We start from the raw sequence: 57,671 nt of genomic DNA on the forward strand, positions 1-57,671 counted from the left end.
TGGTTCATGTAGTCGCGCCACAGGACTTCGGCGATGTCCGCCATGCCCATAGGTGCGCCCGGATGGCCGGAATTTGCTTTTTGTACGGCGTCCATGCTGAGTGCGCGGATGGCGTTGGCAAGCTCTTTACGAGAGGACATGTTTTACTCCAGGTCGGATTAAAAAATCAGTCAAGTTTTCTATTTTCTCAGACTCAGCATTAAAACGGCAATCCCTAATGCCAAATGAGAGCGAGTTCACAACTTATTAGCACGATCGGCCGTTTTTTCGGAATAACACTATTCTCCCGATTGCTGACGTACACTAGTCTCATGCGACAAGATTTCCCCTAAACTACAATCGCATTCCCCCTTGTTACCATTACAGGAAGATGGCCTTATGAAGATTCGTACCTCTTTGATTGCATTAAGCATTGCCACTTTGGTAAGCGGCTGTCAAAACCTGAATACCGATACGCTGATGCAGTCTGGGGCGCAGGCGTTTCAGGCGGCAACGCTGAGCAATGACGACGTAAAAACCCTGAGTGTTAAATCCTGCGCAGAGATGGACAGCAAGGCACAAATCGCGCCTGCCGACAGCACCTACGCCAAACGTCTGAACAAAATCGCGGCGGCGCTGGGAGATAATATCAACGGCACGCCGGCCAACTACAAGGTTTACGTCACCAAAGACGTGAACGCCTGGGCGATGGCCAACGGCTGTATCCGCGTTTACAGCGGGCTGATGGACATGATGACCGACAACGAAGTGGAAGGCGTGCTGGGCCATGAAATGGGCCACGTGGCGCTCGGCCATACCCGCAAGGCGATGCAGGTCGCTTACGGCACCGTGGCGCTGCGCACTGCGGCATCCTCAACCGGCGGCATAATAGGTTCGCTGTCGCAATCGCAACTGGCGGATGTGGGCGAAAAACTGGTTAACGCCCAGTTCTCGCAGAAACAGGAAAGCGAAGCGGACGATTATTCGTTCGATCTGCTGAAAAAACGCGGTATCGATCCTAACGGCCTGGTCACCAGCTTTGAAAAACTGGCGAAAATGGAAGCCGGTCGTCAAAGCAGCATGTTCGACGATCACCCGGCCTCCGAAGAACGTGCGCAGCATATTCGCGACCGCATCGCGGCAGGCAAGTAAACCTCAACGCCCGGCGTCCGCCGGGCATTTTTTATCTATTAATACAATGATTTCTGCGGCGGCCCGGCGAAGGTCAGCGGCCCGATACTGTTCATATCCACCTCCACCACCGACGGCCCCGGATAGTTAATCGCTTCCGCCAGCACGCCCTTGAACTGCGCCGCACTGTCCACCTTCCAGGCCTTCAACCCCATCGCCTCGGCGACCAGCGTAAACGCCGGGGTATGCAGCTCGTTGTAATACTGGCGGCCGGCAAAGTATTTATCCTGGATGCCGCGCATCACGCCATACCCGCCGTCGTTCATGATAAGCAGCGTGATATTGGCCTGCTCCTGCGCCATCGTCGCCAGTTCTCCCAGCCCCAGCGCCAGCCCGCCGTCGCCCACCAGCCCAACCACCTTGCGCTGCGGGTTAGCGATCGCGGTGCCGATCGCCATCGGCAGGCCCATGCCGATCGCCCCGGCCAACGAGTGAATATTGCAAAGCGGCGAAATCGCACGGAACAAACGGCTGCCCCATACGCTGCCGGACACGGTGATATCGCGCACCAGCAGCCCATCCTGCGGTAACGCGGCGGCAATGGCGTCGTTCAATTTGGCGTATTCTCCCGACTGCTCGCGCAGCGCGCTTTCCGCCTGACGCACCGCAGAGGCGATCTCGGCATCCCAGTCGGCATTTACCTTCTCCGCCAGATTCAACCGGGCGGCCAGCGCGTTAAGCAATGCGGCGCAGTCGCCGTTGATTTGCTCATCGGCCAGATAGTTGCGGTTGCCCGCCGCCGGATCGATATCAATCTGCACCAACGGGCGCGGCAGCGGCAACGTCCAGGTGCGGGTTTCGTTGCTGCGCAGGCGCGAACCGGCCACCAGCGTCAGATCGCACTGCGTCAGGATCGCCTCAATGCTCGGCGAATTATGGAAAGCACGCAGGCTGCGCGGATGGCTGTCCGGCAGAATGCCGCGTCCGTGGGTGCTGGAGATCACCGCCACCCCAGCGTCGGCCAGCTTGCGCACCGCATCGCCGCAGGCAAGCGCCCCGCCCCCCAGCCACAACAGCGGCCGTTTGGCGCTTTTCACCCGCTGATACAGACGTTCTACCGCCTCATCATCCGCCGGCGGCAGCGGCGCGGGCGCTAACGGCCGGCTCAGCACCGAGCGGGATACCAGGCTGCTTTGAATATCGATCGGAATCTCTACCGCCACCGGGCCGCAAGGCAGGGTCTGCGCATCCAGGATCGCCCGCTGGATCACCGCCACCGCCTGCTCCGGGGAATTAACCCGGTAGGCGCGCTTGGAACAGGCGCGCAGGAAACCGAGCTGATCGCGGGTTTCATGAATAAACCCGGCATCGGCGTCCAGCCAGGCTTTTTCCACCTGGCCGGTAATGTGCAGCAGCGGCGTGTTGGCATTTAACGCCTCGATCATCGCACCGACCGCATTGCCAGCCCCTGCGCCGGTGCTGGTCAGCGCCACGCCCAGGCCGGAAAAACGCCCGTGAGCATCGGCCATGGTGACCGCCCCCGCTTCACCGCGTGCCGGTACGAAGCGGATTTTTCCGCGCTGCCCCACCGCATCGGCAATCGGCAGATTGTGGATCGAAATGATGCCGTACATCGCCGACACCTCGTATTGCTCCAGCGTCCGGGCTATCGCTTCACCAACCGTTATTTTATCGCTCATCATCTGCCTTCTCATGTGTTCGTTGTAGGGGTACGCACCGTCGACCAAAGCTAATCGCTCCAGCGGTTCACCTGATGGCTCAGCGCCAGGTACAAGCTTTTCTGCTGCATGTAGGCTTTGATGCCGTGCAGACCCTTTTCGCGGCCCAGACCGCTCTCTTTGAAACCGCCGAAAGGCGTAGAAATAGAAAATGTTTTGTAGGTATTGATCCATACCGTGCCGGTTTCCAATTGCTCCGCCAGCGCCATTGCCCGTGGGAAATCACGGCTCCAGATCCCGGCCGCCAAGCCGTACACCGAGTCATTGGCCTGTTCGATCAATTGCCGTTCGTCGTCGAACGGCAGCGCCACCAGCACCGGGCCAAAGATCTCTTCCTGGCAAGCGCGGGCGCTGTTGCTCAACCCTTCGATAATCGTCGGCAGGTAATAGCTGCCGCCCGCCAGCAGCGGATCGGCCGGTGCCTCGCCGCCAATCACGACCCGCCCGCCCTCTTGCTGCGCCAGCGCCACATAGTCCGCCACGCTCTGGCGATGTTTGTCGTTAATCAGCGGACCAAGATGCACCCCCGGCGTCAGCGGGTTGCCCACCCGCAATCCCGCCGCCAGTTCACTCAGGCGCGCCAGCAGAGGCTGGTACAGCGAACGCTGTACAAACAGCCGCGAACCGGCGATGCACGCCTGGCCGGCAGAGCTGAAAATGCCGTAGCAGATCCCACGCGCCGCCTGTTCCAGATCGGCGTCTTCCAACACGATGGTCGGCGACTTGCCGCCCAGTTCCAGCGAGGTGGGGATCAGTTTTTCAGCGGCAATATGCGCCAGATGGCGACCGGTACTGGTGCCGCCGGTAAAGGAAATCTTTTTCACCAACGGATGACGCGCCAACGCTTCGCCAATCACCGAGCCTTTGCCCGGCAGCACGCTGAGCAGCCCGGCAGGCAGCCCCGCCTGTTCGAACAGCTCCGCCAGTTTTAGCGCCATCAGCGGCGTGGCTTCGGCCGGCTTGAGGATCACCGCATTGCCTGCGGCCAGCGCCGGGGCCACCTTTTGCATTTCACTGGCAATAGGCGAGTTCCACGGCGTGATGCCGGCGATAACGCCCATCGGCTGATACTGGCTCAGGGTCATCACTTCGGCGCTGCGCTGGGTGGGCAGCTCGCCCTCCAGCACTTCGCAGGCGGCGGCGAAATAGCGGGCAGTGGCTGCCGCGCTGGCCACCAGACCACGGGTTTCCGCCAACGGCTTGCCGTTGTCGCGGGTTTGCAACTGCGCCAGCTGTTCCTGCTGCGCCAGTATCAGGTTGCTGACGCGATAGAGGATCGAGGCGCGCTGGTGCGGCACCAACCCGCGCCACTCGGGGGCGCGCCAGGCGCGCTCCGCCGCTTCCACCGCCTCATTCACATCCTCAACGCTGGCGGCATTAAGCCGCGCATTGATGCTGCCGTCGGCCGGGAATACCGAGGCCATTTCATCGCCCCGGCCTTCGCACCAGCGCCCGGCCACAAAAATCTTTAACTTTTCCATACTCCGCTCCTGCCGTTCAGGCAATAAAGCCACCGTCGATCAGACGGCGACAGGCTTGTACCGCGCTCAGCGCCGCCAGGGTTGATGTCTTGGGATTGCTCGCCAGCGGGTTGCCGCTCAGCTCTATATGGAACTCACCGAAGCTGCCGCACACCTGCAGCCGGTGAGTATTGCGCCGGGTATGCGGATCGACCTGCAATCGCACCCGCGTAGCATCCATGCCCAGCCCGTTCAGCGCGATGGTCGCCGCCACGTTGGCGTTAGCCGGAAACAGCCGCGCCGCTTCACGTGCCGACCCTTCAAAGAACACCCGCGCCTCGCTGACCGTATCGAGGTCGATCAGTTTTTCTGCCAGGCTGCCGCGCCAACTGGCGGGGCTTTTACTGGCCTGGTAGGTGACGCTGTCCAGCCCGCCCTCGCGCGCCGACGCCAACCCGTCCATGCCCGCCACCGCACCGGACAGCACGATCACCCGCCCCTGATATTGCCGCCCGGCCTGCTGCAACCTGAGTTGCAGCGCCGCATCCGCCAACGCACCGGTAGAGATCACCGCCAACGACCAGCCGCGTTTCACCACCGCCTCGCCAAACTCTGCCACCGCCTGCTGGCTGGCGCACTCCAGCACCAGATCCGGCTGCCCGGTACAGTGATCCGGGTGCGTCAAGGCCTGCACTTTGCCGTCGAAAGCGCTATTGATAGCCGCATGATGGGCCGCGCGCGCCACAATCCAGCCGACGCAGACGCCCTCCGGCAGGCGGGAAAGCACTTCCTTCGCCATCGCGCCGTAGCCAATCATCATGATGTTCTTCATTTTTCAGCTCCCAGCCATTACAGATGGCGGTTAAATCCGCCGGAGACGTCGAGCGCCGCACCTGTGGTAAAGGACGCTAACGGCGAGGCAAGGAACAGTAACGCCCGCGCCGGTTCCTGCGGCTTACCGAGGCGTTTCATCGGAATGCCGCGCCGTTCGGCGATCGCCGCCGTCCATTGCTCCCAGCTTTGATCCTTGTCGCTGCGCTCCTCGAAACGCCGCCGCCACTGGCCGGATTCGACCATGCCCAGCAGAATCGAATTAACGCGAATGCCCTTCGCCACCAGCTCTTTCGACAGCGTCAGCGTCAGGTTTAACAGCGCGGCGCGCGCCGCCGAGGTGGCGATCATGTGTTCTTCCGGCTGCAGCGCCAGCAGCGAATTCACGCAGGTGATTGAGGCAATGTCCGAGCGCTCCAGAGCCGGTAGAAACGCCTGCACCGGGTTAATCACGCCGAACAGCTTCAGCTCCGCCTCATGCAACCAGGCGGCGCGCGGCGTTTGGTCAAAATGGGCGACGAATCCCTGGCCGGCGTTATTGATCAACAGATCAACGCCGCCGAAGTGCGCGGTCACCCGTTCGGCGAACTGCGCCACCTGCTGCTCATCGAGCACGTCGCAGCACAGCGCCAGCACTTGCGCCTGTGGGAATTCATTGCGCAGGCTGGCTTCGGCGCCGGCCAGTTTGTCCGCATTGCGGCCGCAAAACGCCACCTTGGCCCCTTCCGCCAGCAGCAGACGCAGGGTTTCGAAGCCAATGCCCGACGAGCCGCCGGTAACGACCGCGACCCGATCCTCAAGCTGAAAATTCATGGTTGAATTGCTCCCGTAAAATCCTGCAGATAGCGGTTAAACAGCGCCGGCGCCTCGAGATAGCTGGCATGCCCCGCGCCGTCAATCAGGCGCAGCGGCGCGTCATGCTGTTGCGCCAGCCTCGCGGCCGCCTCGGGGGGCGTGATGCGGTCTTTATCACCGCACCACACTTCCAGCGGGCCGCGATAGCGCGCCAAATAACGGTCGATATCCTCGTTGGCCAGCATCCAGGCGGCGCTGAGGAAACCCTCGGGATCGAGTTGCTGCATGCCATTGCGCACCCAGGCGATATCCTGAGCCGACGCCTCGTCACTCAGCAGCGCAGCCGCCCGCTGTTCGCCGTAGCCCAGCGGCCCCAACGTTTCAATCATCTGTTTGCGCTGGCTGTAAACCTGCCGGCGTTTTTCCTCCGGCGCCGTGGCATAGCCCTGTGCGGGGTCCGCCAACACCAGCCCGCACAACCCGTCCGGATAGCCTGCGGCATAAGCGCCGGCGATCAACGCGCCGAGCGAGTGGCCAACAATCAGCGGCTGCTCCAGCCCCAGTTCGGCTACCAGCGCGGCCAGCGCAGCGGCATAGGCGGCAGCGTCCGGCTCGGCGGCGGCCAGCGGCAGGCTGCCGCCATATCCGGGAGCGTCCCAAGCCAGCAGACGGTGGCCGTCGCTCAATCCAGCGTCGTTAAACTGCTTGATCCACGAAGCTGAGCCTGAGCTGATGCCGTGCAGCAACACCACCGGTCGGCCCTGTCCCGCTTCGCGCCAACTGAGGGAGTACCCCCCGCAGCGCCGCTGCTGACGTTGTGCCAGGCCGTTCATCAGTTACGCTTCACTTTGGATAACGGGTGATCGGCCGGGTAGGTCGGCGTTTCCGGTTTGGCCGTGCCAAGCATCACGCACATCAGCGCCTCTTCCTCGCCGTGGTTGAACAATCCACGGTAGACGCCGGCCGGCACCGAGATCAGATCGCGCTCTTTCAGCTTGGTTTCGTAGTATTCCGCACCGTCCTGGATCATCAGCGTGATGCTGCCTTTCAGCATAAAGAACACCTCTTCCACATCGTCGTGCAGGTGCAGCGGCCCTTCGCATTTTGACGGCAGCACCATGGTGGAGAAGGTGAAGTTTCCCGCCGGAATGGTGTTGGTGTCGTTAACCACCCCGGTAGCACCGGTGCCGATGTAACGCATCTGCGCGCGACGGTATTTCGGGTCGTAGTCGGCCTGGAACTTCAACGCATTCCAGTCATATTTACGGCCTTCAAAGCGGGCGATACGCGATTCCACCCAATTCTCTATCGATTGATCCTGCGGCTTGACGCCGACTTGTTTCTCAACCTGGGACATGTTGTCACTCCTCTGTAGCCATAGATAAATCAGTATTTTTTCAGCAACGGCAGCAGGATGATGCAGCCGATGAAGGCCATCACCACCAGGAACAGCAGGCCGTTATCCATGTTGCCGCTGGCGGCGATCAGCGCCCCCATCAGCACCGGCGCCAACGCGCCGGCAAAATTGCCCAATCCGTTAAAAATACCGCCTGCGGTGGCGCTGACCTTGCTGCTGGTGGCTTTCGCCAGCAGCGCAAAGATATTCGGCGCGCCGGCGCCCCACATAAAGGTGCTGAAGGCCATCGCGGCAATCACGCTGTAGGTACCCTGCAGATGCAATACCACGGCCAACCCCAGCCCGGCGCCGCACAGCGAGACAAAGCAGGCCAACGCGCGACGATCCAGCTTGTCCGACAGCCAGGCGCCGACCACCTCGCCGAGCAGCATGGCGATAAACGGTAACGATGACAGGTAACCGGCATGTTCCAGATGGATGCCTTTCCCCTTGATCAGGTAGCTGGGCAGCCAGCCGTTCATCCCCCACAGGTAGGTCAGGAAGGCGATGTTAAACAGGCAGATCATCCAGAAATGCGCATTGCGCAAAAGTTCCCGGCGCTGCTGTTTACGCTCCGCCGCCACAGGTTGCTCATCGGTTTTGGCTGCCGGGCGCGCCACGTTCAGATGACGCATGCCAAACAGCACCAACAGCATCACCGGCAGCGTCAGAAACGCCATAAAGAAGAAGGTGGTCTGCCAATCGAAGGTGTTGAGGATATACAGCGTGACCGGGAAACCGAGTGCGGCCCCCAGCGGCGTGCCAAGCAGCCATAACATGGTGGCGCGTGCCTGCAACCGCTGCGGGAAAGCCTGGCGGATAATGGCGTATGCCATCGGCAACAGCGGCCCTTCCGCGATGCCGAGCAGGATGCGCAGCGTCATCATGGTGTGATAAGACCGGGACAACCCCATCAACACCATCAGCACGCCCCACACCACCATCATGCCGATCAGCACCTTAACCGGATTCAGCCGGTCGCCAATGCCGCTCAACAGCATGGAAGATATGCCGTAAGAGAACAAAAACGCACTCATCAGCAAGCCAAGCCGCGCCGGATCAAAACTGATGCCCAGCGCCTGTTGGAACTCGCTGTCGGAAAACAGCGCCGCAATGCTGATCTTGTCGAAAAACGCCAGCAGCACGCAGGCGAACAGCGCGATCGGCACCGACCAGCGCACCCGTTGCTGTGGATTTTCGGCAACGGTATCCCCCACCCGTCCAGCGCGGGCGTCAATGTCTTGCGTAGTCATAAAACGCTCCCGAGGTTCGGGCGTTATTTCAACGCCATCAGAGAAAATTCCGCGTCCGCCAACTGCTGCGGCTCCAGCACCCGCCCGCCGGCCAGCCAGCGTTTACCCAGCTTGATGGTGCGCGCGTCGTTAAACGCCACCATCTGCACCAGTTGCCGGTCGGCGTTGAGCGTAAAGAACACCTGCGACTGCGGCGTGCGGCGCACCACGTGATGCACCCCGCCGATCGGCACGCCGAGGATCTGAATATTGGTGTCGTATTGATCCGACCACAGCCAGGCCACGTCGTTGTAAGGGGCGGCAAAGGCATCCAGCATCGCGCAAGCGGTGCTGATCGCCTGGTTCTGCGCGTAGGCCCAGGACTGCAGGCACAGGCCAAGCGTCGGGTGGCGCGCCACATCGCCGGCGGCGAAGATGGCCGGGTGGCTGGTGCGCCCCTGGCCGTCGATCACGATACCGGCGTCGACCTTCAGCCCGGCACTGTGCGCCAACTCGAGGTTAAGCTCGACGCCGATGCCCACGACCACCAGATCGAAAGCCTGAGGATCGCTGCTTTCACTGCCGATCCACGCAGCGCCGCCGCGATCTTCCAGCGAGATCTCGCCGCAGCCGCAGCGTACCGTTACGCCCTGCTGCTGATGCAGCTCAAGCAACGCCTGTGAAACATCCGCGCCTACGCTGCGCATGCATAACGCGGGCTGGCGCTCAAACACCGTCACCTCGGCACCGAGCCGCCGGGCGGAAGCGGCGATCTCCAGCCCAATCCAGCCGCCGCCGACGATCGCCAACTGGCGACACCCTTGCAACGCCTGGCGCAGTTTTGCCGCATCGTCCCAGGAGCGCAGCGTCATCACCCGCGGATGGCTGGCCCAACGGACGTCCGGCAGGCGTGGCCGGCCGCCGGTGGCGATCAACAGTTGATCAAACTGCAACTGCCGCCCGTCGCTGAGCGTGACGATTTGCTGCTGCCCATCAATGGCTTCGGCACGCAACGGGCGACACCAGTCGATGTTCAACCCCGCGACCACCTGTTCGCTGAATAGCCTGCTGAGCGGCGCATTACCGTCCAGCAACGCCGCCTTGGAAAGCGGCGGACGCTCGTAAAAATCATAGGGTTCGTCGCTGATCACCGTCAGCCGGCCCGCGTAACCCCGATCGCGCAGCGTTTTCGCCGCCCAACCGCCGGCCTGCCCGCCGCCGATAATCACGATGCCCGCCTGCACTGGCTGGCTCATAGCCCCTCCGCTTTTTTCTGCTGGCGACGCGTGTCGTGGTCGATACCGCCTTCCACCGCCCACTCGGTGAACGACACCAGTGAGTGCTCCAATTCGCGCGGTTGCCAGTTTTCGGTCAGATAATCGTCGTTGGTGTAGTACTCGAATGCGCCGCCGGTCGGGCTGTTGACGTACCAGAAATAGGCCGAGGAAATCGGGTGGCGGCCAGGGCCGATGAACGTGCTCCACTTCTCTTTGTTCATGGCGATGCCGCCGCCGATCACCTCGTGGATGTCGCGTACGGTAAAGGCCACATGATTGAGCCCGCGTGGGCGATTAGGCAGTTTCAGCAGGAACAGATTGTGATGGCCGCCGCGCGCCTGGGTCCGCAGGAACACCGCGCGGTCGATATAACGATCCGACACCTGAAAACCCAGCGCTTCACGGTAAAATTTTTCGGTGGCGGCAAGATCCTCGACGAAGAACACCACGTGGCCGATGTTGATCGGCTGCGCCTGCGCATATACCGGGCTGGGCTGATCGATGCGGCGCACGTCGCCCCATTGGTTGATCGGCGATACCGGCAACTCGACATCACGTTGTTGGCTGACGCTAAAGCGCAGCGTCATGCCGTTCGGATCGCGGCACTCCAGCTCTTCCCCCACCTGGCGGAAACCCGGCATCTGCGCCAGCAACGGCGCCAGGGCCGCCAATTCGCTTGGGCTGCCGACGCCCCAGGTCATGCGGCGCAGGGTGGACCCGCCCTCAAATGCCGCCGGCAATGCCTCGCTTTGCAACGGATGCAGCACCACGCGCGCACCGCTCAGGGTAGTGAATTCGCGCTGGCGTTCCCCCCAATGTTGCTGCGCCGCCTGCAGGCCGAAGTCCTGCATGAACTTTTCGCAAGTTGGCAAATCTTCGACGCCAAATTCCAGTTTTTCGATTCCGATTACGCTCATTATTGTGCCTCACGTTCTCGCTGAATGCGTTTTTCAGGCATGATCGAACCCCGGCCCCTGATGGCTGTGGACCTTATCCCTGCCTGAGTAAAAGAGTCGGTGTCGTCAGTTAACCGACGTTTGCCTGCGGCGGTGCGCCCAGGAAGCCGGAGATTTTCTCTGCGGCATCCCGCACTTCCTTGCGCAGCCGTTCGCGATCCGCTTTCGGGATCTCATCGAACGGCACCATAATGCTGACCACGGCCTCAACCCGCTGCTCGCGGTTGAAGATCGGATAGACGATCGAAGAAATGCCGTGGCGGAAAAACGATTCGCCGATCACATAGCCGCGCGCTTTGTCCTGCTGAACCATTTGCCACAAGGTTTCACGATCCGCCGGGGTACCCGGCCCGCTGCCCGGCAATTGTTCTTGCGGGTACAACAGTTCGAACTCTTCGCGGGTGGCGCTGGTCAACAGCATGCGGCCGAGCGAAGTCTGGTGGACCGGCAGGCGAGTGCCGACGCTGACCTGATTGATTTGCGAACCGGCGGCGCTGACGCGGGCGATGTAGATAACATCGCGCTCATCGCGGATCGCCAGGTGACTGCTGCATTGGCTGCGGTCGCGCAGCTGTTCGATCACCGGTTGGCCGGCCTGCGCCACGTCCAGCGAGGCGATATATTCAAAACCGAGCCGCAGCACCTTGATACCCAGTGCAAAGGTGTTGGTGCGCGGGTTACGCTCCAGAAAACCCAGATGTTCCAGCGTTTGCACCACGCGGTAGGCGGTCGCCTTCGGCATATCGACCAGGCGATGTAATTCTGCAAAGGTCATTTCCTTGTGCTGCTCGCCAAACGCCAGCAGCAGCTGCAACCCGCGATCCAGCCCCGGGATCAGATACTTACACGCTTGATCGTCTGCCATGTGCTGCTCCTGGCTAAAATGTAGATTAGTTAAAAACAAAGCCGCCGTTGACCGGCAACAGCTGACCGGTCACGAAATTCGCCAGCGGCGACAGCAGATAAAGCACCGTGCCGTTCACGTCGTCAGGATGTTGCGCCCCGGCCAGCGCCCGGCCCTGTTCGTACAGCTGGTGGCGCTCGGCGGGCACATATTCGGTAGCTTCCACCCGCGTCAGGCCCGGTGCGATGGCGTTAACGCAAATCCCCTGCGGGCCCAGTTCACGCGCCATCGAGCGGGTCATCGAGATAATCGCCCCTTTGCTGGCCACATAGGCCATCAAGCGCGGTGCGCCCCACAGCGCGGTATCCGAAGCCACGTTGACGATCTTGGCATGCGGGTTTTGCGCCAGCAGCGGCACCGCGGCCTGGCTCACCAACCAGGTGCCGCGCACGTTAACCTGCATGACCCGATCCCACAGATCAATATCGTATTCCATCATGGTTTTACCGCCGACGCCGGTTGCCAGCGCCGCGTTGTTCACCAGCCCGTCGATCGTACCGCCTTCGGCAATGGCGCTGAACGCGGCGGTGATCGAGACCGACGACGCCAGATCGATAACCTGCGTTTCCACTTCGGCTCCCTGCTCACGCAGGCCGGCGGCGCTGTCCGCCAGTTCATCCGCCAGAATATCGCACATCACCACCCGACCGCCCGCCTGGGCGATGGCCCCGGCGAAGCTACGGCCCAGACCGCGCGCCGCGCCGGTCACCACAATGCGTTTTCCCGCCAGCAGGCCGTTCACTGCGCGGCCTCCTGTTCGGCGAGCATCGCCAGCTGTTTTTGCGCTTCTTTCTGCATCATGCGGCGCAGGCGGGAAAGGCCAACGTCATGCTGATACAAATATTCACGGCCACGCGCGTTTGGTGCCATGTTCTCCAGCACGATGCGATCTTGTTCCAGTACGTCCCAATGCAGCGCTTCCAGGCGGTTGCGGTACATAAAGCGCCAGATGTCGCGCTGCCAGTCTTTGACCTTGCGGATACGCCAGAAGAATACCCGGCAATGATCTTTATCTTCCGGCACCACCATGCCGATGATCCAGAAGTGGCCGCCCGGCCCAAAGCGTTTTTTGTATGGGATCGACAGCCGCATCCAGTAGGCACCGCTGCTGCCGAACTCTACCCAGTCAAAGTTAACGCCGATCTGGCCGTTCTTCTTGAAGATGAACCCGGTATCGGTCGGTTCCAGCGCCATGTCCGCCTTGCGATCCCCTTCCGCCATCGAATGCGAAGAGGAATGCAGGTAGGTGCCGTGCATGGGATCCATGACGTTTTCCAAGGCGTATTGATAGTTGCAGTCCCAACTGGCGGTACACAGGAAGTTGCTGTAAGCCGCCTCGTCCGCCAATTCCTGCGGGAAAGTCAGCTCCGGAGGTGCCTCGTCGGCGGTGATGCCGAAATAAAGGAACACGGCGCCGTAAGCCTCTTTGGCCGGATAAGAACGCAGGCATTTCTGCCCCACCAGCGGGCAGCGATCGACCGCAGGCACGTCTTTGACCGTACCGTCGCCACCGACTTCCACGCCGTGATACCAGCAGGCGATGCGATCGCCCAAATTCCAACCCATCGAAAGCCGCGCGCCGCGATGCGGGCAACGATCTTCCAGCGCGTGGATCGCGCCTTCACCGTCGCGCCACACCACGATCTGCTGCTCAAGACGCGTAATGCCTACCGGATTATTGCCCACTTCCCAACTGGCCAGCACCGGGTACCACATGCCGCGCAGCCCCTGATCGAGATAGTTCTGCAAAGTCTGTGCGGAGGATGTTGTGTTTGCTGTCATTGCCTTCTCCCGGGCTGCTCAGTAACCGTTAACGTGAAGGAATTCACGGAACGCCGCCTCATTCCACGGCTGGCCGTTGCGATCAAACAGGCGGCGCTGGTTCAGCGCGCTGACGATCTGCTCAAGCTCTTCCGCACCCTGCTCGAAGATGTCTTCCAACGCCGCGACCAGCGCGGTCTCGAAACCGTCCGGTACCCGGCTGCGGTTCTGCCAGATGACGTTTTGGAATTGGCCAGGTTGGTGGATCTGGCCGTTGCCGCCTTCACGCGCCGGGATCACCTGTTGGGTGTCCGGCAGCCAGGGATTGAAATCGGTGATGTGCTGCATGATTACTCCTCCGCAATAAAGGTGATTTGGATTTGATTGTCTATCACCCGGGTGGGATAGGTTTGCAGATCACGGCCGCCTGGCTCACGCAGACACTGACCGGTACGGACATCGAACAGCGCTTCGTGCAACGGACACTCGATCTTGCCGTCATCGACAAACCCTTGGCTGAGCAAGGCATAAGCATGTGGGCAAACGTCTTCCAGCGCGTAATAGTTGCCGTCGATCAGATACACCCCGACTTCTTTCCCTTCCACGTTGGCGGAGAAAGGAAAATCTTCTTTCACCTGAGACACTTCACACACGTTCTTCCAGCTCATTGCTTCTATCCTCTATCTGATTGTTTCATATATGAAACTCAGTTTCTTATTTAATACACTCACTATAAGTCTGGCGAAACTTTCGTCAAGGGAGCAAGGCGGCAAATGTTAATGAAAGGTTGTTTGATCGTAACAAGTGTGGGAGGGATCACGAAAAAATGCACCGATATGAAAAACCGATATCAGGCATGCGTTTTATAGTGAGTTTATATATTAGAAGTCGTTAATGGGGTTCTGTCGTTTTTGTTGGCGAGAGCGGGTGACCTAAAGCAAAACGCCCCCGATCATCAAGACCGGGGGCGTTTCATTGTCGCTATTCAAAACTACCCGACGCGGTGGCTAACGGGAATTCTTTACCACTCAGCGGCCTTTCTTTTTGCGGCCTGGCTGGGCAAAACGCTTGCGGGCAGCCGCATTGCCAGCGGGTTTCTCGGTGCTTTTCGGCGCACTGCCGGCCGGTTTTTTCACCGCAGGTTTGGCCTTCTTCGCCGGCTTGGCTTCTGAGGAGGAACCCTCAATCGATTTGAACAGTTCAACCAGTTCGTCATCCGTTAAATCGCGCCATTCACCCGGCGGCAGCCCGGCCATGCTGACATTCATAATGCGAGTGCGTTCCAGCTTGGTAACCTCATAGCCAAAATGCTCGCACATGCGGCGGATCTGGCGGTTAAGCCCCTGGACCAGCACGATGCGAAAGACAAAAGGCGCTTCTTTCTTTACCTTGCACTTTTTAGTCACCGTGCCCAGCATCGGCACGCCGGCCCCCAGGCCACGGATAAAATCGTCGGTCACCGGTTTGTTGACCGTAACCCGATATTCTTTCTCGTGATCGTTGCCTGCGCGCAGGATCTTGTTGACCAGATCGCCGTGGTTGGTAAGGAAGATCAGGCCCTGCGAATCCTTATCCAAACGGCCGATCGGGAAGATGCGGGTGCTATGGTTTACGAAATCGACAATATTGTCTTTCTCGCCCTCTTCCGTGGTGCTGACAATCCCCACCGGTTTGTTGAGCGCAATGAAGATCAGGTTGTCTTCGTTGCGGGGTTCAATCAGTTGTCCATTGACCTTGACCACGTCCCCTGGAAACACTCGATCGCCAAGCGCAACGCGCTTGCCATTGATAAAAACGTTGCCTTGTTCGATATAACGATCGGCATCGCGGCGGGAGCAGATACCGCTCTCGCTGATATATTTGTTAAGACGTGTGGATGGTTTGCTCAGCATGGTTCCCCCGTAACCCCGGATTATAGACATTCAAGGCAACAGATACAGGCATTTTCATTGTGCAGTAACGAGTGGCGACATGGGCGTTTCGGGCTTTATTTTCCGCCCTGTCCTCACCGCCCGCTATGCCCGTCGTCTTTCGAGCTGCTGCCTGAAAGACGACGGGTATCGTTTAGGCGTGTTTCTTGGCCGCTTGCAGATACAGCATTTCCAGGCCCAGAGTCGCCGCGGCCAGCGCGGTGATTTCGGATTGGTCATAGGCTGGCGCCACTTCTACCACGTCCATGCCGACGATGTTCAGCGACTGCATGCCGCGTACCAGTTTCAACGCGCGATCGGAGGTCAGGCCGCCGATCACTGGGGTGCCGGTGCCCGGCGCGAAGGCCGGATCCAGGCAATCGATGTCGAAGGTCAGGTACACCGGCATATCGCCGACGATCTGTTTGATCTGCGTCAGCAGGTCGTCCACGCTGCGATCGTTAACCTGTGCGGCATCCAACACGGTGAAACCGTTGTCGTGATCGAACTCGGTACGAATACCGATCTGCACCGAGCGGTTCGGATCAATCAGGCCTTCGTTCGGCGCATGGAAGAACATGGTACCGTGGTCGTATTTACTGCCGTTGGCGTAGGTGTCGGTGTGCGCGTCAAAATGCACCAGCGCCAGTTTGCCGAAATGTTTGGCGTGCGCGCGCAGCAGCGGCAGCGTGACGAAGTGATCACCGCCGAATGAAAGCATGCGTTTACCGGCCTTCAGCAATTTCTCCGCGTGCGCCTGCAGCTTGTCGCTCATGTCCTGAGCGTCGCCGAAGTTGAACACGATATCGCCGCAGTCAACCACGTTCAGACGATCGCGAAGATCAAAGCTCCACGGCCAGCGGTTGCCTTCCCACGCCAGATTGGTGGAAACCTGACGGATCGCCGCAGGGCCATGACGGCCACCGGCGCGGCCGGAGGTTGCCATATCGAATGGAATGCCGGTGATGACCCACTCTGCATCGCTGTCATAAGGCATGAAATTCAGCGGAAAGCGCAGGAAACCAAAGGCGTTGGACACTAAGGAATTATCGGACTGATGGCCTAACGTGCTCATTGTAAACCCTCATATTTTAACGTTTCGCCTGCGGTAAAATCACCAGGCGTTGGCAAAAAAAAATCCCTCCCGCGTCGTTAGCCCGACGAGAAAGGGATTGATACGATGTCTGTTTCGGTACTGCTGATGCGGCAGATTATCGCCGTATTTGGTTCGCGCTTCAAGCCCGCGCATCGTCTTCCTGGCTGCTCGTCGTTAGCAAGTATAGACCCCACATCCTTCAGCTATGTGACCGTTACCCCCTTCACGAGCCTGGCAGCTGACACCCATTAATCTCCCGATGATTATTTTTGTGATTTCCATCCCTTTATCTAAAGGTGGAAATATATAAATTAATTAACTCAAGTCACTCTATTAACAACACATCGAATTAGTGGCTGTAATATTAAAAACAGGGAGAAACTAATTTTTAAAATATATTTAAATGAGAAAAGTTAATAGTGCACGCAACAATTATAACTTACATACAAAGATAACATAGAGATAAATAAACCCAATGTTTAATATCATGCCAACACGTCAAAAGCGGACTATTAAAAATAAAAAACTTTATGTAACACTAGAGGTTATTACTTTTCTATTAAGTATTCCGCTGGGCTATCTTTGTTCTCAAATTGATTCACTGAATGATATTACCTTGGAAATCATCCTCATCTATGTCCCTGTATCTATGATCACAGTGGATTATCTTCATCAACGTCTTGAAAGGAAATAAGCGTTATGAGAGAGCTGACAACAAAGGAAATACTCACTATTTCTGGTGGAAATGCAGATTCTGGCTATGAAGATCGAGGATGTGCCTCGCAGTATAGTGACAACCTACAGAGAAAACCCTGTCCGAATCCTCACGGAGAGTTAACAAATTTGTGATAACCGTTCGGTGGCATCGGGCATATCGCGGGGGGAAACCATTAAAAAAAGCCGGACATCCTTAAAATGCCCAGCCTTTCAGATCGGCCTTACTTATTCATCTTCTAAATAAGTATAACCATACAAACCGGCTTCGAACTCTTCTACGAACTGCGCCTGCAATTCATCGTCCAGATCGGTTTCTTTCACCTGATCGCGGAATTTGGCCAGCAGTGCGATCGGATCGAGCTGCACGTATTCCAGCATGTCGGCAACGGTGTCGCCTTCGTCGGACAACTCGGTTTCTACCGTACCGTCCGGGAAGACGAACACGTCAACCGAGGCGGTATCACCGAACAGGTTGTGCATGTTGCCGAGGATTTCCTGGTAGGCACCCACCATAAAGAAGCCCAGCGCCGGCGGGTTTTCCGGATCGTACGGCGGCATTGGCATGGTGGTCGCCACGCCGTCGCCGTCGATGTAGTGATCGATAGTACCGTCGGAGTCACAGGTGATGTCCAGCAGCACCGCGCGGCCTTCCGGCGGCTTATCCAGCCCTTCCAGCGGCAGCACCGGGAACAGCTGATCGATACCCCAGGCGTCCGGCATGGACTGGAACAGCGAGAAGTTGACGTAGAACTTGTCCGCCATACGCTCTTGCAGTTCGTCGATGATCGGACGGTGCGCACGGTTGCTTGGATCAAGCTGCTGCTGGATCTTGTTGCAGATATTCAGATACAGCTGCTCGGCCCAGGCGCGCTTGGTCAGATCCAGCATGCCGTGAGCGTACTGGGTGTGAACGTCGTGCAGGTCCATTTGGCTGTCGTGCAGCCATTCGCGCAACGAGCGGCGGTTCTCCGGCTCGTTCATTTCCTGCCAGGTTTCCCACATGCTTTCCAGCGCACGCGGCGCATCTTCCGCCGGCGGCAAAGGATCGCTGAACTCGTTGCGTTCAACGCCGATCACGTTGGACACCAGCACCGTATGGTGAGCGGTGACCGCGCGGCCGGATTCGGTGATCACCGTCGGGTGCGGCAGGCCGTGCTCATTACAGGCGTCGCCGATACCCCAAATCACGTTGTTGGCGTATTCGTTCAGGCCGTAGTTCACCGAACAGTCGGACTGCGAACGGGTACCTTCATAATCTACGCCCAGACCGCCGCCCACGTCGAAGCACTGGATATTAACGCCCAGCTTGTGCAACTCAACGTAGAAACGCGCCGATTCACGCACGCCGGTGGCGATGTCGCGAATATTGGCCAGTTGCGAACCCAGATGGAAATGCAGCAATTGCAGGCTGTCGAGGCGGCCCGCTTCGCGCAGGGTTTCCACCAGTTTCAGGACCTGAATGGCCGCCAGGCCGAACTTGGACTTCTCGCCGCCGCTCGACTGCCATTTGCCGGAGCCCTGAGACGCCAGACGCGCACGCACGCCCAGACGCGGTACCACGTTCAGGCGCTCGGCTTCTTCCAGCACCATGTTGATCTCGGACATCTTCTCGATCACCAGGTACACTTTGTGTCCCAGTTTTTCGCCGATCAGCGCCAAACGAATATATTCGCGGTCTTTATAACCGTTACAGACAATGACCGAACGGGTCATGCCGGCATGCGCCAGCACCGCCATCAGTTCGGCTTTGGAGCCGGCTTCCAGCCCCAAGGGTTCGCCGGAATTGACCAAGGATTCGATCACGCGGCGGTGCTGGTTTACCTTGATCGGGTAAACCAGGAAATAGCCGCCTTCATAGCCGAATGACTCGCGCGCGCGTTTGAACGCCGCGTTAATCGAACGCAGGCGGTGCTGAAGGATCTGCGGGAAGCAGAACAGCGCCGGCAGACGCTGGCCGTCTTTGCGACGCTCTTTCACCAGTTCAGCCAGATCGACACGCGCCTGAGGGACGTCCGGATCCGGGCACACACTGATGTGGCCCAGTTCATTGACGTCATAATAATTGTTGCCCCAGTAGGCGACGTTATAAGTGCGCAGCATCTTGCTGGCATCACGGTCATTCATGGCAACCTCCTGCATGGAGCGTAAAGATATAGGTTCGCCCGCGGCTGGCGGACGGTGAATCAACAGATCATCAGACATTACTCGCCTCACATCCCGTACTGACGATACAGTCAGCCACTATCGCAGCTACAACCCGCGAGAACAACCCAACAAACCGCCCTTGCGGCAGCGAATAAAACTGCCGTTCGCGGTCAGCGATCGGTTTATCACTCATATAATTGTAAGACACCCTGTTCAAACCTCGTGAATCGGGTCAAGAAACATCCCACAGGAAGGCTGCAGGCTACCCTTGTTCAGTTCTTCAGACGACCGTTAACCGGCCCGAGAATCCTGAGTAGCGCCCAAGTGTTTATCACACCTGGAAGGTGGAGTAGAGACAAGACGGGAAATAGCAGAAGAATGTGCGCCAGAACGGCACTGCTGTTGAGAACCAACAACCGGTAGACAACGGATCATTAATCCAACCACCTCCACGCACGTCGCCCGGAATGAACGACTGAGCCTCTATTAATAGTGTAAGAACGTGACCGTTCTATGAAGCGGCGACGCCAACTGTCAGCGTCTGCGGCTGACCATTAAGGCCATGAGCGGGAGCTTGCCACTTTTGCTCCGCACTGTGCACCAAATGAGCCGCGCGCGCAGTTTATACCGATAACCTGGGGAAAATGCAAAATGAAAATTCGCCGGAAACTGTTTCAAGCGATGAAAATGGCGCCGAGGGCTTTACACAAAAGAGCGAAACGGCAAAAAAATACTGGCAATCCGGCTAAAGCCTGACCTAAAATAGACGTCCAGATGTTAATCCATCTATACTGATTTGTGCCCTATGAATTTCAAGTTGCCGCCAGGTGAGCGAGTGCAGGGAACAACGCGACAGCTTGAAAGACGACGGGCATAACTAAGAAACTGCTTAACGGCTTTGCCTGAGGGGCGTTGCAGGATGTATCTCGCGCCATCAGCGGAAGACCCTTCGCTTCGATGCCGGATCTCCAGCGCTGTGCAGTAATTTCTAACCCGTCTTATGCAAGGTAAAGAATACAATGGCTAAACACCTATTCACGTCCGAGTCCGTATCCGAAGGGCATCCCGATAAAATTGCCGACCAGATCTCCGATGCCGTTCTCGACGCCATCCTGGAACAGGATCCGAAGGCGCGCGTAGCTTGCGAAACCTACGTGAAAACCGGCATGGTGCTGGTCGGTGGCGAAATCACCACCAGCGCTTGGGTAGATATCGAAGAAATCACCCGTAAAACCGTACGTGAAATCGGTTATGTTCATTCGGATATGGGTTTTGACGCCAACTCCTGTGCCGTGCTGAGCGCTATCGGCAAGCAATCCCCGGATATCAATCAGGGCGTTGACCGTACCGATCCGCTGGAACAGGGTGCCGGCGACCAGGGCCTGATGTTTGGCTATGCCACCAACGAAACCGAAGTGCTGATGCCTGCGCCGGTGACTTACGCGCACCGTCTGGTACAACGCCAGGCCGAAGTCCGTAAAAACGGTACCCTGCCGTGGTTGCGTCCGGACGCAAAAAGCCAGGTCACTTTCCAGTATGACGACGGCAAAATCGTCGGCATCGACGCAGTGGTGTTGTCCACTCAGCATTCCGAAGATATCTCTCTGAAAGACCTGCAAGAAGCGGTGATGGAAGAGATCATCAAGCCGGTTCTGCCTACCGAATGGCTGAGCGCGAGCACCAAATACCACATCAACCCAACAGGCCGTTTCGTTATCGGTGGCCCAATGGGCGACTGCGGCCTGACCGGGCGTAAAATCATCGTGGATACCTACGGTGGCATGGCCCGTCACGGCGGCGGTGCATTCTCCGGTAAGGATCCGTCCAAAGTTGACCGCTCAGCGGCATACGCGGCGCGCTACGTGGCGAAAAACATCGTTGCTGCCGGCCTGGCCGACCGCTGCGAGATCCAGGTTTCCTACGCCATCGGCGTGGCGGAGCCAACCTCCATCATGGTGGAAACCTTCGGTACCGAGAAAGTGCCTACCGAACAGTTGACCCTGCTGGTGCGCGAGTTCTTCGATCTGCGCCCATACGGCCTGATCCAGATGATGGACCTGCTGCAACCGATCTACCGCGAAACCGCAGCCTACGGCCACTTCGGTCGCGAGCACTTCCCTTGGGAAGCGACCGACAAGGCAGAATTGCTGCGCGATGCCGCCGGCCTGAAATAAGCCTGCGCATCCTGGTAAAAACGGCAAGCCCCTGGCTTGCCGTTTTTGTTTTTCGGGTAGGTGCTCATGGATCAACACGCAAACAGCCTATGGGCGGGAGCAAAGCCCCCGCCGTTGAGTGGCCTTACCGTTTGGATTCGTAAGCCAAAATGGCCGCAACCTCCGTGTTGCCCGATCTGATACGCAACTCACAAATCTTGCTGCGTGTTATCCATACCAATGATATTACCGTGGCACAAATAACGACCAGTTTTACTACACTCCGTTTGTCCGGCATCATGCCTCCTTCTCCTTGCCTCACGGCGGGTAAGAAGCTAACCTAACGTTGTCTGGCGTTAGAGTTGGCCTCGGGTTGATAAATATCGACTCGGGGCTTTTCTCTTTCTGTCCCTTGCTCAGGCTCAGGACGAAAGATCCTGAGCACCCGCACGCAGTATATTGATCTCCGCCTCAGTTCCACCGCCTTTTTCCGTTCTGAATTCCGTTTCTGCGCATTGATACGCAACGCCTTGCAACAGCCTGAAAGCAGAAAAAAGGCCCAGCAATGCTGAGCCTTTGATGGCAGAAACGGGCGTTGCGCGATGACGGCTACGAAGTTTGTTTGCGCAGCAGGTAAACGAAATACGGCGCGCCGATAAAGGTCGCCAGCAGCCCGGCGGGGATTTGATACGGGAACATCACCATCCGGCCGCACCAGTCGGCGAATACCATCAGCAGGCCACCCAACAGCGCGGCAATCACCATCTGCGGTAATGCGCGGCGGAAGCCCAGCATACGCGCCATATGCGGCGCCATCAGGCCGATAAAGCTCAGCGGCCCCACGGTCAAGGTCGCCATGGCGGTCAGCGTGGCGGCCAGCAGGAGAATCGCCACCCGCACCAGCGTCAGCGCAATGCCCACCGAGCGGGCGGTCGCGCTGCCCAGCGGCAGAATGGTCAGCCAACGGCGGCACAGCGGCGCCAGCACTATCAGCGTTGCCGCAATGACTGCGGTACGGATCGCCTGCTCCGACGTCACCGAATAGGTAGAGCCGGAAATCCAGGTCAGCAGCCCGCCCATGCGCGGATCGCCGCTGGCCAGCAACAGGAAAATGGTGGTGGTAAACGCCGTGCTGAGCGCGATGCCGGCCAACAGCATACGTTCGGTAGAAAAACCGCCGCGACCGGCGGCGACCATAATCACCAGCAACGTCGCCGCCGCCCCCAGGCTGCCTGCAGGCAGCAGCCAACCGAAGGCATCGCCCGGTACGATGAACAACATCACCACCACGCCAAAGGCCGCGCCGGAGCTGATCCCCAGCACTTCCGGGCTGGACATCGGGTTGCCGGTCAACTTCTGGATTAAGGTGCCGGCCACCGCCAGCATCATCCCCGCCGCCAACGCGGACAACACGCGCGGCCAACGCCACGGCATCAATGACTCCAGTTCTGCGCCGTAGCTCCAGTGCCAGCCAGCGGCGTTCTGCCCGAACATCAGCGCCACGGCAATGCCGGCCACTAACACAACGCCTGCCAGCATCACCCAGGCCAACAGATGGCCACGTTCTGCCGGTACCTTGTCGCCCAGGTTCATAGGCGGCGGCGTGGCGGCGCTACGCAGGCGCGGCAACAGCCACAGCAACAGCGGAGCGCCAAACAACGCGGTCGCCGCCCCGGTCGGGATCTCACGCCAAACCTGCGTCAGCCAAATCATCACCTGATCGGTCAGCCACAGCAGCAAAGCGCCCAGCAGCGGCGCCAAGATCATGCGGTGCGCCAGCCGGCGCGCGCCCAGCATCTTCGCCATCAGCGGTGCAAACAGCCCGATAAAGCCGATGACACCCACGGCATTCACCAGCATCGCACTGAAGATAATCGCCACCGCCAGCGCGCAAAAACGCGCCATCGACAGCCCCAGCCCCAAATTGCGCGCCACGCCGTCGTCCAACCCCAGCAACGTCAACGGGCGCAGCAGCAGCACCGCCAATAGCCCGGCCACCACCAGGCGCGGCAGGATAAATTGCGCAGTGCTCCAGTCCTGCTGGTTCAACGCACCGGTGCTCCACAGGAACAACCCCTGCAGTTGATCGTAATTAAACAACGCCAACAGGCTGTTGACCGCACCGCAGTATAATCCCAACACCAGGCCGGCCAGAATCAGCGTCACCGGCGACATGCGTTTGCCCCAGGCCACGCCGAACACCAGCCCGCCGACCAGGATCGCCCCGGCCATTGCCGCCAGTTGCCGGGTTATCTCGCCGCCCGGCAGCATCCACAAGGTGGCGATGGTCAACCCGAGCTGCGCACCGGCGGATACCCCCAGCGTCGCCGGCTCCGCCAAAGGATTGCGCAACACCTGCTGGAACAGCACGCCGACCAGCCCCAGACCGGCACCGGCCAACAGGGAGACCGACAGCCGCGGCAGCAGGCTGTAGTGGAACAGCATCTGACGCACATCGTCGTGATTCGGCGCGCTCAGCGCCTGCGCCCACAACGCCCAAGGCAACTGTTGCAACAGGTTGTAGATCGTCAAGCCGCCCGACGCCGCCAGCAATAGCAGGATCAGCGTCAGCGGCAATACCCGGATGCGCGCGCTCATGAATAGCTCTCCTGCGTCTGCTCCAGCAGATGGCAAAAACGCATCGCCGACAGCGTCGCACCGTAGAACCAGACCGCCGGCACCTGCCGCAATCGATTCTGACGCACAAAGGGCAAAGCCTGCCACAACGGCGTCGAGCTGACTTTTTCCATCATCGCCTGATTGCCGTGGTCGAGATAAATCGCCCGCGCATTTTTCACCGTAATCAGGCGTTCAATGCCCACTACCGCCGTGCCCCAGAAATTGGTTTCCCCTTCCCAGGCATTGTGGATGCCAAGCTGATCCATCACCTCCTGGAACAGGCTTTTCTGGCCGATAATCAGCACATGCCGCGTATCCAGCAAGGAGAACAACAACAGCGGTTGTCTGGTGTAAGAATGCAGACGCTGGCGTGCATCCTGAATAAACCGGTCGAACTGCATCAGATGCTGTTCAGCACGTGCCTCAAGCCCCAACCGCTGCGCCAATTGCTGCAACGAATTCCGCCCCACCGTCAGTGGTTTTCCGCTGCCGTCATTGAAGCCAAAACTCATCGTCGGCGCTATTGGAGCCAGTTTTTGCGGCGTTGGCCCATACCCCTTTGACAGCAGCATCAGCGAAGGCTGCAATTGTTGCAGCAACTCCAGATTCGGCTCGGTGCGTTGGCCCACGTCGACCACCGACGCCGGGATTTTCGGCTCTTCCACCCACAGGTTGTAGTTATGGATATCCGCCACCGCCAGCGGCGTAACGCCCAGCGCCAGCAGCAGCTCAATAGGTAGCCATTCCAGCGCCACGATGCGCGTAAGATCGGGCGGTGTCATCGTCGCGCTCCCCGGTAGAGAGAACAGCAGCGGCGACAGCGCCATGGCGGTCAGCAGACGGCGGCGTACGGGATCGTGTTGAAAATCGGAGGAAGCAAGCATCAGTAGACAAAACTCACCGGCGCACCGCCGCTCGGATGCGCCAGCGTGCCCATTGGAATACCATAAATTTGCTCCAGCACCGGCCCTTGCATCAGTTCCAGCGGGGCACCTTGCGCAATCATCTCGCCACCGCGCAACGCCACCAGATGGTCGCAGTAGCGCGCCGCCATGTTGATGTCGTGCAGCACCGCAATCACCGTCAGGCCACGTTCATGGCTCAGGCGTTGAATCAACGCCAACACCTCAACCTGGTGCGCAATGTCCAGCGCAGAGGTCGGCTCGTCCAACAGCAGGCAGCGGCTGTCCTGCGCCACCATCATCGCCAACCAGGCACGTTGCCGCTCGCCGCCGGACAGGCTGTCCACCAGGCGGTTGGCGAAGGGTTTCAGGCCAACCAGCGCTATCGCTTCTTCCACCTGTTCGCGGTCGTTCACGCCAAAGCGGCCCAGCGCACCGTGCCACGGATAGCGGCCGATCGCCACCAGCTCGCGTACCGTCATGCCTTCTGCTGCGGGCAGTTGCTGGGGCAGATAGGCGACCTGACGCGCGAAGGCTTTGCTGTCCCATTGCGCCAGCGGGCGTCGGTTAAGTTGCGCGCTGCCGGCGGTCGGGTTCTGATGGCGGCCAAGAATTTTCAGCAATGTGGATTTGCCGGAACCATTGTGACCGATCAGCCCGCAGACTTTGCCCTGGGGAAAGGTCAGCGACAGCGGTTGCAACAGCACACGGCCGGGAACGGCAAAGCTGACGTTGTCTAACGCGAAAGTGGCGTCGTGATCGAGGTGTTTATCCTGCATAGGCCCTACTCTGTTCGGAGCGGCGATCCGCCGCCCCGATTATCCGGTTAGAAGCGGAAGGTTGCGGTGGCGACCACCTGACGTTCTGCGCCCCAATAGCAGGCGTAGTCGCGATAACAACTTGAAACGTAAGTCTTATCAAACAGGTTGTTGATATTGACGCCTACTGACGAGCCCGGCAGGCCAAAACGCGCCAGATCGTATTTGATGGTCGCATCCACCAAGGTGTAATCCGGTACTTTAAAGGTGCTGTTGTCACTGTTGAAGGATGAGCTGGACCCCACATAACGCACGCCGGAACCCAGGGTCAGGCCGCTGACGGCCGTTTCGTGGAAGGTATAGTCCGCCCACAGCGAAGCCATGTGTTTAGGGATCTCGGTAGTTGGCTTGCCCTGATAGGTGTTGTCCTTGGTGTATTTCGCGTCGGTGTAGGTGTAGGAAGCGATCAGGTTGACGTTGGCGTTCAACGCCGCCTTGGCCTCCAGCTCTACGCCGCGCGAGCGGATCTCACCGCTCTGGACGCTGAACTGTGCGTTATCCGGATCCGGCGTCAGGTTGTTGTTTTTGGTCAGTTGGTACAGCGCACCGGTCAGGACGACAGGACGATCCTTCGGCACGTATTTCACGCCGGCCTCGTACTGCTTGCCAATCGACGGGATAAACGTCTGCCCGTTAGCGGAGGTATCCAGCGTCGGTTCAAATGACTCGCTGTAGCTGAAATACGGCGTGATGCCGTTATCGAACAGATAGTTCAGACCGCCACGCCAGGTGAACTGGCCGTCCGAGCGTTCGTTGGTATAGTTATCGATGCGGTTATTGGCCGAGGTTTTGGCCCAGTCATAACGGCCGCCCAGTGTCAGCAACCATTGGTTCCACTCGCCCTGCTCCTGCACGTACAACCCCGTCTGTTCCTGGCGGTTCAGGTAGTTATACGGGAAAGTCACGGTGGTGGCGTCGTTGCCGTATTGCGGATCGGTCATGCTCAGACTGTCGGCAGAACCGAAGCCGGAGTTGATGTCATTGCGCATGCGCGAATAGTCGACGCCAAACAGCAGGGTATGATCTACAGCGCCGGTTTTCAGCCTGGCCTGCGCCTGGGTATCCACCGAGAAGCTGTTCAGATGCTCCTTCGACTGCACATAGGCGCGGTTCATCGTGGTCGGCGCCGTCGCGCTAACGCCGCTGCCATAGATGCTCTTCATGTCGCTTTCCAGCTGCATATAACGCAGGTTCTGGCGTACCGCCCAGGTGTCATTGAACGCATGTTCGAAGCTATAGCCGATCATGCGCTGCTTGCGCGCAAAGTAATTGCTTGCTTCACCGTCGTTGAAACTGGTTGGCAGCTTGCTGCCGTCCGGCAGCGGGATCAGCGTACCCTGCTTCGGCAGCCAGCCGTAGAAACCGGTATAGGGATCGTTTTGGATATTGGCCAACAGCGTAAAGTTGGTCTTGTCATCCGGCCGCCAACTGAATGACGGCGCAATCGCATAGCGCTTCTCTTTCGCCATGTTCTGCTGCGCATCGCTGTCTTTCGCCAGGCCGGTCAGACGGTAGGAATAGACGCCGTTATCATCCAGCGCATCGCTGAAGTCAAAGCCGGTCTGGAACAGATTGTCGGTGCCCATTTTAAACTGGATTTCGTGCAGCGGTTCGGTGGTCGGCCGCTTGCTGACCATCGCCACCAGCCCACCCGGGCTGCTCTTGCCGTACAGCACCGATACCGGGCCGCGCAGCAGTTCCGCTCTCTCGAGGAAATAAGGATCGACCGAAGCTTCGCTATAGTTGTCGCCCTGCAGACGCAGGCCGTCCAGATACTGGTTGGTATTCACCGCAGGGAAACCGCGAATGGCCACCGAATCATAGGTGGTGGAGCTGCCGCGGCTGGCATAAACCCCTGGCGCATAAGCCAGTGCGCCTTTCACCGTATCCGGCTGGCGCATATCCATCTCTTCACGCGTGACCACGGAAACCGACTGCGGATTCTTCTCAATCGGCGTATCGGTTTTGGTACCGGTGGCGCTGTGTTTGGCCACGTAGGTGCCGACCGGCCCCCAGGCGCTTTCCTGTTGCGGCTGGCTGCTGCCCACCACGGTAAGGGTATCTTCTTTGGCTACCGGATTGGCTTCAGCGGAAAATGCCGGCATCGCCAGCGTACCCAGCGCGGCAGCGATAGTGATCGCCAACCCACTGACGGGAGAACGGCCCTTCATGGCCTGCGGTGAGAATGGACGCTTGGTCAGCATAGGTGGTTTCTCTGATGAATTATTTGATAACGAATGTAAACGATAATAATTATTATAAGCGACGCATTTTATGCAGAAGCCAAATTAAACTGCAAGTCGAATTCAGCCAGTAAATAGGTGGGGGATTAACCGTTTAACCGCATTAACCTGATGGAAATAAACTGCGCGGAAAATAAAAAGGCCCGCAACCAAAGTTACGGGCCTGCAACAAAAAACCTTTCGGCAACGGGGATTAACCGCTCGCCAACTTACTGACCCTGGCCGAACATATCCTTGATCCAGCCGGCGACGCCGTCAGCGTCTTTTTGCTCACCCGCCGGCTGTTGCTGCTGTTGTTGCTGCTGCTGAGCGGCCTGGCTTGCCTGACACAGCCCTTGCGGATTATCGGTCCACACCGGGATGCTGCGCCCGCCCTCGCCACAGACAAAGTTACCGGCGGAGTCGATGCCAATCTGGTTGATGCCTTCCGGCGCCTGCAGCATCAGCGGCAGCGGCGTCTGGTTTTCCAGATAGCGGCGATACAGAGTCAGCGCACCGTTGGCACCGGTCAGCTTGGCCGGGCCGTTGTTGTCACGGCCAACCCAGGCGATAGCCACTTCTTTACCGTCGATACCGGCAAACCAGCTGTCGCGCAGATCGTTGGTGGTACCGGTCTTCGCCGCCAGGTTGTAGTTGGGGAACTTCACCGACAGAGAACGGGAGGTTCCGCGCGCTACGCCCTGTTGCATCGCATACAACGTCAGGTAAGCGGCCTGAGCCGGTACCATGCGTTCCGCCTGCGGGAAGCTCTGGTACAGCACCGAACCGTCTTCCGCGATCACCGAACGCACCGCCGACAGCGGCGCGCGGTTACCGCCGCTGGCGATGGTTTGGTATTCCTGCGCCACTTCCATCGGCGTCAGGCCAATCGCCCCCAGCAGCATCGAAGGCACCGGATTGATTTCCGCTTTAGGAATACCCAAACGTTGCAAGGTAGCGCTGATTTGATCCAGCCCGACCGCCATACCCAAATTCACCGTCGGCACGTTGAGCGAGAAGGCCAGGCCATCCACCAACATTACCTGTCCACGGAATTTGCGGTCGTAGTTGTTCGGTTGCCACAGGCTGCCATTCGGCAGTTTCAGCGACAGCGGCTGGTCCGCCAGCCAGGTATTCAGGCGGTATTTGTCCGGCTCGGAAAGCGCGGTCAAGTAGGTTGGCGGCTTGGCCAGCGACCCGACCAGACGGCGCGCCTGCATCGCGCGGTTAAAACCGGCGAACTGCGGATTGGCACCGCCAACCATGGCACGCACCTCACCGCTGAAGCGATCGACAATCACCATCGCCGCTTCCAGATCTTTCACGTGGCGGGCGGCACGCAGCGCCGGAATGCCGTCTTCGACCGCTTTTTCCGCCGCATCCTGAGAAACCGGATCCAGCGTAGTGAAGATTTTCACTCCGGACAGGTCGTTCACCTTGTCGCCCAACTTGGCCTGCAGTTCCTGACGCACCATCTGCATAAACGCCGGCTGCGGCGTGATCACCCCGCCCTTCGGCTGCACGCCCAGCGGCCGCGCGCTGAGCATATTGTACAGCTCGGCGTCGATAACCCCCTGATTTTGCAACAGCTTGAGCACCAGATTGCGGCGCTCCAGCGCCAACGTCGGGTTGCGCCACGGGTTATACAAGGACGCGCCTTTCACCATCCCCACCAGCAATGCTTGCTGATCCAGACTCAGTTCGTCCACCGGGCGGCCGAAGTAATACAGGCTGGCCAGCGGGAAACCGCGGATCTGGTCGCTACCACTCTGGCCGAGGTACACCTCGTTCAGATACAGCTCAAGAATACGGTCCTTGCTGTAACGGTAATCCACCAGCAGCGCCATGTAGGCTTCGTTGACTTTACGCCATAGCGAGCGTTCGTTGGTCAGGAACAGGTTCTTCACCAACTGCTGCGTCAGGGTACTGCCGCCCTGCACCGCACGCCCGGCGGTCAGGTTCGCCAGCATCGCACGGCCAATGGAGTAAGGGCTGATGCCGTCATGCTCGTAGAAATGGCGGTCTTCGGTGGCAATCAGCGTATCCACCAGCAGGTCCGGGAAACCGGCGCGCGGCACGAACAGCCGCTGTTCACCGTTCGGTGACTGCAACATGGTGATCAGGCGCGGATCGAGGCGGAAGAACCCGAAGTTACGCTGGTTCTCCATGTTTTCGATTTTCGCCAGACGGTTGTTCTGGAAATCCAGACGGGCATGGATTTGCCCCTCTTTGCCATCCGGGAAGTCAAACGGACGGCGCAGCATCTCGATGCTGTTGGCCTGCACGGTGAACTCGCCCGGCCGGGTCATGCGGCTAACCTGGCGGTATTGCATACCTTCCAGCAGATCGACCATTTCCTTCTTGCTGTACGGCATGCCCGGTTCCAGGTTGACCATGCGGCCATAGACCGCGGCCGGCAACTGCCAGACCTTGCCGTCAATGCGGCTGCGGATCTGGGAATCCAGGTACACGCCGTAGATCGCCAACAGCACCGCGACCACCAGAATCAGTTTGATAAGCAGGCCAAGCCAACGGCGTTTTTTACGCGGCGGAGTCGCTTTTACCTTACGCGGCACGCTTTCCTCCTCGTCTTCATATTCATCATCGTCATCTTGCTGCTCGTCTTCCTCGTAATCGTCATAATCGTCGTCTCGGCGACGGCGCGGCGGTTTGCCCGACGCGGTGCGTTTTGGTTGTTTCCCTTTGCGCCCGATGGGCTCGCGGTCATCCCCAGCCATTGCTGTCATTCTCCAGACTTGGCGGCACTGCCGGCCATTATTAGTCGCTTAATCTGTCCCGACGCCAGGCCGCTGAACAGAAGAAACATCTGAATTCATTTACTGATATTTTTTCGTGCGCCGCGTGGGGGCGGTATTCGCCGGATCATCCGGCCACACGTGTTTCGGGTAGCGCCCTTTCATCTCTTTCTGCACTTCCCGGTAGGCACCTTGCCAAAACGCCGCCAGATCGCCGGTGATTTGCAGCGGCCGGTGTGCCGGTGAGAGTAACTCAAGCACCACCGGGATGCGACCCTCGGCCAGCATTGGGCTGCGCTGTTCACCGAACACTTCCTGTAAACGCACCGCCAACGCCGGCGGTTTGCCGGCATCATAGCGAATCGGCAAACGGCTGCCGGTCGGCACAGTGTAATGAGTGGGCAGCGCATTATCCAGCCGCTGCTTTTGCTGCCAGTCCAGCAGGCGCGCAAGGGCTTCGGCGATATTGACCTGCTTCAACCCGCGCATATCGCGTACGCCACTCAGGGAGGGCAGCAGCCATTGCTCCAGCCGATCCAGCAACGACTCATCATCGACCGCTGGCCAGGCAGCCTCCGGCAGCCAATTTTGCGCACACTGCAAACGCAGACGCAGCTGTTCGGCGGCGGTATCCCAGTTGAGCACCGCGATACCCTGGGCGCGTACCCAGTTGAGCAGCGCCAGTTGCAGTTCTTCATCGGCCGGTTTGGCCAACGGCTGCGCCCGCAGCGTCAGACGGCCAATCTGCTGGCGTTTCCAGGCGCGCAGCGTGCCCTTTTCTTCATCCCACTCCACCGCGGTTTGCTGGGAAACGATCGCCGGCAGTTGCGCCGCCAGCGCATCAATCTCCACCGGCAGCGCCAGCAGAATGCGCGCATCGGGGCTGTTGTGGCCCTGCAGAAGGCTTGGCGCGATCAGCCACGGCGCACGCGACAGCGCCTCATCCTGATTCATCGCCGCCCCCATGCCGTTGGCCAGCAGATAACGGCCATCCTGACCGCGCCGCTGGGCGATGCGGTCGGTAAACGCCAACGCCAGCAGGCTCGGCGCCAAATCTGCATCAATCTGCCCGCTTCGCGGCTGCAAACGCCGCGCTAACTGGGCAGCACGGCGCTGCCAGTTTGGCTGTGGGCGGCTCAGCCAGTAGCCGATATCCATCTGCCCATTGCGCGGCGGTTCCTCCAGCAGCGCAGCCAGCGTCGCAGCGGTCGCCAATCCATCCGTCCCCCGCTCTGCACCCTGGGTCAGCATCGCCGCCAGCCGGGGCTCACAACCCAGCATAGCCATCTGCCGGCCCCGTGCGGTTAATTTGCCGCCGTCGTCGGTAGCGCCAAGGTGTTGCAACAGCTTTCTTGCCGCCGCCAGCGCCGTTTCCGGCGGCCGATCGAGCCAGGTCAGTTGCCCAACGTCATGGCAGCCCCACTGCAATAGCTCCAGCCAGAAGCCGGCGAGATCGCTTTGCAGGATTTCCGGTTCGGCATGTTCCGCTGCCCGCTCTGCCTGCTCTTTGGCAAACAGGTGCCAGCAAATACCGGGTTCCAGACGCCCGGCACGGCCGGCACGCTGGATCATCGACGCCTGGCTGATGCGCTGCGTCACCAGCCGCGTCAGGCCGTTACGCACGTCATAGCGCACCACGCGCTCCAGCCCGCTGTCCACCACCAACCGAATGCCTTCGATGGTCAGGCTGGTTTCGGCGATGTTGGTCGCCAGCACCACCTTGCGACGCCCGGCCGGCGACGGTTGAAGCGCTTTTTGCTGCTGCGCCAGCGGCAATGCGCCATACAACGGGCACAGGTCGGTATCGGCCGCCACCTCGCCGTGCAGCCGCTCCAGCACCCGGTTGATTTCCGCCACGCCGGGCAGGAACAGCAGCAACGATCCGCCCTGTTCGGACAGCAGGCGTTTCACCGCCGCCGCCACGCCATCCTCCAGCCGTTGATGGCTGGCCAATGGCTGATATTGGCGTTCAACCGGGAAGCTGCGCCCCTCGGACACCACCACCGGCGCCTGCGGCAGCAGCTGCGTCATACGGGCGTTATCCAGCGTCGCCGACATAATCAGCAGTTTGAGATCCTCACGCAGCCCCTGTTGCACGTCCAGCAACAGCGCCAACGCCAGATCGGCCTGCAGGCTGCGTTCATGGAATTCATCGAGGATCACCAGCGAGACGCCTTGCAGCTCGGCGTCCTGCTGCAACATGCGAGTGAGAATGCCTTCGGTCACCACCTCCAGCCGGGTATGCGGCCCGCTTTTGCTTTCGGCGCGCATGCGGTAACCCACGGTCTGGCCCGGTTCTTCCCCCAACTGTTGTGCCAACCGATACGCCACGTTTTTCGCCGCCAACCGACGCGGCTCCAGCATGATGATGCGGCCCGGCAGGCCGGCTTTAGCCAGGATCTGCAGCGGTAACCAGGTCGATTTACCGGCGCCGGTTGGCGCATGCAGCAACACCTGCGGGGCGGATTGCAGCGCAGTGAGCAATTCATCAAGAACCGCACTGACGGGCAGTGAAGACACAGAACTCTCCGTAGTGGTTAACATTGGGCGGCGCACATTGTAGCATTAGACTCTGCGTTTCATTCATTTGCCGGGTATCTATGTCCAGTTCGCGCCGCCTGTTTTTCGCCCTGACCTTACCTGATGCACTGCAGCAACAGGTGATTCGCTGGCGCGCCGAAGCTTTCACGCCCGAAGCCGGTCGGCCAGTCGCCGCGGCCAACCTGCATCTGACGCTGGCATTTCTCGGTGATGTCAGCGCGCAAAAGGAAACCGCGCTGAAAAAGCTGGCAGGCCGCATTATCCAACCCGGCTTCAGCATGATACTGGACGATCTTGGCCACTGGCCGCGCCCTGGCGTGGTATGGCTTGGCACCCGCCGCGCACCGCGAGGGGCGTTGCAACTGGCGGAGCTGTTGCGATCGCAGGCAGCCCGCAGCGGTTGCTACCAAAGCCCGATGCCGTTTCATCCGCACATCACCCTGCTGCGCTCTGCAACGCAACCGGTAGCCGTGCCGCCCGCAACGCCGGGCTGGACCTTCAGCGCCGACTCCTTCACCCTGTACCAGTCGGTATTTGAGAACGGTCGCACGCGTTATCACCCGCTGGAACAATGGCCTTTAGCCCATCAGGATACCCCATGATTTTCACCCCACCGCTACGTTCCGCCACGCTGATTAAACGCTACAAACGCTTTCTGGCCGACGTGATTACCCCGGAAGGCGAAACTTTCACCCTGCACTGCGCCAACACGGGTGCCATGACCGGCTGCGCCACCCCAGGCGATACCCTTTGGTATTCCACTTCGGATAACGCCAAGCGCAAATATGCCCACAGCTGGGAGTTGACGCATACCCAACAGGGGGATTGGATCTGCGTCAACACCCTTCGTGCCAACGGATTGGTGCGCGAAGCCATTGAACAGAATTTAATCAATGAATTATCCGGTTACAGTAAAATCAGCAGCGAAGTAAGATATGGCAATGAAAACAGCCGTATCGATTTGTTATTACAGGCAGAAAACAGGGTTAACTGCTATATTGAAGTTAAGTCAGTCACATTACTGCAACAACAACGTGGTTACTTCCCTGATGCGGTAACGCTCAGAGGACAAAAGCATCTGCGTGAGTTGCTCGGCGTGGTTGAAAGCGGGCAGCGGGCGGTTTTGTTTTTTGCTGTGTTACATAGCGGTATTGAACAGGTCGCACCGGCACATCATATAGATGAGCGTTATGCGGCACTGTTGGCACAGGTTCGGCAGTTGGGAGTAGAAGTCGTTTGTTATGGGGCTAAATTATCACCTGACGGTATATCTCTCTGCGATAAGTTACCGTTTTTTATCGATTAGCGGCACCGGGCACCAATAATTCAACAACCGGTCATCGCGTCGCCAAATACGCCTTCCTTCACAGCATTGTCAAGCAGGCGACAGGAATAATTGCCAACCTACCTTCCATCTGTTATTTATAGCGGCCTGTTTTTCCCCCGCATTGGGGATTCGATAGTGCGTGTGTATGTAGGAGAAGCAACATGCAAGAAGGGCAAACCCGTAAAACCTCGTCCTTGAGCATTCTCGCCATCGCTGGGGTGGAGCCGTACCAAGAGAAGCCGGGCGAAGAGTACATGAACGTCGCCCAGTTGAAGCATTTCAAGCTTATTCTTGAAGCGTGGCGCAACCAGCTCAGGGACGAAGTGGACCGTACTGTATCGCATATGCAAGACGAAGCGGCCAACTTCCCGGATCCGGTAGACCGTGCAGCGCAGGAAGAAGAGTTCAGCCTTGAACTGCGTAACCGTGACCGTGAACGCAAACTGATCAAAAAGATCGAGAAAACGCTGAAGAAAGTGGAAGACGAAGATTTCGGCTACTGCGACTCCTGCGGCGTGGAGATCGGTATTCGTCGTCTTGAAGCGCGTCCGACTGCCGATTTGTGCATCGACTGCAAGACCCTGGCAGAAATCCGCGAAAAGCAGATGGCCGGCTAATACAGTTGTTACCGCTGCGGTGTGCGTTCATACGCACACCGCACAGAGAAAAGGGAACCTTTCCCCTCTGATATGCAAGAAAGTCATTATGTGGGGCGCTTTGCCCCATCGCCTTCCGGAGATCTGCATTTCGGTTCGCTGATTGCCGCTCTGGGAAGCTACCTCCAGGCTCGTGCCCAACGCGGGCAGTGGCTGGTTCGCATTGAAGATATTGACCCTCCGCGCGAAGTCGCCGGTGCGGCCGCCCGTATCTTATCCGCACTGGAACACTATGGTCTCCTCTGGGACGGCCAGGTCATCTATCAATCCCAACGTCACGAAGCCTACCGCGCAACCCTGGATCAACTGCAACAACAGGGGCTTAGCTATTTCTGCAATTGCACCCGTAGTCGTATCCAGCAAATTGGCGGTTTGTATGACGGCCACTGCCGTGATTTGCATCTTGGCCCGCAGGGCGCCGCTATCCGTTTACGTCAATCCGCACCGGTTTACGCCTTTCACGATCGCCTGCAAGGCGAGTTGCGGGCCGATCCGGCTCTGGCGCGAGAAGATTTTATCATTCGCCGACGCGATGGGTTGTTTGCCTATAATTTGGCTGTGGTGGTTGACGACCATTTCCAGGGCGTGACCGAAATCGTGCGCGGCGCCGATCTGATTGAACCGACGGTGCGCCAGATTGCGCTGTATCATCAGTTGCAGGCGCCGGTTCCCGCTTATGTGCATTTGCCACTGGCGCTGGGTGCGAACGGCATCAAGCTGTCGAAGCAAAATCATGCGCCCGCGCTGCCCGAAGGCGATCCTCGTCCGGTGCTGATCGCCGCGCTGAAATTTCTGCGTCAACCGCTGCCGGAAAGCTGGCAAGATCTTGACTTGCCGTTATTATTGAGCTGGGCTATAGCACACTGGAAGCTGGAAAATGTGCCCCGCCAGGTGGATGAAAACACATCGGCATTCTCAAAGGAGCCATGGTGAGCTATGATTAGCCGCTATTTTTTGTTAGCTCCATTTTTATCAGTCACTATCGAGGTGTACCATTTTTACCCGAGTAGCCAATTTCTGCCGTAAGGTACTAATCCGCGATGACAAGCCGCCCCGCGAGGATGCGCCGGTGAGCGATAAAAAGGTAATCCGCGAAGAAAGCGTGGTGGCTGAACAGCCTGCCGCGCCGCAACAACAACGGCACGCCGAAAGCGGCAGAGAAGCCCCTGCCCGCCGGCCGGCGCCGCGTAAGCGCCCACCTTTTCCCGCAGCGGAGGGAACCGGCCCCATGACCGTGATCCCACGCGATCAGCATTCAATCTCACGCAAAGACATCAGTGAGAATGCGCTGAAGGTGTTGTACCGCCTGAACAAATCCGGCTACGAAGCCTATCTGGTCGGTGGCGGCGTGCGCGATTTGTTGCTCGGCAAAAAGCCGAAAGATTTCGACATCACCACCAACGCCACGCCAGATCAGGTGCGCAAGCTGTTCCGCAACTGCCGCCTGGTCGGCCGCCGTTTCCGTCTGGCGCACGTGATGTTCGGGCCGGAAATCATCGAGGTTGCCACTTTCCGCGGCCACCACGAGCAGCAAACCCCGGAATCAGACAAGAATTCTTCCCAGCAGGCCCAAAATGGCATGCTGTTGCGCGACAACATCTTCGGTTCGATCGAAGAAGATGCTCAGCGCCGCGACTTCACTATCAACAGTCTGTATTACGGCGTGGCGGACTTCACCCTGCGTGATTACGTTGACGGTATGCGTGACCTGCAACAGGGCGTGATTCGCCTGATCGGCGATCCGGAAACCCGCTACCGCGAAGATCCGGTGCGCATGCTGCGTGCGGTGCGCTTTGCCGCCAAGCTCGACATGAGCATCAGCGACGAAACCGCCGAGCCGATCCCACGCCTGGCGTCGTTGCTGCATGAGATCCCGCCGGCGCGTCTGTTTGAGGAATCGCTCAAGCTGCTGCAGGCAGGTTACGGTTACCCAACCTATTTGAAACTGTGCGAATACCAGCTGTTCCAGCCGCTGTTCCCGCAGATAGCACGCCACTTCACGCCTAGCCATGACACGCCGATGGAGCGCATTTTAGTGCAGGTGCTGAAGAACACCGATTATCGGCTGCAGAACGACATGCGCGTCAACCCGGCGTTCCTGTTTGCTGCTATGCTTTGGTATCCGCTGCTGGAACATGCGCAGAAACTGGCGCAGGAAAGCGGGCTGGCGTATTACGACGCCTTCGCGCTGGCGATGAACGACGTGCTGGACGAACAGTGTCGCTCGCTGGCGATCCCGAAACGCATTACCACGTTGGTTCGCGATATCTGGCAGTTGCAGTTGCGCCTGTCTCGCCGTCAGGGCAAGCGTGCGCACAAGCTGATGGAACATCCGAAATTCCGCGCCGCTTATGATCTGCTGGCGCTGCGCGCCGAAGTGGAAGAAAACCAGGAAATGCTGCGTCTGACCGAATGGTGGGGCGAGTTCCAGGAAGCCACGCCGGCGCGCCAGAAAACCATGTTGAGCACTTTGGGTGACGACCCCGCGCCACGCCGCGCCCGTCAGCGTCGCCCTCGCCGCCGGACGCCGCGTAAAGAAGGAGCATAATGATCCGCGTTTATATCGCGCTGGGGAGTAACCTGGCGCAACCGCTGCAACAGGTAAAAGCCGCACTGGAGGCGCTGGAGCATCTTCCGCGCACCCGATTGATCCTTTGTTCGTCGTTTTACCGCACCAAGCCGCTGGGGCCGCAGAACCAGCCGGACTTTCTCAATGCGGTGGTGGCGCTGGATACCTTGCTGCCCGCCGAACAACTGCTCGATCATACCCAAGCGATAGAACGCAATCAGGGCCGTGTGCGCAAAGATGAGCGCTGGGGCCCGCGCACCCTCGATCTGGACATCATGCTGTATGGCGAGCAGGTTATTCATACCGATCGCCTGACAGTGCCGCATTACGGCCTGAAAGAACGCGAGTTCATGCTCTACCCGCTGGCTGAAATCGCCCCCGAGCTGGTGTTCCCGGACGGTGAGTCGTTGGCCAGTTGCCTGAAGCGCGTGCCGGAGAACGGCATGGAACTGTGGCATCAGCCCAAGCAAAAAGCCTGAATCGGGCGCAGCATGCGGCGCCCCCCTACAGCCTCACCTGAGCGACAAACCCGCCTTCTGCCCGGTTGGCAAAACTGATGCGCAGCCCGTGCAAACCGGCGATGCGCTGCACGATAGATAACCCCAGCCCGCTGCCGGTTTGCTCCTGGCCCGGCGGACGATAAAAACGCTCACCCAGCCGTACCAGGTGCTCCGCCGTTATCCCCGGTCCATTGTCTTCGACCGCCAGCAAACGCTCTGTAAGCCTCACAGTGACGGTGCCGCCCGCAGGCGTGTAACGTACTGCATTGTCCACCAAATTACGCACCAGCAGCGACAGCAGCAGCGCTTGGCCCTGTAACGGTGCCGGCATGCCCTGCTGTTCGTAACGCAACGTGACGCCGGCGGCGTGAGCATGACGATCCTGCTCCGCCAGCGTCATCGGCACTAGTCGGCTCCAGTCGACCGGCTCCAAATCGGCCAGATCCGACAGTGAATCCAGCCTCGACAGCGTCAGCAACTGATCGACCAAGCGAGTGGCACGATCGATGCTCACCGTCAGATTGTCCAGCGCATGTTCACGCATCGGCTCATCGTCACCGGCCAATTGCACCACTTCCGTCTGCACCCGCAGCGCCGCCAACGGGCTACGCAGCTCATGGGCAGCATCTGAGGTAAAACGCCGCTCACGCACCAGCAACGCATTGATGCGCGCAAACAGCGCGTTCAGCGCATCCACCAGCGGCCTGACTTCGGTCGGTACCTGACGCGCATCCAGCGGCGTAGCGTCGTCAGGCGCCCGCTTGCGCAGCCCGGCGGCCACCACGCGCAGTGGCCGCAGTTCACGCCCTACCATCAGCGCGATCAACAGCATCAGAATCGGCAGAGTCACCAACCACGGCACCAGTTGCCCGGTTACCATACCCAGCGCCATATCCCGCCGGTAATCCCACTCCTGGCCGACCACGATACGATAGCGGCCGTCCGGGCTGGTCAGCCACAGCAGCCGCCAACTGTCGTCATCACCCCGCCGTTCGCCATCGGTAAAACCTTCACGCTCGCCGTCAAAGCGGAAATCCGCGCCGCTTTCACCGTCATTGAGCAACATCTTGCCGTTACGGTCGAAGATGGCGAACGCCAACGCGTCGTCATCCTGCTTGCCTCGCTTACCGTGGTGCACCAACTTCTTGGTTTTCGGCAGGCTACGCACGCTTTCGTCGGCCAGCAAATCGCCCAGATTGGCGGTCGCCAGACGCTTGGCAAACAGCATCTGCTGGGTATCAAACACTTCATTGATGTTGTTGCGCGTCATCATCCACGCCACCAGGCTGGCGGAACACCAGGTCACCAGCGCCAGCAGGCTGAAAATCAGGATCAACCGCAACCGCAAGCTGAGATGTTTCACTCTACCTCCCCCAACGTGTAGCCCACGCCGTGAATGGTACGGATAAAAGCGTTACCTAACTTGCGCCGCAGGTGATGAATGTGCACTTCCACGGCATTACTGCTGACCTCGTCATCCCAGTTGTACAGTTTTTCCTGGATCAGCGACCGCGCCAGCACTCGTCCCTTGTTATGCAGGAACAGCTCCAGCACCGCCAGCTCACGCGGCGTCAAGGTTACCGGCTCGCCGTTACAGTTCACGCTGCGAGTGGCCGAGTCAAACACCAGGTTGCCATGCACCAGTTGCGGCATCAGTTGGCCATGACGGCGGCGGATCAACGCCTGCAGGCGCGCCGCGACTTCCGTTAGGGCGAAAGGTTTGCACAGGTAATCATCGGCACCGCTCTGCAGGCCGCTGACCCGTTGCTCCAGCGCATCGCGCGCGGTAAGGATCAGCACCGGCACATCATGGCCGGCCTGGCGCCACTGGCGCAATAAATCCAGCCCATCCAGGCCCGGCAAGCTGAGATCGAGGATCACCGCATCGTAAGGTGCGCTTTCCAGCGCGCTTTTGCCGACCAACCCGTCGGTAAACCAGTCCAGATTAAAACCGAGTTTGGTCAACCCGGCCTTGATGCCGTCACCGATTAACTTGTCATCTTCTATCAGCAGAATTCGCATGCTCCTCCCTTTTTCGCCATTACATCACAAGGTTCTTAAGAACCCCTTAAGCTTCAGATCTGCGCTACCCACCCCGTTAGGGTTACAGTAGAATGACAGCACTTTTTTGCAGCCAGGGCCCTGCGCGTACCGCGCGGCTCTATTCAGGAGACGTAGTGATGAAACCCACCACCGTGACCCATTTGCGCCAGTGGAAACAGGAGCAACGCAAGTTTGCTTCACTGACCGCCTACGATGCCAGCTTTGCCCAACTGTTTGAAGAGCAAGGCGTTAAAGTACTGCTGGTGGGCGATTCGCTGGGCATGACGCTGCAGGGTCACGACTCCACGCTGCCGGTCACCGTCGCCGACATCGCTTACCACACCCGAGCCGTACGCCGTGGCGCCCCGGCCTGCCTGCTGCTGGCTGACATGCCTTTCATGAGTTACGCCACCCCGGAACGGGCCTTCGCCAACGCCGCCGAACTGATGCAGGCCGGCGCCAATATGGTGAAACTGGAAGGCGGCAGTTGGCTGTGCGAAACGGTGAAAATGCTCACCGAGCGCGCCGTACCGGTATGCGGCCACCTCGGCCTGACTCCGCAGTCGGTGAACGTGTTCGGGGGCTACAAGGTGCAAGGCCGTGACGAGCTCGCCGCCAAACAACTGCTGGAAGATGCGCAAAATCTGGAGCTGGCCGGCATGCAACTGCTGGTGCTGGAGTGCGTACCGACCGAACTGGCGCGCAAGATCACCGAAGCGCTGTCCATTCCGGTGATCGGCATTGGCGCCGGCAACGTGACCGATGGCCAGATCCTGGTGATGCACGACGCCTTTGGCATTACCGGTGGCCATACGCCGAAATTCGCTAAAAACTTCCTGGCGCAAAGCGGCGATATTCGCCTGGCGGTGCAACAGTATATACAGGAAGTGGAGCAAGGCGCTTACCCCGCTGAAGAACACTCTTTTAATTAAGCGATCGTTCCAGGAGCTATCAATGATTATTATCGAAACCCTGCCTTTGCTGCGTCAGCAGATCCGCCGCTGGCGCCAGGACGGCAAACGCATCGCGTTGGTACCGACCATGGGCAATCTGCACGAAGGCCATATGACGCTGGTTGATGAAGCCCGCGCGCGCGCCGACATCGTGGTGGTCAGCATTTTCGTGAATCCGATGCAGTTCGAACGCCCTGACGATCTGGCGCGCTACCCGCGCACCCTGCAGGAGGACAGCGAAAAGCTGACCCGCCGCAACGTCGACCTGGTGTTCGCACCGGCGCCGGCCGATGTCTATCCGCAGGGGCTGGAACAGCAAACCTATGTCGACGTGCCGGGCATTTCCACCATGCTGGAAGGCGCCAGCCGCCCCGGTCATTTCCGCGGCGTCGCCACCATCGTCAGCAAACTGTTCAATCTGGTTCAGCCCAATCTGGCCTGTTTTGGCGAGAAGGACTACCAACAACTGGCGCTGATCCGCAAGATGGTGGCGGACATGGGGTACGACATCGATATCGTCGGCGTGCCGACCGTGCGCGCTAAAGACGGCCTGGCGCTCAGCTCGCGCAACGGCTACCTGACTGCCGAAGAACGCAAAATAGCCCCTCAGCTCAGCAAGATCATGAACGCATTGGCAGAGCAACTCAGCAACGGCGAGCGCCACGTCGACGATCTGCTGGAGCAAACCGCCGCGCACCTGCGCGCCGCCGGTTTCACCCCGGACGAACTGTTTATCCGTGACGCGGACAGCCTGCAACCGCTGGGTGTTGAAAGCCAACGCGCAGTGGTACTGATGGCCGCCTGGCTGGGCAAGGCGCGCCTGATCGACAACCAGCAGGTTGACCTGACGCTGTAAGCTACTTTTTGTGCAATCGTCACTGTTTCAACCCCTCTGAAAGTAGACATGGAGGGACTTATCGGTGACGATAAACGCCGGATGGATGTTCAACCTCAATCGCCTGTGAAGGCTGATACTCAGTTAGGTAAAGTTATGATACGTACTATGCTGCAAGGCAAGCTGCATCGGGTGAAAGTGACTCAGGCCGACTTGCACTATGAAGGCTCCTGCGCCATCGATCAGGATTTCCTGGAGGCCGCGGGCATTCTGGAATATGAAGCTATAGATATTTATAACGTTGATAACGGTCAGCGTTTCTCGACCTACGCCATCGCCGCTGAACGCGGTTCGCACATCATTTCGGTCAACGGCGCGGCGGCACGTTGCGCCTGCGTGGGCGACAAATTGATCATCTGCTCTTACGTGCAAATGAGCGATGCCGATGCCCGCCAGCACCACCCGAAAGTCGCCTATTTCGAAGGTGACAACAACCTGCAACGCAAAGCGAAAGCCGTGCCGGTTCAGGTAGCCTGAGAATAAAAACGGGCGCCTTTCAGCGCCCGTTTCCTGTTATTGCACCACCACCGCCCCCGGCTTGTTGGCTATCCTGTCCGCCATGGTCTGAATGGAGTCGGTACGCAGAATATACAGTCGCTTCAGCGTATACGGATTATCCCCCGGCTTTACCTTACCCTGCACCGTGGTCACCGCCATGTGGAAACCGGCGTCTTTCGCCGCCTGTATCGCCCGCTGGTTGTAGCCGCCAAACGGATAGGATACGTACAGCACGTGCGGATTAAACTGCGACAGCGCGCGGCGCGAACGCTCAAAATCGAATTCGATATTGTGCAGCGAACGGCTCAGCAGAATAGGCTGGCGGTTGCCGTCGGTACGGTGCAGGAAATGCGTATGTGACTGCACGTCGAACACGTCCTGTATCTGCTTCAGTTCGGAAATGCTCATAAACTGCAGCGAGTCCGGGTTCCACTTCTGCGGATGGCGTTTGATGCGCGAAGAAATAATAAACGCCGTTGCGCGGAAGCCGTAGTCCTTCAATACCGGATAGGCATAGCGATAGACCGACTTCAGCCCGTCATCAAAGGTCAATACCACCGCCTTGCCCGGCAGATTGATCTGATTCTTCAGGTAGGCTTCCAACTGATACAGGGAAATGGTGTCATAACCGGCCTGCTTCAGGTAGGTCATCTGGTTGCTGAACGCCACGTCCGAAGTGGTGGTCGAGGTATGGCGGAAACGCTTGTTCTCTTCGTTTTTCAGCAGATGGTGGTAGGTCAACACCGGAATGCCGGTGTCGATTTCGCAATCCAGCTCGCTGATATAGCCCAGACGATCGCCAATATTGATCTCATACCAGGTATTGTTCAGCCGATCCTTCAGTTTGCCGATGATCGGATAACGCAGGTTCTCTTCCAGCACGCCAAACACTTCGCTGGCGTTATCCGCCTCGGTATAGACGTTGATCGCCTTCTGAGTGATCAGGTTCTGATTGGTCAGCGGCTTATTCAGCTCACCGAGATCGTCTTGCACCTGGCGAGATTTTTTGAGGTTGCGCACGTCGTCTTTATCGATAAACCCCGTGCCGTGACCAAACTTGAATTCGTAATATTCCGCATCCGCCGGGAACACCTGAATCAGCTGCCCCTGCTTCACTTCTCCGACCGGGATAACATGCTCGCCAATCAGCGAATAAACCTCGCTGTCGCGTTGCGCTTCCATATATTCAGATTTAACAGCGCTGTCTTCCGACAACAAATTTGCCAGCGTCGCCGGAGAAGCGAGTGACATCAGGATGCCGAGTAGCCCAGCCGCTATCTTGTGTTGAGGCCGCATGGTTATGTTCTGCTTACGAGTGCGTGATAAAAATGGAGAAAATGTGGAGCGCCAGCATAGCACGATTTGAACATCAGGGAGAAAGGGGTTATGTGAGCAATTCTATTGATTTATGTGATGCCGGCTTCAGATCGATAACAGCGCCCCCGAACGCGGGTCCGGGGGCGTCAGTACATCAGGTGCGCAGGCCACGACCGCGCTCTATCAGGTACCAGGACAGCAGATAGAACACCAGGATAAACGCCACCAGCACCGCCATGGTCAGCACCAACGGCACATCACTGATGCCGAGGAAGCCGTAGCGGAAACCGCTGATCATATAGACGATCGGGTTCAGTTTGGACACCGCCTGCCAGAACGGCGGCAGCAGCGTCAGCGAATAGAAAACCCCGCCCAGATAGGTCAGCGGCGTCAATACGAACGTCGGGATCAGGCTGATGTCGTCAAAGGTAGTGGCGAACACCGCGTTGATCAGGCCCGCCAGCGAGAACAGGATTGCCGTCAGCAGCAGCGTGAGCACAATCACCCACCAGGCATGCACCTGAAGCGGCACAAAGAACAGCGAGATCACCGTCACCAGCACGCCGACGCAAATGCCGCGCGCCACGCCGCCGCCGACGTAACCGGCAATCACCACATGAGTCGGCACCGGCGCCACCAGCAACTCTTCGATATTGCGCTGGAACTTGGCGCTGAAAAACGACGATGCAACGTTGGCGTACGAGTTGGTGATTACCGCCATCATAATCAGGCCGGGCACGATAAACTGCATGTAATCAAAACCGTGCATATCGCCAATGCGCGAACCAATCAGGTTGCCGAAGATGATGAAATACAGCGTCATGGTGATCACCGGCGGCACCAGGGTCTGGATCCAGATACGGGCAAAACGGTTGATCTCTTTGGCCCAGATACTCTGTAAAGCCACCCAATACAAACGCGTCATGCTTTTTCTCCATTACCGTTAACCAGGGTGACAAACAGCTCTTCCAGTCGGTTAGCCTTATTACGCATGCTCAATACCTGCACCCCCTGCGCGCTGAGCTGAGCGAACAAGCCGTTCAAGCCCTGCTCGCGCATCACTTCCACTTCCAGCGTTGAGGTATCCGTCAGGCGGTTGCGATAGCCATCCAGCTTCGGCAAGGGGCTTTTGGCCGCCAGATCGAGGATAAAGGTTTCGGACTTCAGCTTGGCCAGCAATCCTTTCATTGAGGTGTTTTCCACCAGTTCCCCGTTCTGGATGATGCCGATATTGCGGCACAGCATTTCCGCCTCTTCCAGATAGTGGGTGGTGAGGATAATGGTCGTGCCCTGGGCGTTCAGCTCTTTCAGGAAGCCCCACATGGAGCGGCGCAGTTCGATATCCACCCCAGCCGTCGGCTCATCGAGGATCAGCAGCTTTGGCTGGTGCATCAAGGCGCGGGCGATCATCAGACGGCGTTTCATACCGCCGGAAAGCATGCGGGCGCGTTCATCGCGCTTGCCCCACAGATCCAACTGGGTCAGGTATTTTTCCGCACGCGCCAACGCTTCGCGCCGGGTCACGCCGTAGTAACCCGCCTGATTGACCACAATCTGCATGACGGTTTCAAACGGGTTAAAGTTGAATTCTTGCGGCACCAGCCCGAGTTGGCGCTTGGCGTTAACGATATCTTTATCGATGTCATAGCCGAACACCCGTACGCTGCCGGCCGTTTTGTTCACCAGCGAGCTGATAATGCCGATGGTGGTAGATTTTCCAGCGCCGTTTGGCCCTAACAGGGCATAAAAATCCCCCGCTTCGACGTTAAGATCGATCCCGCGCAATGCCTTGACGCCACCCGCGTAGGTCTTGGTCAACTGCGCTAATTCCAGTGCATAATTCATAAGTTAGAAAGTACCTTGTGACGATGAGTATGCTGCCGCGTCTTGTAATAGAGATGATCTTATCATCAGCAGCGATTTCACTGAGGCGAATCCGTGCGGAAAAAAGCGTAACTGTTCCGATTTCCAAATTGTGACGCTTGTCCTATATTAGCCCAACGCAATCTGTTTGTTACAGGCCTATAACCCTCCATGAAAGAAATCGAAACGCTTATCGCCAACAACAAAGCCTGGTCGGCCAATATCAACCAGGAAGACCCAGACTTTTTTGAACGTTTATCCCAGGCGCAAAAGCCCCGCTTTTTATGGATAGGTTGCTCGGACAGCCGCGTCCCGGCAGAAAGACTGACCGGGTTGGAACCTGGCGAACTCTTTGTCCATCGCAATGTGGCAAACCTGGTGGTTCACACCGATCTTAACTGTCTGTCGGTCGTGCAGTATGCGGTGGATGTGCTGGAGGTTGAACATATCATCATCTGCGGCCATCTGGGCTGCGGCGGTGTTCAAGCGGCGGTCGAGAACCCGGAGCTGGGGCTTATCAACAACTGGCTGCTGCATATCCGCGACCTGTGGTACAAGCACAGTTCGCTGCTGGGCGAACTGGATCCGGAACAGCGTCTCGACGTGCTGTGTGAAATCAACGTGATCGAACAGGTGTACAACCTGGGTCACTCCACCATTATGCAATCGGCCTGGAAACGCGGCCAGAAAGTGACGATTCACGGTTGGGTGTACGGGATTCAAGACGGACGGCTGCGCGATCTGGAAGTGGCTGCCACCAGCCGCGAGAGCCTGGAAATGGGGTATCGCAAGGCGATGTCCAAACTGCAGCAGGACAAGGGCGTAAAAGCCTAAAGCGTTATCTTGCTCTCAATGTGGGCGCGGCCAAGCCGCGCCCCTGCCGATTACTCGTCCAGCAGCACCACTTTGCCGACGTACGGCAGGTGACGATAACGCTGAGCGTAGTCAATGCCGTAGCCCACCACGAACTCGTCCGGGATCGAAAACCCGACGAACTCCACCGGCACTTCCACCTCACGGCGCTCGGGTTTGTCCAGCAAGGTACAGATCGCCAGAGATTTCGGCCCGCGCAGCGCCAAAATTTCGCGCACTTTATTCAGCGTATTGCCGGAATCAATGATGTCTTCGACGATCAGCACGTCTTTGCCGCGGATGTCTTCATCAAGATCCTTGAGGATTTTCACATCGCGGGTGGTGGACATGCCGCTGCCGTAACTCGAGGCGGTCATAAAGTCGACTTCGTGCGGCACTTCAATCGTGCGACACAGATCGGCCATGAACATGAAGGAACCGCGCAGCAGCCCGACCAACACCATATCACTGCCGCTATCGCGGTAATGTTCGGTGATTTGACGGCCAAGTTCGGCGATACGGGTCTTAACTTCCTGCTCGGAAATCATTACGTCTACAGTGTGTTTCATAGGTTTCAGGTCAGTTGCCGGAAGAAGGGCGCAGAGTTTAGCATAGCCTGAAGCCGGTGGCGACGCGAGTGCGCCGCCACTCCTGCTCTAGTCGCTTACGGTAAAGCCCATCATCATGCCGGTATCCTCATGCTCCAGCAGGTGACAATGCGCCATATAGGCATGTTCACTGCTAGCCGGATGATCAAAACGCACCAGCACTTCACTGCGCCACCCCTCGACGCGCACCGTGTCTTTCCAGCCGCTGCGGTGGGCCGCCGGCGGCTTGCCGTTCTCCGAAAGGATACGGAACTGGGTGCCGTGGATATGGAACGGGTGCAGCATCATGTCGCCTTCGCCGGACAGGGTCCATTTCTCGTACTTGCCGCGTTTGGCTTCAAACGCCGGTTTGGTCATATCAAAGGCCTTGCCGTTGATCTTATTGCCGTGGCTGAAGTCGAAAGCCTTGGCGCCGTGATCCATGCCCTTCATGTTGCCGTGATCCATACCTTTCATGCTGCCATGATCCATGCCCTGCATATTGCCATGATCCATGCCTTTCATGCTGCCATGATCCATGCCGGCCATTCCGCCATCGCTGTTGCTCATGCTGCCGTGATCCATGCTCATCCCGGCCATCGCCTGATGGCCGTAACGATCCATCAACGCCTGCATGCCCAGCTTGTCCAACTGCGGGTCCATCATCAGTTGCAGCCAGCGCTCCTGAAGCCCGGCCAGCGGCGGCAGCGCCGGCAGTTTCACCAGGCTGTCCGGCATCGTTTTGATTCCCTGCGCCAGCGAAGGCTGAATGCGCAACACCGGCAGCGGCTGGTCGAACGGTGCCAGCGTCATGCCCATCTGTTTGACCGGCAGCGTGACGATGTCGAACGGCTTGCCGTCCGAGGCATCCACCAGCACTTCAAAGCGTTCACCCATCAGCATCGGCAATTCGGTCAGCTTCACCGGTTCGGCCAGGAACCCCCCGTCACTGGCGATAACGTATAACGGCCGATTATCGCTGGCCGCCAGGTTCAGCGAGCGTGCATTGCAGCCGTTGAGAAAACGTAACCGCAACCAGCCGCGCGGCGCAACGTGCTGCGGATATTGGGCGCCGTTGGTGAACATACGGTCGCCGAACCAGCCAACTGCGGCGCTCATCACGTCCAGTTGGTATTCAATCTGTGCGTCTTTGCCCAACCGTTTGTCCTGCAGGATCACCGGAATATCATCCAGCCCCCAGGTCTTCGGCAACGGCAGCTTGCTGCTCTCGTCGTCTTCCAGCAGCACCAGCCCCGCCAGCCCCATCATCACCTGATGGCCGGTTTTGCCGTGGGTATGCGGATGGAACCAACAGGTGGCCGCGGGCTGTTCAACAGTGAAACTCACTCTGCGCGTGGTACCCGGTTGAATCAGCGCCTGCGGGCCACCATCGACATCGCCGGGGATTTCCAACCCGTGCCAGTGGACCGTGCTGGCCTCCGGCAAGCCGTTTTTGATATCGACCGTCACCGGTTTGCCGCGCTGTAGCCGCACCGCAGGCCCCAGCAGCGCTCCGTTGACGCCCCAGGTTTGGGTCGCTTTGCCCGGCAACCAGTTCATTTCACCGGTTTGCAGCGCCAGCGCGATTTTTCCCTGTGCGTCCGGCATCAACAGCGGTGGGATCGGCAACGCCGGCAACCCGGCTGCCCACGCGCTTCGGCTCCACAGCGGTAAGGCGCTTGCCGCGCCCAGCGCAGCGGTCAATTTGATAAAATCACGGCGTAACATCGCTGACTCCCTTTTCTCAGTGATATGTACCCTATGGCTTTCAAGTTCCAGCTCATTCATCCCCTGTCAATCGGGGCGCTAGCGCAGGTAATAACGCCGCAGCTTGAAAGACAACAGGTATAACTTTCATGCCAGACAGCCTAAACCCTCCCCTTAGCGGAAGGTCAAGCCTTTGCTGCCGGTTATGTTATCCGCAAGTAATAAAATTTGGTGCCTTTACAGGCAAGTGTGATAACGTTTGCAGACAATAAACAGGTCTATTTTCATGATGAAAAAAACAACGTTACTGGTGCTGCTGCTCACCATGCTGGGGTTCTCCAACGCCAGTCTGGCGCTCAATGAGTCTGAGGCGGAAGATCTGGCCGATCTGACGGCGGTATTTATTTATCTGAAAAACGATTGCGGCTACAACGACTTGCCCAACGCGCAAATCAAACGTGCCATCGTTTATTTCGCCCAGCAAAACCGCTGGGATTTGAGCAACTATAATAGCTACAACATGAAGGCGCTGGGTGAAGACAGCTATCGCGATCTCAGTGGCATCGCCATCCCTACCCCCAACAAATGCAAATCTCTGGCACGCGATTCGCTGAGCCTGCTGGCGTACGCCAACTAATTCCTTCTGCCTTCCGCTACCTCTGTTTGAAATTCAGCCGTGCATCACCAGGCAGAGTTAGCTATGATGTTGCGCCAATTTTTCATGGCCGTTATTACGGAGTTCCCGCACATGACCCAGAAAGAAATTTGGTATGAAACGCTGCATGCCAACTTCGGCCAGTACTTCTCGGTAGAGAATGTGCTGTACCGCGAGAAGACCGAGCATCAGGATTTGGTGATTTTTGAAAACCCGGTGCTGGGGCGCGTGATGGCGCTCGACGGCGTGGTGCAAACCACCGAGCGCGATGAGTTCATTTATCACGAAATGATGACCCACGTTCCGTTGCTGGCACATGGCCAGGCGAAGAAAGTGTTGATCATCGGCGGCGGTGACGGCGGCATGCTGCGTGAAGTCAGCCGCCATCGGGGCGTAGAGCAGATCACCATGGTCGAGATCGACGCCGGGGTGGTGGAGTTCTGCCGCCAGTACCTGCCTAATCACAATGCCGGCTCCTACGACGACCCGCGCTTCAAGCTGGTGATCGACGACGGCGTCAACTTCGTTAATCAGACCGATGAAAAATTCGATGTGATTATCTCGGACTGCACCGATCCGATCGGCCCCGGCGAAAGCCTGTTCACCTCGGCGTTCTACGAAGGCTGCGCACGCTGCCTGAACGAGGGCGGCATTTTTGTCGCGCAAAACGGCGTCTGCTTCCTGCAACAGGACGAAGCGGTCAACAGCCATGCCAAACTAAGCCAATATTTCAACGACGTCAGCTTCTATCAGGCGGCGATCCCGACCTATTACGGCGGCATCATGACCTTCGCCTGGGCGAGCCAAAACCCGGCGCTGCGTCAGCTCGATTTATCCGCCCTGCAACATCGCTTTAATCAAAGCGGCCTAAACTGCCGTTATTACAACCCGGCGATCCACGCAGGCAGCTTTGCCCTGCCACAGTACTTGCTCAACGCACTGAACGTTACACGTTAAGCGAGAAGATAAGGAGGTGAACCCAATTGCAAAAGCTAAAACTGCACGGCTTCAACAACCTGACGAAGAGCCTGAGTTTTTGTATTTACGATATTTGTTACGCCAAAACCGCGGATGACCGCGATGGCTATATCGCCTACATTGACGAGCAATACAACGCCAATCGCCTGACCGAGATCCTGAGTGAAACCTGCTCGATCATTGGCGCAAATATTCTGAACGTCGCACGTCAGGACTACGAGCCTCAGGGCGCCAGCGTGACCATATTGGTCAGCGAAGAACCGGTCGACCCGAAAGATGTAGATACTTCGGAACAGCCTGGCCCCCTCTCAAAGACGGTGGTCGCACACCTGGACAAGAGCCACATCTGCGTTCATACCTATCCGGAAAGCCACCCAGAAGGCGGGTTGTGCACCTTCCGCGCCGATATTGAAGTGTCGACCTGTGGCGTGATTTCACCGCTGAAAGCGCTGAATTACCTGATCCACCAGTTGGAATCCGACATCGTCACCATGGATTACCGTGTGCGCGGCTTTACCCGCGACGTAAATGGCGTGAAGCATTACATCGATCATGAGATCAACTCGATCCAGAACTTTATGTCTGACGATATGAAGGCGCTGTACCACATGATGGACGTCAACGTTTACCAGGAGAACATCTTCCATACCAAGATGCTGCTGAAGGATTTCGATCTGAAGCATTACCTGTTTAACGCCAAGCCGGAAGCCCTGAGTGAGGCCGAGCGTAAAGAGATTACCGATCTGCTGTGGAAAGAGATGCAAGAAATCTATTACGGCCGCAATATTCCGCACTTGTAATGGGTTAAGGGTGCGGCCATACACACGCCGCGCCCTTACATTTAATATTTGAGCATAAAAGAACGGTAGGCCTTCAGCACCGCGAGGAAGTCTTCGACGCCGCAGAATGAGAGGCTTTCTTCATCATAATAATTCATCCCCTCTTCCATCTCGTCGCCTTCAAACGCCAATAGATTGGCGCGGATCATCACCTCTTCACCGTCCATCAGCAATGTATATTCGTGGCCTTCCAACTGCCATTGACGCTCACTGCCTTTGACTTCCGCCGCCCCGGCTTCGATCCGATCCAGCAGGTTGAAGTCGCCTTTGACTTCCTCATTGATCCAGTGGCCAATCGCTTCATGCCCCATCGAAAATCTGACCACCACCTGACCGGTCACGTCACGCAGAAATTCGTAATCCATAGCACGCCCTCCTGAGCCTTTTTCTTAGTGTAAACATTAATTCATGACTAACTCAGCGAGCGCTCGCAAAGTTGGCAACTGAGCAAAATAAAACGGGAGGCCAAGGCCTCCCGTTGAACAGTTGCGCAATATAGCGGCTTAAACGGCGGTTTGGAAGATCACGCCGTCGGCTTTTTCGGTGTACTGGCCCAGTTGGTCGAAGTTCAGGTAGCGGTAAGTATCCGCCGCCGTTTTATCGACCTGTTCCATGTACGTTTGATACTCGTCCGGCGTTGGCAAACGGCCCAGCAGCGAAGCAACCGCCGCCAGTTCTGCAGAGGCCAGATAAACGTTGGCACCGGTACCCAGACGGTTCGGGAAGTTACGGGTAGAGGTGGAAACCACCGTCGCGCCGTCGGCCACTCGCGCCTGGTTACCCATGCACAGTGAACAACCCGGGATCTCGATACGCGCACCGCTCTTGCCGAACACGCTGTAATAGCCCTCTTCGGTCAGTTGAGCCGCATCCATCTTGGTCGGCGGCGCAACCCACAGGCGGGTCGGCAATTGACCCTTGTGCTGGTCCAACAGCTTGCCGGCGGCGCGGAAGTGGCCGATGTTGGTCATGCAAGAACCGATGAACACTTCATCGATCTTGCTGTTAGCCACGTCGGACAGCAGGCGCGCGTCGTCAGGATCGTTCGGCGCACACAGGATTGGCTGAGTGATCTCTGCCAGATCGATGTCGATCACCGCAGCGTATTCCGCATCCGCATCGCCTTCCAGCAGTTGCGGATCCGCCAGCCATTTCTGCATACCCTGAATGCGGCGCTCCAGCGTACGGCGATCGCCGTAACCTTCGGAGATCATCCACTTCAGCAGCACGATGTTGGAGTTCAGGTACTCTTCGATCGGTGCCTTATCCAGCTTGATGGTACAACCGGCAGCGGAACGTTCGGCAGAGGCGTCGGTCAGTTCAAACGCCTGCTCGACTTTCAGCTCCGGCAAGCCTTCGATTTCCAGAATACGGCCGGAGAAGATGTTCTTCTTGCCCTTCTTCTCAACGGTCAGCAGGCCCTGCTGGATCGCGTAGTAAGGAATGGCGTGCACCAGATCGCGCAGAGTAATGCCAGGCTGCATCTTGCCTTTGAAGCGCACCAGGACAGACTCGGGCATATCCAGCGGCATAACGCCGGTCGCTGCGGCAAATGCCACCAGACCGGAGCCGGCCGGGAAGGAAATACCGATCGGGAAACGGGTGTGGGAGTCACCGCCGGTGCCGACGGTATCCGGCAACAGCATGCGATTCAGCCAAGAGTGAATAACGCCGTCGCCCGGACGCAGCGATACGCCGCCACGGTTCATGATAAAGTCCGGCAGCGTGTGGTGAGTGGTCACATCAACCGGTTTCGGGTACGCGGCGGTATGACAGAACGACTGCATGACCAGATCGGCGGAGAAGCCCAGGCATGCAAGGTCCTTCAGTTCGTCACGGGTCATCGGGCCGGTGGTGTCCTGAGAACCTACGGAGGCCATCTTCGGCTCGCAGTATTCGCCCGGACGCACGCCGGCAACGCCACAGGCGCGGCCCACCATTTTCTGCGCCAGCGAGAAGCCCTTGTTGCTGGAGGCAACTTCTTTGGCGATACGGAACACATCGCTGTGCGGCAGGCCCAGCGCTTCACGCGCCTTGGTGGTCAAACCACGGCCGATAATCAGCGGGATACGGCCGCCGGCGCGCACTTCATCCAACAATACGTCGGTTTTCAGTTCGAAGTTGGCGATCAGTTCGCCGGTTTCGTGGTTGCGCACTTCGCCTTTGTACGGGTAAACGTCGATCACGTCGCCCATGTTCAGCTCGGAAACGTCCACTTCAATCGGCAAGGCACCGGCATCTTCCATGGTATTGAAGAAGATAGGTGCGATTTTACTGCCCAGCACCACACCGCCACCGCGCTTGTTCGGCACATACGGGATGTCGTCGCCCATAAACCACAGCACAGAGTTGGTGGCGGACTTACGGGAAGAACCGGTACCGACCACGTCGCCGACGTAGGCCAGCGGGAAACCTTTCTTGTTCAGCAGCTCGATTTGCTTAATCGGGCCAACGCTGCCCGGCTGATCCGGCACTATGCCTTCACGTTCGTTTTTCAGCATCGCCAGGGCGTGCAATGGGATGTCCGGACGCGACCAGGCATCCGGCGCCGGCGACAGATCGTCAGTGTTGGTTTCGCCGGTGACTTTGAATACGGTAACGGTGATTTTTTCCGCCAGTTTCGGGCGTGACAGATACCACTCGGCATCGGCCCAGGACTGCATAATCTGTTTGGCGTGCGGGTTACCCGCCTTGGCTTTCTCTTCCACGTCGTAGAAGTTGTCAAACATCAGCAGCGTATGAGAAAGCGCTTTGGCGGCTATAGCGGCCAGTTTTTCGTTATCCAGCGCGTCGATTAGCGGATGAATGTTGTAACCGCCCTGCATGGTGCCCAACAGTTCTACGGCTTTCTCGGGGGTAATCAGGGGAGAGGTCGCTTCACCTTTGGCGATGGCCGCCAAGAAACCTGCTTTGACGTAGGCGGCTTCGTCGACGCCTGGTGGAACACGGTTAATCAGCAGGTCTAACAGGAATTCTTCTTCGCCTTGTGGCGGATTCTTTAATGATTCAACCAGCGCTGCCATTTGGGTGGCGTCTAACGGCTTAGGGACGATGCCCTCTGCAGCACGCTCGGCTACGTGCTTACGGTATTCTTCTAGCACGACATTCTCCTCGCTCTCATTGTCATTTATTGTGCCTGGCGTTTATACCCGTCGTCTTTCAAGCCGCAGTGTTGTTACCTGCGTTCAGTTATGTGGCCCGTCCATGGGCCACACCCCTTCGGGGCCGCTGCGAGCAGCGTTCAAATCTGCTCCCGGCAGATTTGTCACCCCAGTTACTTACCTAAGTAAGCGCCTGGGGATGAACGAACTGGGCGCCTAACTGCAACTTGAAAGCCATAGGGCATATGTTCAAACCGGGTTTAGCGCACGGTGTTGGTGCCATTGATCCTGACGGGGCACTGCTGTCGATGTCCTGGCCTGTAAGGTACAGTGCCCGGTTCCGCTCAGCCAGCATATCAGGATTTGAAACGGTTGTTAATTCGTTCACATAAAAGCAACATTAAATCTTTGCTGAATCGTTGAGTACAGAGTAATCGGCTGTAAGGCAGGCTAGCCGGGCTCGTAGGCCCGGCTGCGGGAAACGGAAATCCAGCGCCAAGAGCACAACACGATACCCTTTAATTTGCAATGGTTATTGAGTGCGAAGATCGACATTTTCAAACAGGCAATGGACTTTTACTGCCCCCCATAAAAAAACGGCCCCTTTTCAGGAGCCGTTCGTTAACCGGTCAAACCAGCAGAATTACTTCTTCTTGGCTTTCGGGTTTGGCAGATCGGTGATGCTGCCTTCGAAGATCTCTGCCGCCAAGCCTACGGATTCGTGCAGGGTTGGGTGAGCATGGATGGTCAGCGCAATGTCTTCCGCATCACAACCCATCTCGATAGCCAGACCGATTTCGCCCAGCAGCTCGCCGCCGTTGGTGCCGACAATCGCGCCACCGATGATACGGTGAGTTTCTTTGTCGAAGATCAGTTTGGTCATGCCGTCTGCGCAATCGGAAGCGATAGCACGGCCGGAAGCTGCCCACGGGAAGGTGGACGTTTCGTAGCTGATGCCTTTCTCTTTCGCTTCTTTCTCGGTCAGACCCACCCATGCAACTTCCGGCTCGGTGTAAGCGATTGATGGGATCACTTTCGGGTCGAAGTAGTGCTTCATGCCGGCGATAACTTCAGCGGCAACGTGGCCTTCATGCACGCCTTTGTGCGCCAGCATCGGTTGACCGACGATGTCGCCGATAGCGAAGATGTGCGGCACGTTGGTGCGCAGCTGTTTGTCTACGCGGATAAAGCCACGTTCGTCAACTTCCACACCGGCTTTGCCCGCTTCCAGCAGTTTGCCGTTCGGCACACGGCCGATAGCCACCAGCACCGCGTCGTAACGCTGTGGCTCTGCAGGCGCTTTTTTGCCTTCCATAGTGACGTAGATGCCGTCTTCTTTGGCTTCTACCGCAGTCACTTTGGTTTCCAGCATCAGGTTGAACTGCTTGCTGATGCGTTTGGTGAAGACTTTCACCACGTCTTTGTCGGCAGCCGGGATCACCTGGTCAAACATCTCGACCACGTCGATCTGTGAACCCAACGCATGGTATACGGTACCCATTTCCAGGCCGATAATACCGCCGCCCATCACCAACAGACGCTCAGGGACGGTTTTCAGTTCCAGCGCATCGGTAGAGTCCCACACGCGCGGGTCTTCATGAGGAATGAATGGCAGTTGGATCGGACGGGAGCCTGCGGCGATGATGGCGTTGTCGAAGTTGATGGTAGTAGGACCATTTTCGCCTTCAACGACCAGGGTGTTAGCGCCGGTGAACTTGCCCAGACCGTTAACGACTTTAACTTTACGGCCTTTAGCCATGCCAGCCAGACCGCCGGTCAGCTGATTGATGACTTTTTCTTTCCAGACGCGCACTTTGTCGATGTCGGTTTTCGGCTCGCCGAAAACGATGCCGTGCTCGGCCAGCGCTTTGGCTTCTTCGATCACTTTGGCAACGTGCAGCAGTGCTTTGGAAGGGATACATCCCACGTTCAGGCAAACACCGCCCAGCGTGGAATAACGTTCAACCAGAACGGTTTCAAGACCTAAGTCAGCGCAACGAAAGGCAGCAGAGTAACCTGCCGGGCCCGCCCCAAGTACCACGACCTGAGTTTTAATTTCAGTACTCATCATGACCTCTTAATTGATTGTCCGGCGGGTCAGACGTCATTTTTATTGCTAATCGATCTCATAACGCCCTTCATCCACCGGGACGCTTACACCGCGAGCAGTTTACAGAATTGTTAATAATCTGCAAAGCGCGTTCGAAGTGACCCGTGTCTCAACAATTTTGTCGAGTCATGCAAAAACCGACAAAACTGCTACTGAAGTAGTAAGGGCGCAGCATGCTGCGCCCTTTTTTCATTACATCACCAGACGGCGAATGTCAGCCAGCATATTGTTGATGATGGTGATAAAGCGCGCACCATCTGCACCATCAATAACACGGTGGTCGAAGGAGAGCGACATTGGCATCATCAGACGCGGCACGAACTCTTTACCGTTCCAGACTGGCTCCATAGCGGACTTGGAGACGCCCAGGATAGCCACTTCCGGCGCGTTGACGATAGGCGCGAAGTGAGTCGTCCCGATACCGCCCAGGCTGGAGATGGTGAAGCAACCGCCCTGCATTTCGCCTGCGGTCAGCTTGCCGTCGCGCGCTTTTTTGGAGATAGCCATCAGCTCGCGGGACAGCTCAGTGATGCTTTTCTTGTTCACATCCTTGAATACCGGAACCACCAGACCGTTTGGCGTATCAACCGCAACACCGATGTTGATGTATTTTTTCAGCGTCAGCTTCTGGCCATCTTCGGACAGAGAGCTGTTGAAGCGCGGCATCTGCTCCAGAGCGGCAGCGACGGCTTTCATGATGAACACCACAGGGGTGAACTTCACGTCCAGCTTACGTTTGGCCGCTTCATCGTTCTGTTGCTTGCGGAACGCTTCCAGATCGGTGATATCGGTTTTGTCGAAGTGAGTCACATGCGGGATCATCACCCAGTTGCGGCTCAGGTTGGCGCCCGAAATCTTCTGGATGCGGCCCAGTTCGACTT

Annotated in this window: 52 protein-coding genes (1 of these 52 running past the window's edge); 15 read left to right on the top strand and 37 right to left on the bottom strand. The window is 58.1% G+C overall.

What is annotated here, in order from left to right; translation table 11 throughout:
* On the bottom strand, positions 1-140 hold a 140-nt coding region (locus ACTJJ1_RS24240), incomplete at its 3' end, for a hypothetical protein (RefSeq protein ID WP_440835715.1).
* A 238-nt stretch (positions 141-378) separates the two neighbouring features.
* Here ACTJJ1_RS24240 and ACTJJ1_RS24245 point away from each other — a divergent pair.
* Positions 379-1,131: a M48 family metallopeptidase gene (locus ACTJJ1_RS24245; RefSeq protein WP_004947785.1), complete on the top strand. Its 753-nt coding sequence runs from the start codon at positions 379-381 to the stop codon at positions 1,129-1,131.
* Between the two features lie 38 nt (positions 1,132-1,169).
* On the opposite strand, the gene ACTJJ1_RS24250 is transcribed toward ACTJJ1_RS24245, so the two are convergent.
* From ACTJJ1_RS24250 to ACTJJ1_RS24335, 18 genes are all read right to left on the bottom strand, one after another.
* Positions 1,170-2,810, bottom strand: a complete 1,641-nt coding sequence (locus tag ACTJJ1_RS24250; protein ID WP_440835717.1) for a thiamine pyrophosphate-binding protein — start codon at positions 2,808-2,810, stop codon at positions 1,170-1,172.
* A 50-nt stretch (positions 2,811-2,860) separates the two neighbouring features.
* A complete protein-coding gene (locus ACTJJ1_RS24255) occupies positions 2,861-4,330 on the bottom strand; it encodes an aldehyde dehydrogenase (protein ID WP_440835646.1) in 1,470 nt (489 codons plus the stop codon).
* A gap of 16 nt (positions 4,331-4,346) precedes the next feature.
* Positions 4,347-5,141 carry an aspartate dehydrogenase gene (locus ACTJJ1_RS24260; RefSeq protein WP_004947791.1) on the bottom strand — a complete coding sequence of 265 codons (795 nt, stop codon included), beginning with the start codon at positions 5,139-5,141 and terminating at the stop codon, positions 4,347-4,349.
* A 17-nt stretch (positions 5,142-5,158) separates the two neighbouring features.
* The gene (locus ACTJJ1_RS24265) at positions 5,159-5,953 is read right to left on the bottom strand and encodes an SDR family oxidoreductase (RefSeq protein WP_122289950.1); all 795 of its coding nucleotides are present in this window, start codon (positions 5,951-5,953) and stop codon (positions 5,159-5,161) included.
* Positions 5,950-6,768, bottom strand: coding sequence for an alpha/beta fold hydrolase (locus ACTJJ1_RS24270; RefSeq protein WP_004947795.1), 819 nt, complete (start codon positions 6,766-6,768; stop codon positions 5,950-5,952). The genes ACTJJ1_RS24265 and ACTJJ1_RS24270 overlap by 4 nt, the downstream gene beginning before the upstream one ends.
* The gene (locus ACTJJ1_RS24275; protein ID WP_004947797.1) at positions 6,768-7,292 is read right to left on the bottom strand and encodes a cupin domain-containing protein; all 525 of its coding nucleotides are present in this window, start codon (positions 7,290-7,292) and stop codon (positions 6,768-6,770) included. The genes ACTJJ1_RS24270 and ACTJJ1_RS24275 overlap by 1 nt, the downstream gene beginning before the upstream one ends.
* Positions 7,293-7,321: 29 nt before the next feature.
* The gene (locus ACTJJ1_RS24280) at positions 7,322-8,584 is read right to left on the bottom strand and encodes an MFS transporter (protein WP_440835649.1); all 1,263 of its coding nucleotides are present in this window, start codon (positions 8,582-8,584) and stop codon (positions 7,322-7,324) included.
* Between the two features lie 23 nt (positions 8,585-8,607).
* Positions 8,608-9,819, bottom strand: a complete 1,212-nt coding sequence (locus ACTJJ1_RS24285) for an NAD(P)/FAD-dependent oxidoreductase (RefSeq protein WP_004947800.1) — start codon at positions 9,817-9,819, stop codon at positions 8,608-8,610.
* On the bottom strand, positions 9,816-10,757 hold the full coding sequence (locus ACTJJ1_RS24290; RefSeq protein WP_440835651.1) for a VOC family protein: 942 nt from the start codon (positions 10,755-10,757) through the stop codon (positions 9,816-9,818). The genes ACTJJ1_RS24285 and ACTJJ1_RS24290 overlap by 4 nt, the downstream gene beginning before the upstream one ends.
* 109 nt (positions 10,758-10,866) lie before the next feature.
* The gene (locus ACTJJ1_RS24295; protein ID WP_004947809.1) at positions 10,867-11,661 is read right to left on the bottom strand and encodes an IclR family transcriptional regulator; all 795 of its coding nucleotides are present in this window, start codon (positions 11,659-11,661) and stop codon (positions 10,867-10,869) included.
* 25 nt (positions 11,662-11,686) lie between these two features.
* A complete protein-coding gene (locus ACTJJ1_RS24300; protein ID WP_440835653.1) occupies positions 11,687-12,442 on the bottom strand; it encodes an SDR family oxidoreductase in 756 nt (251 codons plus the stop codon).
* On the bottom strand, positions 12,439-13,482 hold the full coding sequence (locus ACTJJ1_RS24305) for an aromatic ring-hydroxylating oxygenase subunit alpha (protein WP_062792692.1): 1,044 nt from the start codon (positions 13,480-13,482) through the stop codon (positions 12,439-12,441). Before ACTJJ1_RS24305 ends, ACTJJ1_RS24300 begins: the two co-directional genes overlap by 4 nt.
* 18 nt (positions 13,483-13,500) lie before the next feature.
* Positions 13,501-13,809: a recombinase-like helix-turn-helix domain-containing protein gene (locus ACTJJ1_RS24310; RefSeq protein WP_004947819.1), complete on the bottom strand. Its 309-nt coding sequence runs from the start codon at positions 13,807-13,809 to the stop codon at positions 13,501-13,503.
* A gap of 2 nt (positions 13,810-13,811) precedes the next feature.
* Positions 13,812-14,129, bottom strand: coding sequence for a non-heme iron oxygenase ferredoxin subunit (locus ACTJJ1_RS24315; protein WP_004947822.1), 318 nt, complete (start codon positions 14,127-14,129; stop codon positions 13,812-13,814).
* Positions 14,130-14,489: 360 nt separating this feature from the next.
* Positions 14,490-15,353: a 23S rRNA pseudouridine(2604) synthase RluF gene (gene rluF, locus ACTJJ1_RS24320; protein WP_004947825.1), complete on the bottom strand. Its 864-nt coding sequence runs from the start codon at positions 15,351-15,353 to the stop codon at positions 14,490-14,492.
* Positions 15,354-15,525: 172 nt separating this feature from the next.
* Positions 15,526-16,446, bottom strand: coding sequence for an agmatinase (speB, locus tag ACTJJ1_RS24325; RefSeq protein WP_004947828.1), 921 nt, complete (start codon positions 16,444-16,446; stop codon positions 15,526-15,528).
* A 963-nt stretch (positions 16,447-17,409) separates the two neighbouring features.
* Positions 17,410-19,386 (bottom strand): biosynthetic arginine decarboxylase, encoded by a 1,977-nt coding sequence (gene speA, locus ACTJJ1_RS24330; protein WP_004947831.1) that lies wholly within the window; start codon positions 19,384-19,386, stop codon positions 17,410-17,412.
* The gene (locus tag ACTJJ1_RS24335) at positions 19,379-19,522 is read right to left on the bottom strand and encodes a virulence promoting factor (protein WP_006327842.1); all 144 of its coding nucleotides are present in this window, start codon (positions 19,520-19,522) and stop codon (positions 19,379-19,381) included. Before ACTJJ1_RS24335 ends, speA begins: the two co-directional genes overlap by 8 nt.
* Before the next feature lie 826 nt (positions 19,523-20,348).
* On the opposite strand from ACTJJ1_RS24335, the gene metK reads away from it, so the two are divergent.
* Positions 20,349-21,503 carry a methionine adenosyltransferase gene (metK, locus tag ACTJJ1_RS24340; protein WP_004947833.1) on the top strand — a complete coding sequence of 385 codons (1,155 nt, stop codon included), beginning with the start codon at positions 20,349-20,351 and terminating at the stop codon, positions 21,501-21,503.
* Between the two features lie 124 nt (positions 21,504-21,627).
* Here metK and ACTJJ1_RS24345 read toward each other — a convergent pair whose 3' ends face one another.
* The 7 genes from ACTJJ1_RS24345 to hrpB all read right to left on the bottom strand — a co-directional run bounded on the left by ACTJJ1_RS24345 (position 21,628) and on the right by hrpB (position 33,343).
* Positions 21,628-21,780 carry a Hok/Gef family protein gene (locus ACTJJ1_RS24345; RefSeq protein ID WP_013814445.1) on the bottom strand — a complete coding sequence of 51 codons (153 nt, stop codon included), beginning with the start codon at positions 21,778-21,780 and terminating at the stop codon, positions 21,628-21,630.
* Between the two features lie 311 nt (positions 21,781-22,091).
* On the bottom strand, positions 22,092-24,080 hold the full coding sequence (fhuB, locus tag ACTJJ1_RS24350) for a Fe(3+)-hydroxamate ABC transporter permease FhuB (RefSeq protein ID WP_440835657.1): 1,989 nt from the start codon (positions 24,078-24,080) through the stop codon (positions 22,092-22,094).
* Positions 24,077-24,985 (bottom strand): Fe(3+)-hydroxamate ABC transporter substrate-binding protein FhuD, encoded by a 909-nt coding sequence (fhuD, locus tag ACTJJ1_RS24355; protein ID WP_440835659.1) that lies wholly within the window; start codon positions 24,983-24,985, stop codon positions 24,077-24,079. Before fhuD ends, fhuB begins: the two co-directional genes overlap by 4 nt.
* Positions 24,985-25,782: a Fe3+-hydroxamate ABC transporter ATP-binding protein FhuC gene (gene fhuC / locus ACTJJ1_RS24360; RefSeq protein WP_004947844.1), complete on the bottom strand. Its 798-nt coding sequence runs from the start codon at positions 25,780-25,782 to the stop codon at positions 24,985-24,987. The genes fhuD and fhuC overlap by 1 nt, the downstream gene beginning before the upstream one ends.
* Before the next feature lie 47 nt (positions 25,783-25,829).
* Positions 25,830-28,025: a ferrichrome porin FhuA gene (fhuA, locus tag ACTJJ1_RS24365; protein ID WP_004947851.1), complete on the bottom strand. Its 2,196-nt coding sequence runs from the start codon at positions 28,023-28,025 to the stop codon at positions 25,830-25,832.
* Positions 28,026-28,273: 248 nt separating this feature from the next.
* Positions 28,274-30,781, bottom strand: coding sequence for a bifunctional glycosyl transferase/transpeptidase (mrcB, locus tag ACTJJ1_RS24370; protein ID WP_440835662.1), 2,508 nt, complete (start codon positions 30,779-30,781; stop codon positions 28,274-28,276).
* 99 nt (positions 30,782-30,880) lie between these two features.
* Positions 30,881-33,343 carry an ATP-dependent helicase HrpB gene (gene hrpB, locus ACTJJ1_RS24375; protein WP_440835664.1) on the bottom strand — a complete coding sequence of 821 codons (2,463 nt, stop codon included), beginning with the start codon at positions 33,341-33,343 and terminating at the stop codon, positions 30,881-30,883.
* Between the two features lie 56 nt (positions 33,344-33,399).
* Between hrpB and thpR the strand changes: the two genes are divergently transcribed.
* The 6 genes from thpR (at position 33,400) to folK (ending at position 38,371) form a co-directional block, all read left to right on the top strand.
* Complete coding sequence (thpR, locus tag ACTJJ1_RS24380; protein WP_062868587.1) at positions 33,400-33,942, top strand: RNA 2',3'-cyclic phosphodiesterase; 543 nt, start codon at positions 33,400-33,402, stop codon at positions 33,940-33,942.
* Positions 33,939-34,646 carry a DNA/RNA nuclease SfsA gene (gene sfsA / locus ACTJJ1_RS24385; protein WP_440835666.1) on the top strand — a complete coding sequence of 236 codons (708 nt, stop codon included), beginning with the start codon at positions 33,939-33,941 and terminating at the stop codon, positions 34,644-34,646. The genes thpR and sfsA overlap by 4 nt, the downstream gene beginning before the upstream one ends.
* Before the next feature lie 182 nt (positions 34,647-34,828).
* Entirely contained in the window at positions 34,829-35,284 is a 456-nt protein-coding gene (gene dksA, locus ACTJJ1_RS24390) for an RNA polymerase-binding protein DksA (RefSeq protein WP_004947862.1), read from the top strand.
* Positions 35,285-35,356: 72 nt separating this feature from the next.
* Positions 35,357-36,256: a tRNA glutamyl-Q(34) synthetase GluQRS gene (gluQRS, locus tag ACTJJ1_RS24395; RefSeq protein ID WP_004947865.1), complete on the top strand. Its 900-nt coding sequence runs from the start codon at positions 35,357-35,359 to the stop codon at positions 36,254-36,256.
* A gap of 61 nt (positions 36,257-36,317) precedes the next feature.
* Entirely contained in the window at positions 36,318-37,871 is a 1,554-nt protein-coding gene (gene pcnB, locus ACTJJ1_RS24400) for a polynucleotide adenylyltransferase PcnB (RefSeq protein WP_122289075.1), read from the top strand.
* Positions 37,871-38,371: a 2-amino-4-hydroxy-6-hydroxymethyldihydropteridine diphosphokinase gene (gene folK / locus ACTJJ1_RS24405; RefSeq protein WP_004947882.1), complete on the top strand. Its 501-nt coding sequence runs from the start codon at positions 37,871-37,873 to the stop codon at positions 38,369-38,371. The genes pcnB and folK overlap by 1 nt, the downstream gene beginning before the upstream one ends.
* A gap of 25 nt (positions 38,372-38,396) precedes the next feature.
* On the opposite strand, the gene qseC is transcribed toward folK, so the two are convergent.
* Both qseC and qseB read right to left on the bottom strand, forming a co-directional pair.
* Entirely contained in the window at positions 38,397-39,755 is a 1,359-nt protein-coding gene (gene qseC, locus ACTJJ1_RS24410; protein ID WP_006327864.1) for a quorum sensing histidine kinase QseC, read from the bottom strand.
* Positions 39,752-40,414, bottom strand: a complete 663-nt coding sequence (gene qseB / locus ACTJJ1_RS24415; RefSeq protein WP_004947887.1) for a quorum sensing response regulator transcription factor QseB — start codon at positions 40,412-40,414, stop codon at positions 39,752-39,754. Before qseB ends, qseC begins: the two co-directional genes overlap by 4 nt.
* A gap of 158 nt (positions 40,415-40,572) precedes the next feature.
* Between qseB and panB the strand changes: the two genes are divergently transcribed.
* The 3 genes from panB (at position 40,573) to panD (ending at position 42,760) form a co-directional block, all read left to right on the top strand.
* Positions 40,573-41,367: a 3-methyl-2-oxobutanoate hydroxymethyltransferase gene (panB, locus tag ACTJJ1_RS24420; protein ID WP_041417166.1), complete on the top strand. Its 795-nt coding sequence runs from the start codon at positions 40,573-40,575 to the stop codon at positions 41,365-41,367.
* Between the two features lie 22 nt (positions 41,368-41,389).
* A complete protein-coding gene (gene panC, locus ACTJJ1_RS24425) occupies positions 41,390-42,244 on the top strand; it encodes a pantoate--beta-alanine ligase (RefSeq protein WP_037433611.1) in 855 nt (284 codons plus the stop codon).
* A gap of 135 nt (positions 42,245-42,379) precedes the next feature.
* On the top strand, positions 42,380-42,760 hold the full coding sequence (panD, locus tag ACTJJ1_RS24430; protein ID WP_004947897.1) for an aspartate 1-decarboxylase: 381 nt from the start codon (positions 42,380-42,382) through the stop codon (positions 42,758-42,760).
* 36 nt (positions 42,761-42,796) lie between these two features.
* Here panD and ACTJJ1_RS24435 read toward each other — a convergent pair whose 3' ends face one another.
* The 3 genes from ACTJJ1_RS24435 to ACTJJ1_RS24445 all read right to left on the bottom strand — a co-directional run bounded on the left by ACTJJ1_RS24435 (position 42,797) and on the right by ACTJJ1_RS24445 (position 45,943).
* Positions 42,797-44,077, bottom strand: coding sequence for a polysaccharide deacetylase family protein (locus tag ACTJJ1_RS24435; RefSeq protein WP_004947899.1), 1,281 nt, complete (start codon positions 44,075-44,077; stop codon positions 42,797-42,799).
* 175 nt (positions 44,078-44,252) lie between these two features.
* The gene (locus ACTJJ1_RS24440; RefSeq protein ID WP_004947902.1) at positions 44,253-45,023 is read right to left on the bottom strand and encodes an ABC transporter permease; all 771 of its coding nucleotides are present in this window, start codon (positions 45,021-45,023) and stop codon (positions 44,253-44,255) included.
* Positions 45,020-45,943 carry an ABC transporter ATP-binding protein gene (locus ACTJJ1_RS24445; RefSeq protein WP_004947905.1) on the bottom strand — a complete coding sequence of 308 codons (924 nt, stop codon included), beginning with the start codon at positions 45,941-45,943 and terminating at the stop codon, positions 45,020-45,022. The genes ACTJJ1_RS24440 and ACTJJ1_RS24445 overlap by 4 nt, the downstream gene beginning before the upstream one ends.
* 189 nt (positions 45,944-46,132) lie before the next feature.
* Here ACTJJ1_RS24445 and can point away from each other — a divergent pair, with 189 nt between their 5' ends.
* On the top strand, positions 46,133-46,795 hold the full coding sequence (can, locus tag ACTJJ1_RS24450; protein ID WP_004947908.1) for a carbonate dehydratase: 663 nt from the start codon (positions 46,133-46,135) through the stop codon (positions 46,793-46,795).
* Positions 46,796-46,845: 50 nt separating this feature from the next.
* Here can and hpt read toward each other — a convergent pair whose 3' ends face one another.
* Both hpt and cueO read right to left on the bottom strand, forming a co-directional pair.
* On the bottom strand, positions 46,846-47,382 hold the full coding sequence (gene hpt / locus ACTJJ1_RS24455; RefSeq protein WP_004947911.1) for a hypoxanthine phosphoribosyltransferase: 537 nt from the start codon (positions 47,380-47,382) through the stop codon (positions 46,846-46,848).
* An 87-nt stretch (positions 47,383-47,469) separates the two neighbouring features.
* A complete protein-coding gene (cueO, locus tag ACTJJ1_RS24460) occupies positions 47,470-49,128 on the bottom strand; it encodes a multicopper oxidase CueO (RefSeq protein ID WP_122289073.1) in 1,659 nt (552 codons plus the stop codon).
* A gap of 268 nt (positions 49,129-49,396) precedes the next feature.
* On the opposite strand from cueO, the gene ACTJJ1_RS24465 reads away from it, so the two are divergent.
* The 3 genes from ACTJJ1_RS24465 (at position 49,397) to speD (ending at position 51,540) form a co-directional block, all read left to right on the top strand.
* Positions 49,397-49,744 (top strand): YacC family pilotin-like protein, encoded by a 348-nt coding sequence (locus ACTJJ1_RS24465; protein WP_006327880.1) that lies wholly within the window; start codon positions 49,397-49,399, stop codon positions 49,742-49,744.
* A gap of 111 nt (positions 49,745-49,855) precedes the next feature.
* A complete protein-coding gene (gene speE, locus ACTJJ1_RS24470; RefSeq protein WP_004947920.1) occupies positions 49,856-50,719 on the top strand; it encodes a polyamine aminopropyltransferase in 864 nt (287 codons plus the stop codon).
* Between the two features lie 26 nt (positions 50,720-50,745).
* Positions 50,746-51,540: an adenosylmethionine decarboxylase gene (speD, locus tag ACTJJ1_RS24475; protein ID WP_004947924.1), complete on the top strand. Its 795-nt coding sequence runs from the start codon at positions 50,746-50,748 to the stop codon at positions 51,538-51,540.
* Between the two features lie 41 nt (positions 51,541-51,581).
* Here the strand turns inward: speD and yacL are convergent, their stop codons facing one another.
* From yacL to aceF, 4 genes are all read right to left on the bottom strand, one after another.
* Positions 51,582-51,944: a protein YacL gene (yacL, locus tag ACTJJ1_RS24480; RefSeq protein ID WP_004947927.1), complete on the bottom strand. Its 363-nt coding sequence runs from the start codon at positions 51,942-51,944 to the stop codon at positions 51,582-51,584.
* A 138-nt stretch (positions 51,945-52,082) separates the two neighbouring features.
* The gene (gene acnB / locus ACTJJ1_RS24485) at positions 52,083-54,680 is read right to left on the bottom strand and encodes a bifunctional aconitate hydratase 2/2-methylisocitrate dehydratase (RefSeq protein ID WP_004947931.1); all 2,598 of its coding nucleotides are present in this window, start codon (positions 54,678-54,680) and stop codon (positions 52,083-52,085) included.
* Between the two features lie 643 nt (positions 54,681-55,323).
* Entirely contained in the window at positions 55,324-56,748 is a 1,425-nt protein-coding gene (gene lpdA / locus ACTJJ1_RS24490) for a dihydrolipoyl dehydrogenase (RefSeq protein ID WP_004947933.1), read from the bottom strand.
* Positions 56,749-56,982: 234 nt separating this feature from the next.
* Positions 56,983-57,671, bottom strand: partial view of a pyruvate dehydrogenase complex dihydrolipoyllysine-residue acetyltransferase gene (aceF, locus tag ACTJJ1_RS24495; RefSeq protein ID WP_110605913.1) — the 3' portion only. 1,201 nt of this gene lie beyond the right edge of the window; only the last 689 of its 1,890 coding nucleotides appear in the window; the start codon falls outside the window, past its right edge — the gene reads right to left on this strand; it ends in the stop codon at positions 56,983-56,985.

It is taken from the genome of Serratia sp. 22264 (assembly GCF_052045345.1).
Lineage (GTDB): Bacteria > Pseudomonadota > Gammaproteobacteria > Enterobacterales > Enterobacteriaceae > Serratia > Serratia plymuthica.

Excerpts from the sequence above, each read along its gene's own strand:
- ACTJJ1_RS24245 (WP_004947785.1), top strand. The coding sequence starts at position 379 with ATGAAGATTCGTACCTCTTTGATTGCATTAAGCATTGCCACTTTGGTA.
- ACTJJ1_RS24250 (WP_440835717.1), bottom strand. The coding sequence starts at position 2,810 with ATGAGCGATAAAATAACGGTTGGTGAAGCGATAGCCCGGACGCTGGAG.
- ACTJJ1_RS24255 (WP_440835646.1), bottom strand. The coding sequence starts at position 4,330 with ATGGAAAAGTTAAAGATTTTTGTGGCCGGGCGCTGGTGCGAAGGCCGG.
- ACTJJ1_RS24260 (WP_004947791.1), bottom strand. The coding sequence starts at position 5,141 with ATGAAGAACATCATGATGATTGGCTACGGCGCGATGGCGAAGGAAGTG.
- ACTJJ1_RS24265 (WP_122289950.1), bottom strand. The coding sequence starts at position 5,953 with ATGAATTTTCAGCTTGAGGATCGGGTCGCGGTCGTTACCGGCGGCTCG.
- ACTJJ1_RS24270 (WP_004947795.1), bottom strand. The coding sequence starts at position 6,768 with ATGAACGGCCTGGCACAACGTCAGCAGCGGCGCTGCGGGGGGTACTCC.
- ACTJJ1_RS24275 (WP_004947797.1), bottom strand. The coding sequence starts at position 7,292 with ATGTCCCAGGTTGAGAAACAAGTCGGCGTCAAGCCGCAGGATCAATCG.
- ACTJJ1_RS24280 (WP_440835649.1), bottom strand. The coding sequence starts at position 8,584 with ATGACTACGCAAGACATTGACGCCCGCGCTGGACGGGTGGGGGATACC.
- ACTJJ1_RS24285 (WP_004947800.1), bottom strand. The coding sequence starts at position 9,819 with ATGAGCCAGCCAGTGCAGGCGGGCATCGTGATTATCGGCGGCGGGCAG.
- ACTJJ1_RS24290 (WP_440835651.1), bottom strand. The coding sequence starts at position 10,757 with ATGAGCGTAATCGGAATCGAAAAACTGGAATTTGGCGTCGAAGATTTG.
- ACTJJ1_RS24295 (WP_004947809.1), bottom strand. The coding sequence starts at position 11,661 with ATGGCAGACGATCAAGCGTGTAAGTATCTGATCCCGGGGCTGGATCGC.
- ACTJJ1_RS24305 (WP_062792692.1), bottom strand. The coding sequence starts at position 13,482 with ATGACAGCAAACACAACATCCTCCGCACAGACTTTGCAGAACTATCTC.
- ACTJJ1_RS24310 (WP_004947819.1), bottom strand. The coding sequence starts at position 13,809 with ATGCAGCACATCACCGATTTCAATCCCTGGCTGCCGGACACCCAACAG.
- ACTJJ1_RS24315 (WP_004947822.1), bottom strand. The coding sequence starts at position 14,129 with ATGAGCTGGAAGAACGTGTGTGAAGTGTCTCAGGTGAAAGAAGATTTT.
- rluF (WP_004947825.1), bottom strand. The coding sequence starts at position 15,353 with ATGCTGAGCAAACCATCCACACGTCTTAACAAATATATCAGCGAGAGC.
- speB (WP_004947828.1), bottom strand. The coding sequence starts at position 16,446 with ATGAGCACGTTAGGCCATCAGTCCGATAATTCCTTAGTGTCCAACGCC.
- speA (WP_004947831.1), bottom strand. The coding sequence starts at position 19,386 with ATGTCTGATGATCTGTTGATTCACCGTCCGCCAGCCGCGGGCGAACCT.
- ACTJJ1_RS24335 (WP_006327842.1), bottom strand. The coding sequence starts at position 19,522 with ATGAGTGATAAACCGATCGCTGACCGCGAACGGCAGTTTTATTCGCTG.
- metK (WP_004947833.1), top strand. The coding sequence starts at position 20,349 with ATGGCTAAACACCTATTCACGTCCGAGTCCGTATCCGAAGGGCATCCC.
- ACTJJ1_RS24345 (WP_013814445.1), bottom strand. The coding sequence starts at position 21,780 with ATGCCGGACAAACGGAGTGTAGTAAAACTGGTCGTTATTTGTGCCACG.
- fhuB (WP_440835657.1), bottom strand. The coding sequence starts at position 24,080 with ATGAGCGCGCGCATCCGGGTATTGCCGCTGACGCTGATCCTGCTATTG.
- fhuD (WP_440835659.1), bottom strand. The coding sequence starts at position 24,985 with ATGCTTGCTTCCTCCGATTTTCAACACGATCCCGTACGCCGCCGTCTG.
- fhuC (WP_004947844.1), bottom strand. The coding sequence starts at position 25,782 with ATGCAGGATAAACACCTCGATCACGACGCCACTTTCGCGTTAGACAAC.
- fhuA (WP_004947851.1), bottom strand. The coding sequence starts at position 28,025 with ATGCTGACCAAGCGTCCATTCTCACCGCAGGCCATGAAGGGCCGTTCT.
- mrcB (WP_440835662.1), bottom strand. The coding sequence starts at position 30,781 with ATGGCTGGGGATGACCGCGAGCCCATCGGGCGCAAAGGGAAACAACCA.
- hrpB (WP_440835664.1), bottom strand. The coding sequence starts at position 33,343 with ATGTTAACCACTACGGAGAGTTCTGTGTCTTCACTGCCCGTCAGTGCG.
- thpR (WP_062868587.1), top strand. The coding sequence starts at position 33,400 with ATGTCCAGTTCGCGCCGCCTGTTTTTCGCCCTGACCTTACCTGATGCA.
- sfsA (WP_440835666.1), top strand. The coding sequence starts at position 33,939 with ATGATTTTCACCCCACCGCTACGTTCCGCCACGCTGATTAAACGCTAC.
- dksA (WP_004947862.1), top strand. The coding sequence starts at position 34,829 with ATGCAAGAAGGGCAAACCCGTAAAACCTCGTCCTTGAGCATTCTCGCC.
- gluQRS (WP_004947865.1), top strand. The coding sequence starts at position 35,357 with ATGCAAGAAAGTCATTATGTGGGGCGCTTTGCCCCATCGCCTTCCGGA.
- folK (WP_004947882.1), top strand. The coding sequence starts at position 37,871 with ATGATCCGCGTTTATATCGCGCTGGGGAGTAACCTGGCGCAACCGCTG.
- qseB (WP_004947887.1), bottom strand. The coding sequence starts at position 40,414 with ATGCGAATTCTGCTGATAGAAGATGACAAGTTAATCGGTGACGGCATC.
- panB (WP_041417166.1), top strand. The coding sequence starts at position 40,573 with ATGAAACCCACCACCGTGACCCATTTGCGCCAGTGGAAACAGGAGCAA.
- panC (WP_037433611.1), top strand. The coding sequence starts at position 41,390 with ATGATTATTATCGAAACCCTGCCTTTGCTGCGTCAGCAGATCCGCCGC.
- panD (WP_004947897.1), top strand. The coding sequence starts at position 42,380 with ATGATACGTACTATGCTGCAAGGCAAGCTGCATCGGGTGAAAGTGACT.
- ACTJJ1_RS24435 (WP_004947899.1), bottom strand. The coding sequence starts at position 44,077 with ATGCGGCCTCAACACAAGATAGCGGCTGGGCTACTCGGCATCCTGATG.
- ACTJJ1_RS24440 (WP_004947902.1), bottom strand. The coding sequence starts at position 45,023 with ATGACGCGTTTGTATTGGGTGGCTTTACAGAGTATCTGGGCCAAAGAG.
- ACTJJ1_RS24445 (WP_004947905.1), bottom strand. The coding sequence starts at position 45,943 with ATGAATTATGCACTGGAATTAGCGCAGTTGACCAAGACCTACGCGGGT.
- can (WP_004947908.1), top strand. The coding sequence starts at position 46,133 with ATGAAAGAAATCGAAACGCTTATCGCCAACAACAAAGCCTGGTCGGCC.
- hpt (WP_004947911.1), bottom strand. The coding sequence starts at position 47,382 with ATGAAACACACTGTAGACGTAATGATTTCCGAGCAGGAAGTTAAGACC.
- cueO (WP_122289073.1), bottom strand. The coding sequence starts at position 49,128 with ATGTTACGCCGTGATTTTATCAAATTGACCGCTGCGCTGGGCGCGGCA.
- ACTJJ1_RS24465 (WP_006327880.1), top strand. The coding sequence starts at position 49,397 with ATGAAAAAAACAACGTTACTGGTGCTGCTGCTCACCATGCTGGGGTTC.
- speE (WP_004947920.1), top strand. The coding sequence starts at position 49,856 with ATGACCCAGAAAGAAATTTGGTATGAAACGCTGCATGCCAACTTCGGC.
- yacL (WP_004947927.1), bottom strand. The coding sequence starts at position 51,944 with ATGGATTACGAATTTCTGCGTGACGTGACCGGTCAGGTGGTGGTCAGA.
- lpdA (WP_004947933.1), bottom strand. The coding sequence starts at position 56,748 with ATGAGTACTGAAATTAAAACTCAGGTCGTGGTACTTGGGGCGGGCCCG.